Origin of the sequence: Brevundimonas sp. (genome assembly GCF_029945885.1) — a bacterium.
Classification (GTDB): domain Bacteria; phylum Pseudomonadota; class Alphaproteobacteria; order Caulobacterales; family Caulobacteraceae; genus Brevundimonas.
The window spans coordinates 397,346-452,480 of record NZ_JAQSDK010000037.1; the positions used below are offsets into that span (position 1 = coordinate 397,346).

The following is a 55,135-nucleotide window of genomic DNA, read 5'->3' on the forward strand; positions in this document are numbered from 1 at the left end:
GATCCAGCATTTCTTCACCCGCTACAAGGATCTGGAGAAGAACAAGGAAACCTCGGTCAAGGGCTGGGGTGACGCTGGAGAGGCCGCCGAGTTGATCGTCGAGGGTATGCGCGCCCACCAGGCCAAGCTGAAGGCAGCGATCGAGGCCAACGCCGCCTGAGGCCCCCGACTCCCGCCCCGTCCGGGGCGGGAGAATTACGATGTCGCACTTCCCCTCCGCGCCATCTCCGCTATGTCTGCCCCATGGCCGCTGCCGACACTCCCGCCGAGACCTTCAAGCGCGCGCTGGCCCATGCGGCCCGCGCGCTGGCGGAGCAGTCCGAGCTGGAGGTGGTCTTCGGCTCCGACGGCCCGAAACTGCATAACGGCCTCCTGACCCTGCCACATCCGCCCCGGGACCCGTCCGGCCCCGACAGCGCCACCCTGCGTGGTCAGGCCGACCGCCTGGCCCTGCGCCTGGCCAATCACGACGAGAGCCTGCACAGCCGTCTGCGTCCGGCCGATAGCCGCGCCGCCGAGGTGTTCGAGGCGGTCGAACAGGCCCGAATCGAGGCCGTCGGCTCCCAGTCCCTGGCCGGGGTGCGCGCCAATATGGGCGCGGCCCTGCTCGCCCGGCTCGAAAAAAGTGGTGCCCTGCGCGCTGCGGACGCCGAACAGGTCTCCGTGCCCGAGGCCCTGGCCCTGATGGTGCGGGAACGGCTGACCGGCCTGCCCACTCCCGACGGGGCCCGGGCCATGGTCGATCTGGTCCGCCCCGACATCGAATCCCGCGCCGGAGACCAGCTGGACGCCCTGGCGGCGACCGCCGACGACCAGCAGGCCTTTGCCCTCAAGCTTCGTGACGTCCTGCGCGCGCTGGACATGGATCCGGGCGACGGGCGGGGCGACGACGCCTCCGAGGACCAGGGCGAGGACGAGCCCGACCCGCAGGAGCCGGACGCCGCCGACGATCAGGACGACGAGGAGGACTCCGGCGGCGAGGGCGGCCAGTCGATGGAGGGCACCTCTGACGACCAGTCGGCCGAGGATGAGCGCGACGCCCGCCCTGATGGCAGCCCGGCCGATCCTGACGGAGACGCCGCCGAGGACGGGCCCGAACTGGACGACGGCTCGCTGCCCAACCGGCAACAGACCGCCGACGACGGCCGGGCGATCGATGCCTACAGGGTCTTCACCACGGCCTTCGACGAGGTCATCGACGCCGCCGACCTGTGCGACCCTATGGAGCTGGACCGGCTGCGCGCCCTGCTGGACCAGCAGCTGACGGCCCTCAGCAGCATCGTCTCCCGCCTGGCCAACAAGCTGCAGCGGCGGCTGATGGCCCAGCAGAACCGCAGCTGGGCCTTCGATCTCGAGGAAGGCGTTCTGGACACCGCCCGCCTGACCCGGATCATCACCGACCCGACCGCGCCCCTGACCTTCAAGGCCGAAAGCGAAAGCCCGTTCCGCGATACGGTGGTGACCCTGTTGCTCGACAATTCCGGCTCGATGCGCGGCCGCCCGATCATGGTGGCGGCGGTCTGCGCCGACATCCTGGCCCGGACGCTGGAGCGGTGCGGGGTCAAGGTCGAGATTCTCGGCTTTACCACCCGCGCCTGGAAGGGCGGCCAGTCCCGCGAGGCATGGATCAGCGCCGGCAAGCCGGCCATGCCCGGCCGGCTCAACGACCTGCGCCACATCATCTACAAGGCGGCCGACTCGCCCTGGCGGCGCGCGCGCAAGAACCTCGGCCTGATGATGCGCGAGGGACTGCTCAAGGAAAACATCGACGGCGAGGCCCTGACCTGGGCCCACGACCGCCTCAAGGCCCGGCCCGAATCGCGACAAATCCTGATGGTCATCTCCGACGGCTCACCGGTCGATGACTCGACCCAGTCGGCCAATGCCGCCCTGTATCTGGACAAGCATCTGCGTCAGGTGATCGAGGAGATCGAGACCCGTTCGCCGGTGGAACTGATCGCCATCGGCATCGGCCACGACGTGACCCGCTGGTATCGCCGCGCCGTAACCATCGTTGACGTCGAACAGCTGGGCGGAGTCATCATCGAAAAACTGGCCGAACTGTTCGACGCCAAGCCCAAGACGATCGAGCGCGGCGGTGGCCGGCCCCGGCCCCGGAGAGCCGCGTGAGCCTTTTCAGACGCCTTGGAGCCCTGGCCGCGACCCTCGCCCTGGCCGCCTGCGCCAGCCTGCCCGCCCCCTATATTCCGGAGGCCGTCGACGGCTGGACCCCGGTCGCGGCCCGGATTCGCCCCGTCGGCCTCGGCCTCCTGCCGGGCGCGCAGCTGTCGCCGGGCGTACGCTTTGCCGGTGGCATCGATGTCATCAGTCCCGAAACCACCCCGCTGCATGGCCTGTCGGATCTGAAGATCCTCGACGGCGACCTGATCAGCGTATCGGACTCCGGCGACCTGGCCCGGGCCCGGCTGCGGCTGGACCGTCACGGTCGCCTGACCGGCCTGGACCAGCCCCGCGTCCGCCGTCTGACCCTGACCGACGGCAGCCCGATTACGGAAAAGGTCGATGGCGATGCCGAAGGCCTGGTCATCACCGCCTCGGGGGATCTGCTGATCAGCTTCGAGCGGGACCACCGCATCTGGAACTACGGCCCGGTCGCCCGACCCGGCTCGCGGCCGGTCGCCGTCGCCGCCCCCGACTTCGCCTTTCCGGGAAATGACGGAATGGAGGGCCTCAGCGCCGGGCCCGGCGGCTGGCGCGCAGTGGGGGAATCCGGTGGCGTCTGGGACTGTTCACCGGCCGGCTGTCACACCATGGTCGCGCCGCCCGAGCCACTGCTGGCCGATTCCGACTACCGGATCACCGGACTGGACAGGGATCCGGCCGGCGCCGGCTGGTTCGTGGTCCAGCGCCGGTTCCAGGCCCCGGCCGACGTGCGGGCCCGGGTGCGGCATATGGCGGGCGACGGCAGCCTCGGCCCGGTTCTGATCGAGCTGAAACACCCTGGAACGGTCGACAATTTCGAGGGGATCGCCGCCGTGGCCACGCCGGCCGGAACGCGACTCTATCTGCTGTCCGACGATAATTTCAGTGAGACGCAGCGCACCCTGCTGCTGGCGTTCGACGTGGTCGTCGCCCGCCACTGACGGCCGCACCGGCCGGCGGTCAGACCCGTTCGCTGACCTTGATCGCCACCCGGCATCCGGCCTTGATCACTGCGCTCAGCAGCCGGTGACCCGGAGCGTCGCGGCTGCCCTGTTCAACCGCATGGTCATGGTGCGCCAGTTCCTCGTCGCGGAACTGCGTCAGTTCGGCGGCCAGGGCGGGATCACGGTCGGCCAGTTCAGCGATCTGTTCGGCATAGTGCTGCTCGATCACGCTCTCGACCGCCTCGGTACAGGCATGGGCCGCCTTCTCGCCCATCAGGGCGGTCCCGGCCCCGAGCGCGGTCGCCGCCAGACGCCAGACCGGGGTCATCAGGGTCGGCCGCACCCGTTCAGCGTTGAGCAGGGCGTCAAACCGCGCCAGATGCACGGCCTCCTGCTCACCCATCTCGCCCAGGTCGGCAGCCAGGGCCTCATGGCCGACCCGCCCGCGGAACACCGCCTGCTGGGCCCGGTAGATGTGAACAGCGGCATATTCCCCGGCGTGATCGACCCTCAGGATCTCGGCCCGGCGCGCGCGACCGGCTCCCCGACCCGGACGGGGCAGGGGAATACGGCAATCGTCGGCGTCATTTTGCGGGGGCACGGGCATCCTTGGGCCGTTTGGCGGCGAGCAGGCTGATGATGGCGAGGACAGCCGATATCAACGCATTCCACCCTGCCATGGACAGGCCCAGCCAGCTCCATGCCACGGCGTCGCACATCGGCACCCGTGCCACCGGACCGGTGCCAAGGGCGAGAGAGTTAAGGGCCGCCTCAAGATCCAGCCCGCCGGCCCCCGCCGCACAGGTCGCCGGCAGCTCCCACCAGTGCAGTTCGCCGCCCGCATGAAAGGCGGCCGTGACCGTGCCGGTCAGGAAGACAAGAAACAGCAGGAAGGACGCAATCCGCGGTGTACCGCGGCTGGCCCGGCTGACCAGGGCCCACAGGGTCGCGGCCAGGGCGATGGTCACCGCCCCCCACAGGACCTCGCGCTGCCGCAGGCACAGATTGCACGGCGACAGCCCGGCAAAGCGCTCGAAGGCATGGGCCGTCGCCAGCATCGCCAACGAAATGCCGAGTGCGAAGGCGGTCCACCAGCGGGTCAGGAGACGAAACAGGTCGGTCATCGGCCTAGTCATAGACCGCTGCGCGGGGTCCGTCGATGGATCGCTACAGCAGCTTCACCAGAGCGATCAGGGCGACCAGCAGGACCACGCCGATGATCGAAAACAGGGCCAGGCGTTTTTCCACCACGGCCAGCATCGCCGGGCCGAATTTCTTGAGAATCCAGGCCTCGAAGAAGAACCGCCCCCCGCGCGTCACCACCGAGGCGGCAATAAAGACCGGGAAGCTGAACGCGGCCAGACCCGAGGCGATGGTCACCAGCTTGTAGGGGATCGGGGTCAGACCCTTGATCAGGATCACCCACAGGCCCCAGTCGGCGAACCAGGACCTGAAATGCTCCAGCCCGTCGCCGTGCCCCATCAGATTCAGGACCCACAGGCCCACATCATTCAGGAAATAGCCGATCGCGTAGCCGAGGATTCCCCCCAGCACCGAGGCCGCCGTGCAGACTCCGGCATAGAAATAGGCCCGCTCGGGCCGCGCCAGGATCATCGGGCACAGCATCACATCGGGCGGAATCGGAAAGAAGGAACTCTCGGCGAACGAGACGACCGCCAGGGCCGGGGTTGCGTGTCGGCTTCGCGCAAGCGCGAAGACCCAGTCGTACATCTTGCGAAGCATGGGGTCCTTTCCGGTCGTCACACCGCCTCTAGCAGGCGTCGCGGACGGACGCACCCTCCAGATCGTGTTCGGGCGGCGGGTTGGCTAAGGCGGTCCGGATCACTAGGTTCCGCGCCACAGTGCGGCGTGACGCCGCCACCCCTTTCAGGAGACGCTCCCATGCATGACGCGCCCCAATCCGATGCCGCCGTCCGCCTCGACCAGGAAAATCCGCTCGGCGTCGACGGTTTTGAATTTGTCGAATTCACCGGCCCCGAGCCCGAGGCCATGGTCAGCCGGCTGGAGCTGATGGGCTTCACCCCGACCCATGTGAACCCGAAGACGGGAGCCGTGCGCCTGAAACAGGGCGACATCACCCTGATCGTCAACCGGACGCCCAGGGGCCAGGCGGCGGAATTCGCCCGCGAACACGGCCCGTCGGCCAATGGTATGGCCTTCCGGGTCTCCAATGCGAAAGCCGCCTTCGAGGGCGCGGTGAAGCGCGGGGGTCGCCCGGCCGAAAACACCGGCGGCGGGGCCCTGGGCGGCGACTATCCCTACATCCTGCAGGGCATCGGCGGGTCGCTGCTCTATCTGGTGGACCGCTACGGCGAGGCCGGTTCGCTCTATGACAGCTGGGACGAGATCGAGGGCTGGGAAGAAGCCGAACGCAAGAACAACGTCGGCCTGTTCATGCTCGACCACCTGACCCACAACGTCCGGCGCGGCCAGATGCGCACCTGGTCCGGCTTCTACGGCGACGTCTTCGCCTTCGAGGAGCAGAAATATTTCGACATCAAGGGCAAGGCGACCGGCCTTTTCTCCCAGGCCATGATCGCCCCCGACCGGGCCATCCGCATCCCGCTGAACGAGAGCCAGGACGAGAATTCCCAGATCGAGGAATTCCTGAAGCGCTACAACGGCGAAGGCATCCAGCATATCGCCCTGGCCACCGACGACATCTTCGAGACGGTCGAAGAGCTCAGGCGTCGCGGTATCCCCTTCCAGGATACGATCGAGACCTATTTCGAACTGATCGACAAACGCCTGCCCAACCACGGCGAGGACGTAGCCCGGATGCGGCTGAACCGGATTCTGATCGACGGGTCCGATGAGGAGGGCCTGCTGCTGCAGATCTTCACCCAGGACACCTTCGGGCCGATCTTCTTCGAGATCATCCAGCGCAAGGGCAACCAGGCGTTCGGTGAAGGCAATTTTCAGGCCCTGTTCGACTCGATCGAGCTGGACCAGATTCGTCGTGGCGTCATCAAGGTCGACGCCTGAGTTCCGCTCGGGGTCGGACGCGGTCGCAAGAACCCGCGCCGATCCTGCCGGCCATGCTGCAACGCTAATCCTGCCCGGGAGGGGCCCGTCATGAAGTCCGCCATCCTTGCCTTCTGTCTGGCCACCGGTCTCGCCGGGGCCGCCTCCGCCCAGGAGGCCCCCGCCTGGTCCTTCGCCATCCACGGCGGGGCCGGCGTCATCGAACGCGCCGATCTGTCGCCGGAACAGGACGCCGCCTATCGCGCCGCCCTGCACCGTGCGCTGACGGCCGGGTCGGCGGTACTGGCCGCCGGTGGCTCGTCGCTCGACGCCGTTCAGGTCGCCATCGAGTTGATGGAGGATGATCCTCTGTTCAACGCCGGACGCGGGGCGGTCTTCACCGCCGCCGGACGCAATGAGCTGGACGCCGCCGTGATGGACGGTTCGGACCTGACCGCCGGGGCCGTCGCCGGCCTGACCACCACCCGCCACCCGATCGCCGTCGCCCGCGCCGTGATGGAACAGTCGCCGCACGTCATGCTGATCGGTGAGGGGGCTGACACCTTCGCCGCCTCGGTCGGGCTGGAACAGGTCGATCCGTCGTTCTTCTTCACCGAGCGCCGCTGGCGCGGCCTGGAAACTGCATTGCGGGCGCAGAACCTGCCCATTCCGGAACGGCCGGCGGGCGCGCCCGGGTCGATGGCCGAGACCACCCTGCCCGCGCCGCCGCTGAACGAGCGCAAATTCGGCACGGTCGGTGCCGTGGCGCTGGACAGTCAGGGCCGGCTCGCCGCCGGCACCTCGACCGGCGGCATGACCGCCAAACGCTGGGGCCGGGTCGGTGACGTGCCGGTGCTCGGGGCCGGAACCTATGCCTCGAACCGGGACGGCTGCGCCGTCTCGGCCACGGGCTCGGGCGAGTATTTCATCCGCGCCACCGTGGCACGGGACATCTGTGCGAGGACTCGGGCTCTGCGGGACTCTCATGGAGCTGATGTCGCGGCCGCCCTCACGCAGGCCGACGCCGCCGATCGCGCTTCGGACAGAGATACCCTCCACATGGTTCACGAACGCTCGCCACACCAGGCCGCGGCCGAGGCCGAGATCGCCGATGTCGGCTCCCTCGGCGGCGACGGCGGAGTCATTGTGATGGGCCTGGACGGAACACCCGCCTTCGCCATGAACACCTCCGGCATGTACCGCGGTGCCGTCTCGGCCGAGGCGCCTGCCCGGGTCGCCATCTACGGCGACGAGGCCCTGCGCCCGTGAGCCAGCGCGACCATCCCGGCGTCGTTCTGCCGCCGCCGCTGATCTATTTCGGCTTCCTCGCGATCGGCTGGGGGCTGCACGTCTGGCTGAAGGGCCCGGACCTGGGTCTGACCCTGGAGTTCCGGCGCGGTCTGGCCATCGGCCTGATCATCGTCGGCCTGTTGCTGGATGGTATGGCGGCGGGCCTGTTCCGCCGCTGGGCGACGGCCGTCGAGCCTTGGAAGCCGTCGACCACCCTGGTCACCGACGGGCCCTTCCGCTTCAGCCGCAACCCGATCTACGTCGGCTTCGCCATCACCTATGTCGGCCTGGCCGTGGCCATGGACAGCTGGTTCGCCCTGGGCCTGCTCTTCCCCTGCCTGCTGGCCGTCGACCGTTTTGTCATCGCCCGCGAGGAACGCTATCTGGGCGCCAAATTCGGCGCGGCCTACCAGGCCTATTGCGCCCGGGTCAGGAGATGGCTGTGACCGCCTTTGTTGCCGACGACGAACTGTCCACCATGGCCATCGAGGAGCTGGACTCCGCCTGCGCCCTGAAATGGCCGGAGCTGAAACGGATCACCCCCTGGGGCGACACCTTCACCGGCTTCGCTCCCTCGGGTCGCGAGGTCGAGATCGAGCGTCGCTACCTCTGGTCCCATGAACCCAAGGGGGCCATCGCCGTCGAGATCGAGGTCCGCGTTGCCGGCGGACAGCAGGCAGCCGAGGCCCGGGCCCTGATCACCGCCCCCGACTGACCCCGTTCACCGACCCGCGTTAACCTTTTCGATTGCCAATCCGGCTGGCGACGGCAACATGCGGGCGCACAACTTGGGGCATCGGCTGAATGACGCACTATCCGTCAGAGTTTCAGAACGGCGGGGGATTCGACACGGTCGCGCCGGACGTCTTCTTCAGCCTGTCGCCGGTCCTGCTGGCCGGCTTCCTGCTGCTGCTGGCCCTGGCCATTGTCCTGACCTGGTTCGCCCGTGACCTGTTCGGCCGCAAGGATTCCGACGCCGCCGACGAGATCTGGACCGCCATCCACACCGCCTGCCTTCTGGCCATGGGAGCCAACAGCGACCAGCTGCTGGCCCGGGCCAGGGCCCTGCGTGAGGAGATCACCGCCCGGTTGGGTCCGGTCCTGAACCTGGCCGGAGGACTGAACACGCCGCTGGGGCCTCTCGACAAGGCCATCAAGGGCAAGATCAAGGATGACCGGGCCGTGGCCACCGCCGCGGCCTGCGCGCCCCACGTGACCGTGCTCCAGAACAGCCAGATCGTCGTCAATGGCGAGGATTGCGGCGCGGCCCCTGCCGCCACTCCACCCGCGCCCGCACCGCCTGTGACGGACCGCGACATGACGGACGCCGAACGCGCCGCTGCCCTGCGCAGCGCCATCGGGACCTTTCACGACCACTGGTCCCAAAAGGCCCTGCGTCTGGACGAACTGCGCAAGGCGCGCCATGCCCTGTGCCACACGGCCCCGGTCGAACAAGCCGCGCATCACTGACAGCGAACAGTTTCCTCCCGGATCAAAACCGCCTAAGCCTGAGCTATGAAACTCGCCTCGCTCAAGCACGGCCGGGACGGCCGCCTCGTCGTTGTTTCCAGGGACCTGCACTGGTTCACGGACGCCTTCCTGATCGCCCCGACCCTGCAGGCGGCGCTCGATGACTGGGCGCGCTGCGAACCGCTGCTGCGGGCCCTCGCTGAAAGTCTGGAGCATGAGGGCGTGCCGCGTGGCCGCTTCCACGAACGCGAGGCCGCCGCCCCCCTGCCCCGCGCCTACCAGTGGGCGGACGGCTCGGCCTATGTGAACCACGTCGCCCTGGTGCGGCAGGCCCGCAATGCTGAAATGCCCGACAGCTTCTGGACCGACCCCCTGATGTATCAGGGCGCGTCCGACTCCATGCTGGGCCCGCGCGACCCCATCCCCCTGGCCGATGAAGCCTGGGGCTGCGATCTCGAGGCCGAGGTCGTGGTCGTGACCGATGACGTGCCCCAGGGCGTCTCGGCCGAGGCGGCCCTGAGCCATGTCCGCCTGATCGGCCTGGTCAACGACGTGTCCCTGCGCAACCTGATTCCCGGCGAACTGTCCAAGGGCTTCGGCTTTGTCCAGTCCAAACCGGCCTCGGCCCTGTCGCCCGTCTTCGTCACCCCCGACGAACTGGGCCCGCGCTGGAACGGCGGCAAGCTGCACGGCACCCTGGCGGTCCAGCTGAACGGCAAGGCGTTCGGCAAGGCCGACGCCGGCGTCGACATGACCTTCGACTTCGGCACCCTGATCGCCCATCTGGCCAAGACGCGGTCACTGTGCGCCGGCACCATCATCGGCTCGGGCACCGTCTCCAACCGCGACACTGACGGCGGTCCCGGCAAGCCGGTGGCCGACGGCGGCCTCGGCTATTCCTGCATCGCCGAGGTCCGCACCGTTGAGACCATCCTGCGCGGCAAGGCCGAGACTCCGTTCCTGAAACACGGCGACACCGTGCGGATCGAAATGCTGGACGACACCAACCACTCGATCTTCGGGGCCATCGAACAGACCGTGGCCCCGCCGGCCTGAGGCCCCACCCTTCCTGTATCCTTCGCCATGACCAGCGTCGGCCCCGCGCATGAGGCCACGACCATCAGGGCGGCCAAGGCGGTGAGCGGGGATTTGCGGGACATGACGACCTTCCTTTGCTGAGCGCGACACACGGGAGAGGACCCGGGGGCGTCCTGCAGATGCAAAAGCCAGATTAAGCTTTGGTCAGGCGTAACCGGTGCATCCGCCACTCCCGCGTTGACGGGATCGGACCCTCCGGGCTACCACCGCCGGGTCCGGCGCGATGGTGTGCGGACACTGCGGGCGTGGTGGAATTGGTAGACGCGCTGGACTCAAAATCCAGTTCCGAAAGGAGTGCCGGTTCGACCCCGGCCGCCCGCACCATCTTTCTCGAAATCGAGACGGCCGATCAATCAGATCAGACCGGCAGCCCCGGCGCTGCGGTACAGCATGTAGAGTGCCACCACGAAGATCAGGGCCGCGAACACCGTCGTCAGCGCTCCGCGCCGGTCAGACAGCATCTTGGCCAGACGCGCGCCGCCCAGACCGCCCAGCACGCCCCCGGCGATGAACACCGCCGCCAGCGGCCAGTCGACCCAGCCGGAGACCGCATAGTTGAGCGCCGTGGTCAGGCCGAAGGCCGTGACCCCGACCAGGGACGAGCCGATGGCATTGTAGATCGGCATCCGGGTCGACCACATCAGACTGGGCACGATCAGAAACCCGCCACCGATGCCGAAGAAGCCGGACAGGATGCCGGTCGCCGTCCCGGTACCGATCAGTTTCGGCGCATTGCCGCGTGTCAGCTGGACCGTCGGATCGCCCGTCGAGCCGCGCCCCTTCAGCATCATCACACCGACCACCAGCATCAGGCCGGCGAACAGGGCCAGCAGGGTCTCGCCGTTGACCGCCTTGCCCAGGGTCGAGCCCAGCAGCGCCCCGATCACCCCGGCCACGGCGAACAGGCCGGCGATTTTCCATTTCACCGTGCCGCCCCGGGCATGGTTGACCAGATTGGCCGCGGCATTGGCGGCCACGGCGAAGGCGCTGGTGCCGATGGCCAGATGCGGATCACGCACCCCCACCACATAGACGATCAGCGGCACGGCCAGGATCGAGCCGCCGCCGCCGACCAGCCCGAGGGAAAACCCGACCAGCCCGCCCGACCCCGCTCCGAGAAGATACTGGACCAGGCTGAGATGGGGCGCGATCTCCACGTCAGGCCGGGCCGTTCTCGAGCCGCGGCCGCAGCGGCGACAGGTCATAGCCGGCGGCCCGGGCCGTTTCGATCAAATCTCCGGCGGGGCGTTCGCCGGCATTGGCCAGCCCCCACAGGCAGGTCGTGCGCGTGCCACTGCGGCAGAAGCCGAGGATCGGGCCGGGCATCTCGTCGAGGGCCGCCCGCATGGCCGCCGCGGCCTCGGGGCCCATGCTCGCTCCGGTGACCGGGATGTGCCGGAAGGTCAGCCCCTCGGCCTCGGCCGCGGCCTTCACCTGCGCGGCATCAGGCTGGCCCGGCTCCTCACCATCCGGCCGGTTCGAGATTATCGAGCGATAACCCAGGCCGGCGATGGCCTTCAAATCCTCCAGAGCAATCTGGGGGGCGGCCGCCAGCCGGTCATCGATCTTGCGGATATCCATAACGTCTTCCTTCTGATTCCCGGGCCCGGATCGGCCGGGACGTCACAACAGGTTCAGCGGCACCTTCAGATAGCGCACGCCATTGTCCTCGGGCGGCGGCAACTGGCCGCCGTTCATGTTCACCTGCACCGACGGCAGGATCAGTTTCGGCATCGACAGGGTGGCGTCGCGCGCCGTGCGCATGGCGACAAACTCGTCCTCGCTGACGCCGTCGCGGATATGGATATTGCCGGTCCGCTCGGCTCCGATGGTGGTCTCCCAGGCGTAGGTCGTGCGCCCGGGCGGTGCCATGTAGTCGTGGCACAGGAAGACCCGCGCCTCATCCGGCAGCGAGGTCAGCCGGTGGATCGACCGGTACAGGGTGCGGGCGTCGCCGCCGGGGAAGTCACACCGGGCCGTGCCGTAGTCCGGCATGAACAGGGTGTCGCCGGGAAAGACCGCATCGCCGATCATATAGGCCAGACAGGCCGGCGTATGGCCGGGCACATGCAGCACCGCCGCCTCAAGCCCGCCGATGGTGAAGCTGTCGCCGTCGCGGAACAGCTCGTCGAACTGGCTGCCGTCGCGATGGAAAGTCGAGGGCTCGTTGAAGATCTCGCCGAAGGCCTGCTGGACCTGAACAATCTCGCCGCCGATCGCCATCCGCCCGCCAAGGGCCGCCTGCAGATAGGGGGCCGCCGACAGATGATCGGCGTGGGCATGGGTTTCCAGCAGCCATTCGACGGTCAGCCCCTCGCCGCGCACATGGGCGATCAGGGCGTCGGCCGATCCGGTCGAGGTCCGGCCGGACGCGGCGTCATAGTCGAGGACGCTGTCGATGATGGCGCAGGCGCTCGACCCAGGGTCACGCACCACATGGCTGATGGTATAGGTGGCCTCATCGAAGAAGGAGGTGACGACCGGCCTGGACGTCGGGTCCGAGAGCGCCGCCTGCACCACCTCGGCGGCACGGTCGCGCGCGGGATCGGCGGCAGAACGGGGCATCGGGCAACTCCATATTGGCGTTGTTTGAAGTCTATATCTTTTCATAGTTCGCGCAAGTATGTAGTTTGTTCTGCGCGACCCGCGTCCCCTCCCCCTGGATTCGCCGCCGCGCCGCACCGGAGTGACCATGCAAGACCCGTCCGCACCCTCCACCGCCGTCCCGCCGCTGCGGCTGAACGCCCTGGCCCCGGACTTCACCGCCCGCACCACGATGGGCGAGCGCAGCCTCAGCGACTATCGCGGCCGCTGGCTGGTGCTGATGTCGCACCCGGCCGACTTCACCCCGGTCTGCACCAGCGAATTCGTCGCTCTGGCCCGGCAGGCCGAGGCCTTCGCCGCCCTGGACTGCGACCTGATGGCCCTGTCGGTGGACAGCCTTTATGCCCACATCGCCTGGCTGGCCGATATCGACCGCCGCTACGGCGTGCGCATCCCCTTCCCGGTGATCGAGGACCCCTCGATGGTGATCGGCACCGCCTACGGCATGGTCGATGCGGACTCGCCGGACAGCGCCACTGTCCGCGCCACCTTCGTCATCGATCCCGACGGCATCGTGCGGGCGATCAGCTGGTATCCGATGACCGTCGGCCGGTCGGTCGAGGAACTGCTGCGGCTGGTCACGGCCCTTCAGACTACCGACCGCGAACAGGCCTCGACCCCGGCCGGCTGGACCGCCGGCGAACCCCTGCTCGAACCCGCCGCCGTCACCCTCGACGAGGCCCTCACCGCCGAGGCCGGGGGACAGGGCTGGTATACGCGCGAGCGCAAATCATGAGCCCGGACACCACGCCCGCCGGCATGGAGGCCCTGAAGGCGCGCGCGCCCCAGGCCGCCGACCTGCTGCGCCAGCTCAGCAATGCCAATCGCCTGCTGATCCTGTGCCACATCTCGCAGGATGAGCGCTCGGTCGGCCAACTGGAGCAGGACCTCGGCATCAAACAGCCCGGCCTGTCGCAGCAACTGGCCGAACTGCGCCAGTCGGGCCTGGTCAAGACCCGGCGCGAGTCGCGCTCGATCTTCTATTCGATCGCCGACGAACGGGCCCTGGCCGTCATGTCCATGCTGCACGAGATTTTCTGCAAGGACCCGCGCGCCGTCACCGAACGCCTCGCCGACGAGGTGCCCGCCGCGCCCATCGAACCGCCCCGCGGCGACCGGGCCCGGTTCGCGCGGATGGCCCCGCCGCCCGAGCGCCGCTAGGGCACGACCTCGACCGTCTCCGTCACAGGCATCGACGTCGCCGGCTGGTCGTCGCGTAGCACGATATAGATGGCCGGAATGACCAGCACCGTCAGCAGGGTCGACGAGGCCAGGCCGAACAGCAGCGAAATCGCCAGACCCTGGAAGATCGGGTCGAACAGGATCACCGCCGCCCCGATCATCGCCGCCAGGGCCGTCAGCAGGATCGGCTTGAAGCGGATCGCCCCCGCCTCCAGCAGGACCTCGCGCAAGGGCCGCCCATCGCCCTGGCTGTGGCGGATGAAATCCACCAGCAGGATCGAATTTCGCACGATAATCCCCGCCAGGGCGATGAAACCGATCATCGAGGTGGCGGTGAAGGGCGCGCCGAACAGGATGTGGCCGATCACGATCCCGACCAGGGTCAGAGGGATCGGGGTCAGGATCACCAGCGGCAGGCGGAAGCTCTTGAACTGGGCGACCACCAGCACATAGATGCCCAGCAGGGCGACGCCGAAGGCGGCTCCCATGTCGCGGAAGGTCACCCAGGTGATCTCCCACTCACCGTCCCACAGGACGCTCGGCGTGCTCTCGTCGTCCGGTTGGCCGTTCATCCGCACCGACGGTACGGGACCCGTGCCCCAGTCAGCGTCGCGGATGCGGGAATTGATCTCCAGCATGCCGTAGATCGGGGCCTCATACTGGCCGGCCAGTTCGGCCTGGATCATGTCGACGTCACGACCGTCGCGACGATAGATCCGTGTCGAGCCGGCCTGGGTCTGCGCCGTCACCATCTCGCCCAGGGACACCAGACGGCCGCTACCGCTCGCACTGGCGACCGGGGTCGAGGCGAGGGCCTCGCTCCAGGTCCGGGCGGACTGCGGCAGGCGCACGGCGATCGGCAGCGGGTCACGCCCCTCGCCGCGATGGGCATAGCCCACCACCTGGCCGGCCATCACCGCCCCGATGGAGTCCAGCACCTCGCGCTCGGAGGCCCCGAACCGTTCGATCTGGGTCCGGTCCGGGACCAGCCGCAGCCGCGGCCGCGCCACGCCGTAGCTGTCATCGACGTCGACGACATAGGGCACGGCCTTGAAGATGGCCTTCAGCCGTTCCGCCACGTCGCGCCGACTGGCGGCGTCGGGTCCGTAGACCTCGGCCAGCAGGGTGGCCATGACCGGCGGCCCCGGCGGAGCCTCGACCACCTTCAGGGATGTCCCGGCCGGCAGCGTCAGATCGGCCAGCTTCGTCCGCAACTCCAGGGCCACGTCATGGCTGGACCGTTTGCGGTCGCCCTTGGCCGCCAGGGTGATCGACAGATCGCCCTGTTCCGGCATGGACCGCAGATAGTAGTGGCGCACCAGGCCGTTGAAATTGAACGGCGATGCCGTGCCCGCATAGGAATCGACCGCCTGGACCTCGGGCAGGGTCTGGGCCGCGCCTGCGGCCTCGGCCAGCACCCTCTGGGTAGTTTCCAGAGTCGTGCCCTCGGCCAGGTCAGCCACAACCATCAGTTCGGACTTGTTGTCGAACGGCAGCAGTTTCACGGTCACGGTCCTGGTCGCGAACATGGCCATCGACAGCAGGGTCGCCACGCCGATGGCGATCAGGAATATCCAGGCCGAGCGCCGCGTGGCGATCACCCGGCCGGCGATGTGGCGATAGACCCGGCCCAGCGGCCCCTCATCGTGGGCGGCATGACCGCCGCCTTCCAGCGACTTGCGCGCGAACCGCACCATCAGCCAGGGCGCGATGACCATGGCCACAAAGAAGGAGAAGACCATCGCCGCCGAGGCGTTGACGGGGATCGGGGCCATATAGGGTCCCATCAGGCCCGAGACGAACAGCATCGGCAGCAGGGCCGCGACCACGGTCAGGGTCGCAACCACAGTCGGGTTGCCGACCTCGGCCACGGCCTCGATCGCCGCCTGCTGGCGCGTTCGGTCGTCGTCCATGGCCCAGTGTCGGGCGATGTTCTCGATCACTACAATGGCATCATCAACCAGGATGCCGATCGAGAAGATCAGGGCGAACAGGCTGACCCGGTTGATCGAATAGCCCATCAGGTTCGAGGCGAAGAGGGTCAGCAGGATGGTCGTGGGAATCACCACCGCCGTCACCGCCGCCTCGCGCCAGCCGATGGCGAACCCGATCAGGATGACGATCGACACCGTCGCCAGGCCGAGATGCATCAGCAGCTCATTGGCCTTCTCATTGGCGCTCTCGCCATAGTCGCGGGTGACGGCGACGTGCAGACCCTCGGGGATCAGCGTGCCTTCCAGGGACTCGACCCGGTGCAACACGGCCTCAGCCACGACCACGGCATTGGCCCCCTCGCGCTTGGCGATCGCCAGGGTGACGGCCGGCGCATTGCTCCAGTGGCCCTCGGCATCGCGGGACCAGCGGCTGACCCGCGACTGGGCCTCGGCGGGCCCGCGCACCACGGTGGCCACGTCGCGCACCGCCACGGCCTGGCCGGTGCTCGAGGGCACGGTCAGCAGGCCGATGTCCCCGGTGGCGGTCAGGGTCTGACCGGCGACCACGGAGACCGCCTGACCAGCGTCGCGCACCGAACCGGCGGGAAAGCTGCGGTTGGCCTGGCGTACCGTATCGATCAGCGCGCCCAGTGATACACCGTGCAGCGCCAGGCGCGCCGGATCGGGCTCGACCCGGATCTCTTCCGGCTGGCCGCCGACGATATAGGTGGTGCCGATGTCGGTGACCTTGGACACCTCCGTCTGCAACTGGTCGGCGATCAGCCGCAGGGTGGCCTCGTCCCAGCGCCCGGCATTGGCGGCGTCCGGCGACAGGGTCAGGGTCAGCATCGGTACATCATTGATGCCCTTGACCTGGATCAGGGGCGGCACGATCCCGACCGGAATCCGGTCCATATTGGCCTGGATCCGCTCATTGACCCGGACGATGGCGTTGTCCGGATGGGTCCCGACCTTGAACCGGGCCACGACCATGACCTGGTCGTCGTCGGCGAACGTATAGACGTGCTCGACGTCGGGGATCGATTTGACGATGGCTTCCAGCGGCTTGCCGACCAGCTCCACCGCATCGGGGGCCGACAGGCCCGGGGCCATGGCGATGATATCGATCATCGGCACGCTGATCTGCGGCTCCTCCTCGCGCGGGATACTGAGCAGGGCCAGCAGGCCGACCGCCAGGGCGGCGATCAGGATCAGCGGGGTCAGGGGGGATTTGATCGTCGCGGCCGTCAGCCGCCCGGAGAAGCCGAGGTTCATCGGGCCGTCCCCGCCGGAGCGACGATCCGGTCACCGGCGACCAGGCCACTCAACACCTCAACCTCGGAGACCGACGGGCCCGGCGCAATCTGGACCGGCGTATCCGCCACCGTCCCGCGCCGCACCAGACGCACATAGTCGACACCGAACCGGCTCACGACATAGGTCGCCGGAATGACGATCGCCTGGCGCTCGCCGACCGGCAGGCGCACACCGATGCGCCGCCCGATCAGGCTGGCATCGAGACCCGACGCGTCGATGTCGGCCACCACCTGGCCGGCGTCCACGGCCGGATAGACCTGGGCGACCTGGGCCATGACGACATCGCCGCCGGGGCCGTTCGGGGTCATCTCGACCCGGGTGCCGACCCGCAGGGCCCGCGCCTGGCCCTCAGGCAGCTGCACCCGCACCACCAGGGGGCCCGAGGTCACCGTGGCGATCGACTGGCCCGGCATCACCACCGAACCGACCGGCACATCAGCCTTCAGCACCCGACCGGCCGTCGGGGCCAGGATGGCCCCCTGGGCTCCAGACTCGGCACTGGCGGCCCGCTGGGCCCGCGCCGCTTCCAGATTACCCTCCGCGGCCCGTGCCGCGGCGGCCATCTGATCCAGTTTGGCCTGGGCATAGATGCCGCGATCGAACAGGGTCCGGGTCCGGGCCAGGTCGGCCCGGGCCCGCTCGGCCTCGGCCTCGGCGGCCCGGACCATGGCCTCGAACCCGGCCGTCTGCAGATTGATCCGGTCATCGCGAACGATCCCGATCACCTGACCGGCACCGACCGTCGCGCCCTCGCGCACGTTCAGCCGCACCAGGGTGCCGCCGATCCGGGCCGTGGCCATGCCCATGTCGCGGGTCGTGACCTCACCGGCGACCGGCTTCATGTCGGCGATGTTGCGGGAAGCCACAGCGAGACCACCCGCGGCCTCGGGGACGGCCGGGGCTTCGGCCGGGGGAGTCGGGGCACTGCAGCCCGCCACGCCCAGCGCCAGGCCCAGCAGGGCCACGGCAGCGATCCGGTTCAGCCCGGGGTTCAGCGACAGCCGCATGATCTTCACTCCTGCTACCGGAATCCGCCGGGCCGTTCCGTCGGCAGGCCGTCAGCCTTCCAGCCGCCGATGCCGCCATCCATATGGCTGTCGACCGCCACCCCGGCCGCGCGGCAGAGGTGAATGGCCTTCAGCGACCTTACGCCGGAACCGCACTGGAACACGACCGACGCCGGATCGGCGATTTCCGCCAACAGGGCCGGATCGAGGCTCGACAGCGGCCGGTTGATTGCGCCGGTGATCCGCTCGGCCGCGAACTCGCCCGACTCTCGAACATCGACGATCAGGACCTGCCCCGCCGCGTGGGCAGCATGAACATCCTTGGCCGAAAAAGTCTTGACGTCCTTGATCTGGATCATCGCTGGCAGGCTCCCGCTGGGGTCTGATTGGTTGTCGCCGAGGTCGGCAGGGTACTATTAGTTTCGTATTTGCATATATTATGTTGATGTTGTAATCGTCAAGGGTCGTCGACGATCGGCGCGCCACCATCACAGGGAGCCAGGCCAATGGCCGACAGCAAGAAACCCCATGTCGTCATTCTCGGCGCAGGTCTCGGCGGCACTGTCGCCGCCTTCGAGATCAAGGACGCCCTCGGCTATGCGGCCGACGTGACCGTGGTGAACCGGGGCTCCACCTTCCATTTCGTGCCGTCCAACCCCTGGGTCGCCGTCCGCTGGCGCAAGCGCGAGGCGATCGAAGTCCAGCTGGAGCCGGTCTTCCGCAAGCGCGACATCCGCCTGCTGCCGCAGGGCTGCTCCGGCGTCCGGCCGGCCGACAACCAGATCGATCTCGGTGACGGCGGGGTTCTCGACTACGACTATCTGGTCATCGCCACGGGCCCGGAACTGGCCTTCGACGAGATCGAGGGTCTGGGCCCGACGCCCGGCTTTACCCAGTCGGTCTGCCACGTCGATCACGCCGAGGTCGCCGCCGACGCCTTCGACGCCCTGGCCGCCAATCCCGGCCCGGTCATTATCGGGGCCGTCCAGGGGGCCTCCTGCTTCGGCCCGGCCTATGAGTTCGCCCTGATCCTCGACACCGAACTGCGGCGTCGCAAGGTCCGTGACCGGGTGCCGATGACCTTCGTCACCTCCGAACCCTATATCGGCCACCTCGGCCTCGACGGCGTGGGCGACACCCGCGGCCTGCTCGAGAGCGAGATGCGCAACCGCCACATCAAATGGATCACCAGCGCCCGGGTGAAAAAGGTCGAGGCCGGCATGATGCATGTCGAGGCCATTGATGACGACGGCTCGATCAAGGCGAACCACGCCCTGCCCTTCACCTATTCGATGATGCTGCCGCCGTTCCGCGGGGTGGCCGCCGTCCGCGGGGTCGAGGGGCTGGTCAATCCACGCGGCTTCATTCTCGCCGATAAACACCAGCGCAACCCGACCTTCCACAACGTCTATTCGCTGGGCGTCTGCGTCGCCATCCCGCCGGTCGGCCCGACGCCGGTGCCGGTCGGCGTGCCCAAGACCGGCTTCATGATCGAGAGTATGGTCACGGCCATCGCCCACAATCTGCGCCAGGAAATCAACGGCCAGGAGCCGACCAACGAAGCGACCTGGAACGCCATCTGCCTGGCTGATTTCGGCGACGGCGGCGTGGCCTTCTTCGCCCAGCCCCAGATTCCGCCGCGCAACATCAACTGGGCGGCCAGCGGCAAATGGGTCCACCTCGCCAAGGTCGGGTTCGAGAAATATTTCATCGGCAAGGTCAAGCGCGGCGAGAGCGTGCCCTTCTATGAGCGACTGGCCCTCGACCTGATCGGGGCCCACCGCCTCAAGGAACCCTCATCGACCCCGTCCGGAGATCAAGCATGAACCTCGACCGCGCCGTCCTCGCCTTCGCAGGCACCGTCATCCTGGTCAGCGTGGCGCTCAGCCTGACGGTGAATCCGTGGTGGAGCGCCCTGACGGTCTTCGCCGGCCTGAACCTGATCCAGTCGGCCTTTACCGGCTTCTGCCCGGCCGCCCTGGTGTTCAGGGCGTTCGGCCTCAAGTCCGGCTGCGCCTTCCGCTAGACCGGGACCCGGCCAGACAGCAAAGGCCCGACCGCATCACAGCGGCCGGGCCCTTCCTGTTTGCGGACGCGGCGACCTAGTTCGGAACCCGCTCGACCGTGACACCCCGCTGGGCCAGCTGGACCTGAACGCTGTCCTCCCCGGCCAGATGGGCGGCCCCGACGGCGATGAAGACCGTGCCGGAACCGTCCAGCAGGGTCTGGATCTGGCCCGCCCAGTTGACGTTCCGGTCGACCAGCAGCGACTGGTACATCAGCGCGCTGGCGTCCCGCATCGGCTCGACCCCGACCGCATTGATCGCCGCGACGTCGCCGTCGGCCCAGGCCGAGACCAGCCGACCGAGCTCGGTGGTCGCATCCTCGAAATCATCGAGCGTGCTGCGCAGGAAGTCCAGCTGACCCGTCTCGGGGAAGCCCGCCAGGAGGCGGATCTGTTCGTCCAGGGTCTCGAACCCGTCCACCGGCTTGCCGGCCGCCTCCATCCGCGCTTTCAGCAGCAGGTCGACGCCCGACCGCGGATCGTAGCCGGCCCGGGTCATCGGCGCGACCGACAGGGTCAGGGCCGCCAGCCAGGGCCGCAGCGGATCCAGCTGGGCCGCCGTCATCCCCATGGTGCGGGCGGCGGTGTCCAGCGCCGCCAGCTCATCCGCGGTCAGAAGGGTGGACAGCGGGGTCTGGGGCGAGATGCCGTACTGCTGGATCAGGGGCATGGCCGCCGCCTGGTCATCCGGGTTGGCGACCTCGAGGATCAGCCGCGAGGCGCTGTCGAGAGCCGCATCGACGCGGTCGGTCTGCCAGGCGGTGTCCGGGCGCAGCACATGCACCGTGCCGAACAGATAGATGGTCGAGTCGGCGTCGCGGATGACCCACAGGGCCGGACCGTTGCCCTGGGCGGGCAGAACGGCTTGCGGAGCGGCGGTCTGGGCAAGGGCCTGCCCCGGCGCGGTCAGCAGGCTGAGCGTGAGGCCGAACCCGAGGGCCGTGCCCGCCGCGACGCGGGTGATCCGGCCGGCGGAAGATTTGAGAAGCGAGACGAACGTCATGGGATGATCCTTTGGAACAGGGTGAAGATGGAGAGGGGCGAGGATGAGGCCGTCGGCGGTCAGTGAATGCCGCGTCGGGCCGAGGCGACGATCGAGGCCAGCAGATAGACGGCCATCAGGATGCCGATCAGGCCCCAGCCGCTGACGGTTCCGACCAGGCCCAGCCGTTCGGCGGCGGCATAGAGGAACAGGGCAGTCTGCAGCACCCAGAAGGCGGTGGCGGCGGTCTCGGCCATGATCCGGCGCAGCATTTCGTCGGCCGCGCGCCACAGCATCAGGTTGGCGACGCCCTGCAGGACCGACAGGACGACGATCCCGCCGAACACGACATCGGCGTTGGCCCAGGCCGGACCGAACATGGGCAGAAGCAACATCGCCCCGGCCAGCAGGAAGACGGCGATCTGAAGGAACCCGCAGGCCCGGGGGACGGTGGAGGGCCGTCGCGCCAGGGTGATGATGCTCAGGGCGGCGATGGCCAGCAGGGCCACCGCCATGGCCGTGGCCAGGCTGTCGGCCCAGGTCTGGTCCCGCATCAGGGCGATTTGGGTGACCCCGTAGCCGGTGAGCGCGCCCAGCCCCCCGAGGGTGACGATGCCCAGGATCCTGAGGGCCAGGGGCGGCTTCGGGGTGTCGGTCAGGGTCGTCATGATCCGGCTCCTGTGTCGGAAAAGATGGATTCAATGGGTTGGTCGAAGACGCGGGCAATCTTGAAGGCGAGCGGCAGGGACGGGTCGTAGCGGCCGGTCTCCAGCGCATTGACGGTCTGGCGCGAGACCCCGAGCTGTTCGGCCAGGTCGGCCTGGCTCCAGTCGCGTTCGGCGCGCAGGATCTTGAGACGGTTGTTCATGACCGGGCCCTCATCGACGGCGCCACCACCACCAGGCCCAGACGATCGTATAGCCGAGGATCATCACCAGCAGCACGGCGAAGGCCCCGGTGGCGGCATAGGCGGCGGGATCGGTGCGGCCCTCGAACATTGAGGGCACGGTCCAGCGGCGGGCCTGTGGCAGGGTCGCCAGGACGAAGAGGGGCCCGCACGCCAGCATGCCGCCACAGCCGCCCCAGAACCAGGCGGCCTTGTGGGCCTCACGCGCGGCCTCGTCGATCGAGCGCATCCAGGCGACGGAGATGACCATGCCGCCGGCCATCAGGGCGGCGGCGATGATGCCGATGACCCAGACCGTGGCCTGGTCCTGATCGATCGCGCCGCTGGCGGACAGGTAGCCGACGGCGATGCCGACGACGAAGGCCACGACCATGACGGCCAGCAGGCCGATCAGCGACCGGACAATCAGGGGGGTCAGGTTTTTGTTCATGGAAAGTACCCTCGTCGTTTTGACAAGTGTGTTTTACACCACGCAGCACCCATGTCAAGCGGCCTTGTCATAACGACAAGCCGCCTTGTCCTATTCCAGGGTCTGGCGGGTTTTCGGCTCCGCGACGGTGTCCGGGGTTCCGGCCAGCAGCTCGGGCCGGCTCAGGCTGCGCGGCGTCGACTCCAGTGCCGGCAGGACCGGCATCTCCTTGCCCTCGTGATCGACCTGCAGATCCTCGAAGCGGCGGGCCGAGACCATGACCTGGCTCTCCAGCGAGCCGACGAACTGGTTGTATTTGCCGACGGCCGTGTCCAGGGCCCGGCCGACGGCGGCGGCGTGGCCGCCCATCACCGACAGGCGTTTGTAGAGCTCCTTGCCCAGTTTCGCGACCTCCTCGGCATTGCGGGCCTGTTCGTCGGCGCGCCAGCCGTAGGCCACCGCCTTGCACAGGGCGAACAGGGTCGTCGGCGTCACGATCACCACCCGCGAGCTCATCGCCGTGGTCATCAGGTCGGGCTCATGGTCCAGGGCCGCGGCCAGGAAGGCGTCGCCGGGCACGAACATGACGACGAAATCGGGGCTGGGCTTGAACTGGTCCTGATAGGCCTTGGACGACAGCTGGCGGACGTGGGTCTTCATACTGGCGGCGGTGCGCACAGAGGCGGCGGTGCGCTGGGCCTCGTCATCGCCGTCCGACTCATCGACGAAGGCCAGGGAGACCTTGGCGTCGATCACGAACATGCCGCCGCCGGGCAGGCGCACGATGAAGTCGGGCCGCGATTGCCGCCCCTCCTCATTGGCCGAGGAGGTCTGTTCCTCGAAATCGAACCGGCCGGCCATGCCCGCGGCCTCCAGCACATTGCGGCAGGTCTGTTCGCCCCAGCGCCCGCGCCGCCCGGTATTGCCGCGCAGGGCCTCGGTCAGGCGCCGGGCCTCGTCGCGGGTGGCGGTCGAGGCGGTCATCAGCAGGGCCAGCTGCTCCTTCAGCCCGCCGGTTTCCTCGTTGCGGGTCTTCTCCAGGGCGGTGACGTGTTCCTGGAACAGTTTCAGCGTGTCGGCCACGGGCTTCAGCTGGGCCTCCATCCGCTGTTGCGCCATCAGTTCGCGATTGCGGAAGGTCTCGTCGGTGCGTTTCAGCAGTTCCTCGGCCACGGTATTGGCCGCCGTACTGGCGGTCTGGGCCGCCTGGGCGCGCAACAGTTCGGTCGAGGTGGCGGCCTGGTCCTCGAACAGCCGCATGCGGGCCTCGGTCTCGGCATAGCGTTCGCGCAGCTCCCAGGCCCGGGTCTCGGCGGCGGTGGCGCGACGCCGCTCCATCAGGGCCCAGAACAGGGCCATGACGGCGACGATCGCGGCGGCGACGGCAAGGATCAGATTGGCGTTCATGCTCCGTTCCTTACCGGGAGTCGCCGGCGGGGGTGAACGGAAAAACAGGGTCCACTCGGTCCACTGGGTCCACTGAGTCCACATCGCCCGGAGGGGCGGGGAGGACGGGAACGGATCGAAGGGGGCGGTGAGCGGGGGTCACGGGGGAATTTGCGCCGGCTGCCGCAGGGTTGCGGTGGGCGGAGTGTAGGGGGCGGGGGCGTCAGGTTCGGGCGTGAGGGCGGCTTCCGACCCGTTGCGGACCCTGCCTTGTATCGATCAGCAAGATCGACAACATGGCGGGATGACAATGGACAACCTCAACCGCGAACTGGAAATCGACGAGGACGAAATCGCTTTCGATGAGAAGGTGCGGGTGGCTACTGCGCCCACGTCGGAACCCGGGGCCGAGAAATGATCTGGGCAGGGCTGATTATTTTGGTCGCCGTAATCGCTTTCGCGGTCCGTCGCTCAAAAGCCCCGGCAGAACAGCTACAAGTGCTGATCAGAAAACGGAATCGCGACTTAGAGCGGAACCCGAAACCCGACCCTCCCTATGATGACAGCGGCTTCTATTGAGCCACCGCGCGTTGACCGGGATTGTCAGCCGCATATGCGCTGAAACGCCCAGGTCCGGTTCTCCCCCCTAGGCGACGGGCGGCTTCCGACCCTGAGCGGACATCCGTCGTTTGCGTCCCATGATTGCAAAACAGCCATTTTTGCTTAGGTTCAAAAGAATGGAGCCAACATACAATCAGCGCAGTCTCTACCCGATCCCTGTCACGTTTGTGATTGTGACCTTTTACCTTTGTGCTGGTGTCGCGTTTTGGATTTCCTTTATTGCGGAAAATCGCGATGTTTTATCCTACCAATACTTAGGTTTTATCGCTCTCATGGCCGCTTCTTTGGTTAGGTTGCCATTTGAGTTGAAAGCTGCACGTCAGAGGAGACGGACGAATAAAGCTCGGGCGAGAGCGATGACGATTCTCCAGCGTGTGAGTTCGGACCTCAACGCCCAATAGGCGGGCGGTTCGCCTATGTCCGCTTTCCGCCCTTAGGCGACTGACGGCTCCCGACCCATTGCGGACATTGCAATCCTGCGAGCCGTGCCAGTCAGAAGGGTTCTGACGGCGTGAAGGTTTCCACGACAAAATAATAATCGAACCCATTAGCAGCAGAGACAGGGCTGATGCCGAGCGGCAATCTCCCGGACGAACCGCTCATGGCGTGAACTTCACATTCTGGCATGCAAGCCCACGCGGTCCCCGGCAGGCTGTTCGCGATATTGATGTTTACAACATCGCCAAGCACCGATGGGAGCGTATCCTGACCTGATGGCTCGGTGGCCCGTCGAGCATGGTAGTTGCCCACGAGGACGATTACGGCATCGCCAGGACGGACACCCCTGCGAATGCGTTCGGCGGAAGCGAAATCGGATGATTCGTCTGAGACGGTTTCCCCCATGAAACCTACGACCTCTAGCGCACCCGATCTCCGTAGATTGCTGAGGGAGATCAGCAGTCGCCGCATCGCCATCGAGGCTCGCCCGTCAGGATGTGATTGCCAGAATTGGTTTGTGACCGGTCCGCTATAGACATCCTCAACGGCCTGCGGTGGCATCTCGACCGCCAAGCTGACGGATCGGCCTGAGGTGATCGCTGAACAAATCAATGCTGTCACAACAGAGCCTGACTGCTCAGTCCCGTGAAACTCGCCGACGATCACCGGCTTCGAGAAGTCGAACGGCGGTCGCAAATCGGCGACGGAACACGCTGCATCTGACGAAATTCCAGCGAAGGTCCCCGGTGTTTGAACGGTCGCATTCGCCGACCCACAAGCTGAAAGGGCCGCAACGGTCGCGCACAGGGTTTGTCGAATGGAAAACATCAGTCAGAACCTTGGTTGCACCGGTAGCTCGGAGACGTGAGCTTTGGGTAAGCGAGACCGGTCCGCAAGGACCAAGGTGAATGACGGCTTTCGACGGTGGGCTCAACCGGTGACCGCAACACGCTAGCTTTTCTTCGGAGATGGAGCGTGGGTCATGAAGCAGCGGCGTCGCATCTATTACTCGGCGGCCCAACGGGCTGAGATCTGGGATCGCTGGAAGGCCGGCGAGTCGATGAGTTCGATCGGGCGACGGTTTGATCGCGAGTCCTCGTCGGTGTTCTCGGTGCTTTCGCCGACGGGCGGCATCCGGCCTCCGGACCGCAAACGGGCTTCGCGAGCCCTCAGTCTGGGCGAGCGGGAGGAAATCTCCCGGGGGCTCAGCACCCGCTGCTCGCTGCGTGGGATCGCCCGGTCACTGGGTCGATCGGCATCGACGATCAGCCGCGAGGTTCTGCGCAACGGCGGGCCTGAGCGGTATCGGGCGACACGGTCGGATCAGGCGGCGTGGGACCGGGCGCGGTGCCCCAAACGCTGCAAGCTGGCTTGCCGACCGGCCCTGGCCCGGACAGTATCGGCCAAGCTGCGGCGGAACTGGTCGCCCGAGCAGATCGCCGGCTGGCTCAGGCGCACCTGGCCCGGGGAGCCGCACAATCAGGTGTCGCACGAAACCATCTATCGCAGCCTGTTCATCCAGACCCGAGGGGTGCTGAAGAAGGAGCTGCTTGAGCACCTCCGGGCCCGGCGGACCATCCGCCGTTCCCGACACGCCAGCCTGAAGCGGAACGGCCTGGGCCAGATCAGGGACGCCGTCTCCATCAGCGAACGGCCCGCCTGCGTCGAGGATCGCGCCGTCCCCGGCCACTGGGAAGGCGACCTGATCGGCGGGTCCCGCAACAGCTACGTCGCCACCCTGGTCGAGCGCCACTCGCGCTACGTCATGCTGGTCAAGGTCGCCAACAAGGACACCGAAAGCGTCGTCACCGCCCTGATTAAACAGTCAAGGAAACTGCCTCGCGAGCTTTACCGGTCCCTGACCTGGGACCGGGGCAAGGAGCTGGCTGACCACAAGCGGCTGGCGATGGCCGCCGACGTCGCCGTCTACTTCTGCGATCCCCGGTCACCATGGCAGCGCGGTTCGAACGAGAACACCAACCGGCTGCTGCGCCAGTATCTGCCCCACGGAACCGACCTGTCCCTGCACAGCCAGGCCCAGCTCAGCGCCATCGCCCGGCAGCTCAACGAGCGGCCCAGAAAGACCTTGCTCTATCGGACGCCAGCAGAGACCTTCGCCGCGTGTGTTGCAGCGATCAGTTGAGCCCACCCCCCAAAGCAGACCTTCCCCGAGTCCGCATTCCGCACCACCACCGGCATGCCCGGGTCGGCAGTCGGGTGAAACCCTAGGCCGGCCGTCGTGCCCGCATGGCCTGGACGATGGTGCCGTCGTCCAGCCAGTCCAGGTCGCCGCCGACCGGCACGCCGCGGGCCAGGGAGGTCACCGCCACCGAATTGCCGGTCCCGGTCAGCCGCTCGGCGATATAGTGGGCGGTGGTCTGGCCGTCGACGGTGGCCGGCAGGGCCAGCACCACCTCGCGCACCTCGCCGCCGCGCACCCGGCCGGTCAGTTCGGCGATGCGCAGGGCCTCGGGTCCGACCCCGTCCAGGGCCGACAACAGGCCGCCAAGCACATGGTATTTGCCGCGAAAGGCCCCGGAGCGCTCCATGGCCCACAGGGCCCCGGCCTCCTCGACCACACAGATCAACGCATTGTCGCGCGCGCCGTCGGAACAGATGGAACAGGGATCGCGAGTGTCGGGCGCGCCGCACACCGAGCAGGAGGTGACCTTGTCGGCCGTCTCCTGCAGGGCGGCGGCGAGGGGCACCAGCAGCTGTTCGCGCCGCTTCAGCAGGGCCAGGGCGGCGCGGCGGGCCGAGCGCGGACCCAGGCCCGGCAGCTTGGCCAGCAGGCTGATCAGCCGTTCGATTTCCGGCCCGGCCGAGGCGGCCAAGTCAGAACAGTTTCGGCATGCCGGGGATGTTCATCCCGGCCATCGGCCCGGCGGCCTCGCGCATCAGGGCGGTGTTGGCCTCGTCCAGCTTGCGTTTGGCGTCGGCATGGGCGGCCATGACCAGATCGGCCAGGATCTCGCTCTCGCCGGCGACCATCAGACTGTCGTCGATGGTCACGGCGGTGATGTCGCCCGGCCCCTTCAGGGCGATGGTCACCAGACCCCCGCCGCTGGTGCCGCTGGCGGTGGTTTCGGTCATTTTCGCCTGGGCGTCCTGCAGCTTTTGCTGCATCGCCTGGGCCTGCTGCATCAGGGCATTGAGGTCTGTCATGGGCTCTAGATAGGTCCTTGGAACGGTCAGTGACAGGGGGGCGGCTCAATCCTCGTCGGTCTCGCCGTCATCGGGAATGGCCGGCATTTCGACGGCCGGGGCCAGGGTGCGGATCTCGCCCAGTTTCGCGCCGGGGAAGGCTTCCAGCACGGCCATGACGAACGGATCGGCCTCGACCGCGGCCCGTTCCTCGGCCCGGCCGCGCTTCTCGCCCTCGATCAGGGTCTCGCCCCCGCCCGAGCCGTTGGCGGCGATCAGCCAGGTGCGGCCGGTCCATTCCTTCAACCGGCTGGCCAGACGTCGCGCCAGATCGAACGGCGCCCCGGGTCCACTCTCATAGGTGATGGCCCCCGGCCTGAAATGCACCGGCTTGACGTAGCGCTGCACGTCCATCTGCAGGCTGATCTCGCGCTTCTCGCCGATCAGGGCGACGGTGGCCTCGAAGGTCTGGGGATCGGGCAAGGCCGGGGCCACGGCCTGACGCACGGCCAGCTGGGCCGAGGCTCCACCACCGCCACCACCGCCGCCGCCGCGCGGGCCCGCGCCACCGCCCCCGGCCGTCGGATCGCCGTCACGCAGGGCCTTCAGAGCCTCTTCCGGGCCGGGCAGGTCGGCGGCATAGGCCAGGCGGACGATGGCCATCTCGACCGCATCGGCCGGGCTGGGCGCGCGCCGCACCTCGTCCAGCGCCTTCAGCAGCATCTGCCAGACGCGGGCCAGGGTGCCGGCGGACAGGGCGGCCCCGAGGGCGGCCAGCTTCTGGGCCTGGTCATTGGGCAGGCGGGTGGCGTTGGGGCCCAGCATCTTGGCCACCGAGGCGGCGTGGCAATGTTCCAGCAGGTCGTTGGTGACCTGGACCGGATCGGCACCGTAGCCGTACAGGGTGCGGAAATTCTCCAGCGCCTCGGGCGTGCGCCCGGCCATGATGCTTTCGAACAGGGCGATGGTCTGGCTACGGTCGGCCAGGCCCAGCATGTCGCGCACGGTCTCGGTCTTGACCGTCTCGCCGCGTTCGCCCTGGACCAGGGCCTGATCCAGCAGGCTGAGACCATCGCGCACGGAGCCCTCGGCGGCGCGGGCGATCAGGGCCAGGGCGTCCGACTCGATGGTCATGCCCTCGCGGGCCGAGATCCGCTCCAGATGGCCGACCAGGACCTCGGGCTCGACCCGGCGCAGGTCGAAGCGCTGGCAGCGACTGAGGATGGTCACCGGCACCTTGCGGATCTCGGTGGTGGCGAAGATGAATTTGGCGTGCGGCGGCGGCTCTTCCAGCGTCTTCAGCAGGGCGTTGAAGGCCTGGTTCGACAGCATGTGCACCTCATCGAGCACATAGACCTTGTAGCGGGCCTCGACCGGGCCGTAGCGGACGCTCTCGAGGATATCGCGGATATCGTTGACACCGGTGTGGGAGGCGGCGTCCAGCTCCATCACATCCATATGCTGGCCGGCCATGATGGCCGCGTCGTGCCGGCCGTTGGCGCTCAGGGCCAGGGACGGGCGGTCGATGGTGTCGCTCTGGTTGTTCAGGGCCCGGGCCAGCAGGCGGGCGGTGGTCGTCTTGCCGACCCCGCGCACCCCGGTCAGCATGAAGGCATGGGCGATGCGGCCGCTGGCGAAGGCGTTGGTCAGGGTGCGCACCATCGCCTCCTGGCCGATCAGGTCCTCGAAGGTGCGCGGGCGGTATTTGCGCGCCAGCACCGTATAGGCGGCCCCGTCATCGACATGGGCGGCCGGTCCGTCATCGGCGGCCGACACAGCCACAGCCGCCGCGGCCACGACCGGCGCAGCCCCAGCCTCCGGCGCGACGACAGCGGCGGCCGCCGGGGCCCCGAACATGTCGTCGGTATTGTCGTCCCGCTCGGGGGCGTCCTCCTCCCACGGAGGGCCATCGGGATTCGCGTCGACGTCGGTCATGGGGAGGTCTTACCGCGAGTCAGCCCCCCTCGCGAAGGGCCGATGCGACGGAATCCGGGGGCGGTGTGACTCTAGCCCTCGCCCTCGGGGAAGTCGGCCCCCTCGGTGACCGCGGCCCAGGCGTCGAAATCGGTCCGCAGCATCTCGATCTTGCCGCGCGCCCCGACCAGGGCCGCCTTGCCCAGCAGCAGGCGCAGGGGCGGATTCTTCGCCTCGACGGCCTTGATGATGGCCGCCACCGCGCGTTTCGGATCGCCCGGCTGGGCCCCGGAATAGCTGCGGATCGTGCCCTTGTTGCGCCCGGCGGTGGCGTCATAGTCGGCGATCGGATGTTGGGTCTCATTGGCCGAACGGCCGGCCCAGTCGGTGCGGAAGCCCGAGGGTTCGACGATCAGCACCTTGATGCCCAGCGGCGCGACCTCCTGCGACAGGGCCTCGGAAATGCCCTCCACCGCGAATTTGGTGCCGTTGTAATAGCCGACCGCCGGGAAGGCGCGGATACCGCCGATCGAGGAGATGTTGACGATGGTGCCGCTGCGCTGTGCGCGCATGCCCGGCAGGACCAGATGGATCATCCGCGACAGGCCGAAGACATTGACCTCGAACATGCGCCGGACCTCGGCCTCGTCGCTTTCCTCGATCGCCGCGAAATAGCCGATGCCGGCATTGTTCACGAGCACGTCGATGCGGCCGAACCGGGCGATGGCCGCCTTGACCGCCGCCTCGGCCTGGTCGCGGTCGGTGACGTCCAGGGTCAGGGCCAGGGCCTGGTCCTCATAGCCGTCGACGACATCGGCCAGCTGGTTGACGTTGCGCGCCGTGACCACGGCCCGATAACCCCGGGCCAGCACCGCCGCCGCCAGATCCCGGCCGAAGCCGGTCGAACAGCCGGTGATGAACCAGACGGGGGTGTCGAGGTCGGTCATGGGGGGCTCCTGTGCATATCCGGGAAACTTCAGGTGGGGTTTCTCCCGGCGCGCGGCAAGCGCCCGACACGCGCTCAAGCAGCAGGCCGCCGCGCGACGAGTGATAGCGCCCAAATGCGCGCTCAGGCAGCCGACGACCGCGTCGTCGGCAATCGCGCCCTAAAAAGAGAGGAGGTGGAGACCGCGACCCGAAGGGGAATTCGTTGTGGCTGCTGCCTTCCGGCCCTGACCAGATTGGCGAAACCTTCGCCCGCGATCTCCAAGGCCTATATCGCGGTTCATGAGGGCGAGATCAAGACACCTCCCGCCAACAACCGCTTGAGGCTATGGATGGCCCCATGTCCCTTCCCGCCACCAACACCTTCGCCGGCAATCCCCTCAACCGGGCCGGTGACCTGCGCAACGACCCCCGCTGGCTGGCCGAACAGGCCGAACGGCCCGACGCCCTGGCCATGGCGCTATGGGAAGGCCGCCCCCTGCTGGAGGATCATGCCGACGGGCCGCGCCTGACCTGGCTGTCCCTGCCCCACGCCCGCGACCTGGTACCCGACCGGGAACTGTTCCTGGGCCTGTGGAAGGACGCGCCGGTCTTCGCCATCGAGTTCGAGGGCTCGATCGACCCGACCGTCGGTCCCGCCGCCGGTCTGGGCACCTTCACCGAAATGCGCGAGGCCGCCGGCCTGCTCAGCGGGGCGGACGCCGCCATGGCGGGTGTGTCGAAATCCCTGTTCGACTGGCGCCGCCGCCACGGCTTCTGTGCGGCCTGCGGGATCGAGTCCGAAAATGCCTGCGGCGGCTGGAAGCGCATCTGCCCGGCCTGCCGGGTCGAGCATTTCCCGCGCGTCGACCCGGTCACCATCATGCTGCCGGTGTTCAAATCGCCGGACGGCGATCGGTGCCTGCTGGGCCGTCAGGCCGCCTGGCCCGAAGGCCGGATGTCGGCCCTGGCCGGCTTTCTGGAGCCCGGCGAATCAATCGAGGAAGCCTGCGCCCGCGAGATCGAGGAAGAGGCGGGCCTGACGGTGACGGCGGTGCGCTACCACTCCAGCCAACCGTGGCCGTTTCCGTCGCAGCTGATGATCGGCCTGATCGCCGAGGTTTCCGACGACAATGCCGCCCCGGACCAGACCGAGCTGGAAGCCGTAGCCTGGCTGACCCGGGACGAGGCCCGCGCCGTCCTGGCCGGCACCCATCCGGCCATCAAGGCCCCGCCGCGCGTGGCCATCGCCCGCACCTTGCTGCAGGCCTGGGTCGACGGCTTCGAGGTCTAGCCTGCGACCGCCAGGGCCCGGGCCGCGGCCAGGTCGTCGGCATTGTCGACCGACAGCGGGGCCTCGGGAATCACCGCGGCCCAGATCGACAGCCCCATCTCCAGCGCCCGCAGCTGCTCCAGCTTCTCGCGCCGCTCCAGCGGCGACGGCGGGGCGGCGCAGAATCGCATCAGCGCCTCGCGCCGGTAGCCGTACAGGCCGACATGCCGCCACACCGGTCCGTCCCCGAACAGGGTCGAGCGGGTGAAATACAGGGCCCGGCCATGGTGTTCGCCTTCGGCCAGGGCGACCACGGCCTTGACCACATCCGGGTTCGACCGGTCGCCGACCTCAGCCTCGGGCGCGATCAGCGTCGCGATGTCGCAGTCCGGCTGGCCGTGCAGCAGGGCGGCGCAGGCCGTGGCCAGTCCCGGATCGGCGAAGGGCATGTCGCCCTGCAGATTGATCACCGCATCGTGGCGGCCGTCCGGATCGATCGCCTCGAGCGCGGCGCGGATCCGGTCCGAGCCGGACGGCAGGTCCGGATCGGTCAGCACAGCCCGTCCACCGGCGGATTCGATCGCCGCGACGATCTCGGGATCGCCGGCGGCCACGGCCACCGGCAGGCCCGAAGCGACGGCCTGACGCCAGGCCCGCACGATCATCGGCACCCCGCCGATATCAGCCAGGGGCTTGTCCGGCAGCCGGGTCGCGGCCATCCGCGCGGGGATCAGGACCAGAGGGTTCATGGCGTTGTTTTCACCCTGCGACGCCCCGACAGGCTCGGGCCATTTGCGAAGGCCGCGCTACCGTGTAAGAGACGGCCACGCAAGGATAAGCCCCCAGGACCGGCCAGTGACCGATCTTCCGGAGGGGCCCAGAAACGGGATGCGACGACGCTATGAGCGGCGATCTGAAGTGGAACAAGATTTTCGGCGCGGGCCTGGGGACGGTGTTTGCCATCCTCGTGGTCCAACAGGTCGCCGGTATGGTCTATAAGACCGAAGCCCCTGAAAAAATGGGCTATTTCGTCGACGCGCCCGAAGAGGCCGCCGGGGGTGCCGCGGAAGTGGTGCTGCCGCCGGACTGGGGCACGCTGATGCCGACCGCCGACCTCGCCGCCGGTGAGGCCGCCTTCGCGCGCTGCCAGGCCTGCCACACCATCGCCGCCGGCGGTGCCAACGGTGTCGGACCGAATCTCAGCGGCGTCGTCGGTCGGGCCGTCGCCAGCCATGCCGGCTTCGCCTATTCCGATGCCATGAAGGGTCACACGGCGGTCGATGCGACCTGGACGCTGGACGCCCTGGATCATTTCATCACCGCCCCGGCCCGTTACATTCCCGGGACCAAGATGTCGTTCGCCGGCCTGCGCGACACCCCGACCCGGGTCAATCTGATCGCCTATCTGCGCTCGCAGGGGTCGACCGGCTTCCCGATCCCCGCACCCGATCCGGCACGTCAGCCGCCGGTCGCCGGGGCCGAAGTGGTCACTGCGTCGCCCGCCGACGGTGCTGCCGCACCGACCGACGGCGTTGCCGATACGGCCGCCGTCCAGGCCGCGCCCGCCGCCCCGTAATTCCCGGAAACGGGATCAGACTTCAGGAAGGCGGTCCTCACGGGCCGCCTTTTTGATTGTCTAGAGGGTCACGCGGCGGAAAAACGGGGCACCCGAGCCGGCCGCCTGTTCGCGACCGTCGGCCTCGACCAGGGTTTCGACAGTGACGCTGCCGTGGTGGCTGGTCGCGTGCACGATCCGGTCGGCGTCGATCATCACACCGGTGTGGTCATCCCAGACCACCAGGTCGCCGCGGCGCAGGGTGGCCGCCTCGACCGGACGCCCCAGGGCAGACTGGCCGTCGCGGAACCGCGGCCCGCCCAGACCGCAGGCATAGAGGGCCTGTTGAACCAGGCCGGAACAGTTGGTGCCCAGGGCGGTGCGGCCGCCGGGCATGAAGGGGGTGCCGACGAATCGCTCGGCCGCCTCGCCCGGATCGCTGTCGAACCGGTCCAGAGCCGCCAGATGACGGACGGCAACCCAGCCGACCCCCGGCACCTCGACACGACCATGATCGGACCCGCCGATGGTGACCAGGGCGTTGAGCGGCAGGGAGGCGGTACTCTCGGCGGCGGTCGCGGCAGGATAGACCGGGCTGATCAGGGTGCAGATGCGGTGGGTCGGCAGAATGACGGTGTCCGACAGGGTCGCGACATCGACCCAGCCGACGACGCCGTCGCGGCGGGCCCGGCCCCAGACCTGATCGTCCCGGCGGTCGAGGACATCAAAACCTTCGCCGAAGACCAGCTGGTCGGCCTGTTCACCGTCGGAACCGGCCCGGGTCCGCACCGGGGCGACGGCGACGACGCACTGCATCGGGGTCACCGGTCGATAGGCTGCGGCCCGGACGAGTCCTTCCAGCGCCTGCTCGGCCAGATCCGGCCGGGCGAGCGTGGTGCGGGGGTCCAGGGTGGCAGCGAAAACGGTCAAACCGGGGTCCGTACAGGTGAACCTTGTTTTGACTCAGAAAACCGAAAAACCCCGTTAACGGGCCGTCGAATAACGTCGGACCAGCATCGCATGACAGGCCCGCATCGCCTGGGCCGCCCCGCCTTCGGGCCAGCCGGGACGGGCGCGCGGGTTCCAGGCGAAGATGTCCATATGGGCCCAGACCCCGGTCGCCGGGGCGAATTTCTGCAGGAAAAGGGCCGCCGTGACCGAGCCCGCCTGGGCCCAGGCGGCCGAATCGTTGCGGATATCGGCCAGTTCACTGTCGATCGCCGCGCGGTAGCCCGGCCACAGCGGCATGCGCCACAGTGGATCATCCACCGCCCGGCCCGCCTCCAGAAGCTCGGCCGCCAGCGCCTCGTCGTCGGTGTAGAGCGGCGGCAGGTCCGGCCCCAGGGCGATGCGCGCCGCGCCGGTCAGGGTGGCGAAGTCCAGGGTCAGGTCCGGTGCATGTTCGCCGGCCCGGCACAGGGCGTCGGCCAGGACCAGTCGCCCCTCGGCGTCGGTATTGCCGATCTCGATCGTCAGGCCCTTGCGGCTGTTCAGCACATCGCCGGGCCGGAAGGCGTCCGCCGAAATGGCATTTTCGACCGCCGCGACCAGCACCACCAGCCGCACCGGCAGGGCCGACTGCATCACCAGACGCCCGAGGGCCAGGGCATGGGCCGCCCCGCCCATGTCCTTCTTCATATTGCGCATCCCGGCCCCGGCCTTGATGTTCAGGCCGCCGGAATCGAACACCACCCCCTTGCCGACCAGGGCCACCAGCGGCAGGTCGGTCCGGTCCATCTGCCAGCCGATCTCGATGATCCGGGGCTGACGCGCCGGGGACGCCGCCCGTCCGACCGCGTGGATGGCCGGATAGTTGGCCTCCAGCAGGGCCTCGCCCTCGGTCACGGCGATACTCGCCCCGCTCCCGGCGGCAATCTCGCGGGCGATGGTTTCGATCTGCAGCGGCCCCATGTCGGCGGCGGGGGTGTCGACCATCTCCCGGGCCAGGGCGCAGGCGGCGGCGATCCGCAGGGCGGCGGCCACGTCCATCCCCTTCGGCGCGACCAGCTGCGGTCGCGCGCCCTCGGGTCGTGCCCGGTAGCGGTCGAAACGATAGCCGCCCAGGGCAAAGGCCAGGGCCGCCGACTCCGCCTGGGCGGCACTGACCCCGTCCAGCCGCCACAGGCCGGCCGGAAGCCGCGCCGCCAGTCCGCGGGCCGAGCCGGGATCAAAGGTCTCGCCGGCGCCGAACAGGGCCCCGCCCACGCTTCCGGCGGGACCCGGCAGGATCAGCAGCTGGCCGGCCTTGCCGGTGAACTCATGCGCCCGGGCCCAGGCCGCGGTCGCCGCCCCCACGCCGTCCAGCGCCCCGTCCTTGACCACGACGTGGACCGGCAGGCTGCCGGCGGAAGAAGCCACCAGCGATTCGGGATGAAGGACGGACATCGGCGACGCCTTTCCGACCCGTCTTCGGGTCGATTAACCAAAGGTTGACGTGAACGCGCGAGTGTTGAGAGCCCGCCCGGAATTTCCACGGATGACTCCCATGTCGCCCACCCTCGTCAAGGTCGCAACCGTCTCCGCCGTTCTGGCGCTGACTCTCGGCGTCGCCCCCGCCCTGGCGGCCCCCCCTCGCCCCGCCCCGGTCACGCCGCAGAGCCCCGCCCCTGCCCCTGCCCCGACGGTCCGCACCCCGGCCCCGGCCGACGTCCGCGCCACCTATGAGCGGATGGACCCGCTGGCCCGGTCGCTGTTCTGGACCGGCGAGATGGAGATCAATCCGGCCGACCCCGTGGCCGGACCCAAGGCCGCCCAGGCCCTGCGCGAAATGGGCCGCTACGACCAGGCCGCCGAGACCGCGTCCGGGACCCTGGTGTCCCAGCCGGGCAACTATGACGCCCTGCTGGAGCTGGGTCGGGCCCATATCGCCCGCGGCCAGGCCTTCTACGGCATCGCCGCCCTCGAACAGGCCCGTGCCCTCCGCCCCGACGACTGGCGGCCGCTGTCGCTGCTGGGGGCCGCCTATCAGCAGGTGCGCCGTCCCGAGGACGCCCGTCTCGCCTGGAACGAGGGCCTGCGCCTGTCGCCCGACAATCCCGACATCCTCAACAATGTCGCCATCGGCTGGCTGACCGCCGGGGATCCGGCCGCGGCCGAGACCCTGCTGCGCCGGGCCGTGGCCCAGCCGGGGGCCAGTCTTCAGGTGCGGCTCAACCTGGCCATGGCCCTGGGCCTGCAGGACAAGCTGGCCGAGGCCGAACAGATGCTGCGCCGTGACCTGCCGCCCGACCAGGCCGACCGCAATGTCGCCTGGCTGCACAGCCGCAGCGGCGCGGCCGCCCCGGCCTCCGCCTCGGCCCGGACCTGGACCTCGCTCCAGGGCTCCTGATCGCCTATATTCGTCCGATGATCGACGATCTCTACAGCGCCCGCATCCTGAAGCTGGCCGGCAACCTGCCCCATGCCGGACGCCTGGCCGCGCCGGACGGCACCGGTGAGCGGGTGGCGAAGCTGTGCGGGTCAAAGGCCATCGTCGACGTGGTGCTGGATGCCGATGGCCGGATCGCCGCCTTCGCCCAGGACATCAAGGCCTGTGCCCTCGGCCAGGCCGCGGCCGGGGTACTGGGCGAGTCGATCATCGGGGCCAGCCTGGCCGAGATCGAATCCGCCCGTGACGCCACCCTGGCCATGCTGAAGACCGGGGGCGAGGGCCCGACCGGCCGGTTCGAGGGCCTGCGCGCCCTGAAACAGGTCGCCGACTACCCGGCCCGCCACGCCTCGACCCTTGTGGCGATCGAGGCCACGCTGGAGGCGATCCGCGCCGCCGTGGCCCGCAGGGGCCCCGACACCCGAACTCGTCTCGCCGGTGCGGCCTGACGGCGGTTGCTCCATCCCCCCGCGCGGGGGATAAGCAGTCCGACATGGCTCCCGGCAAAACCCTTTACGAACGCAGCGTCCGCGCGGCCCATCGGGGCTACAAGCTGACCCTGTCCCCGCTGATCGGGCAATCGTGCCGCTTCATGCCGACCTGTTCGGACTATGCGGCCCAGGCCCTGATCGAACACGGACCTGCACGCGGCGGCTGGCTGACCGTCAAACGCCTGTGCAAATGCCATCCCTTCGGAAAATCGGGCTTCGACCCGGTTCCGACGAGCGAAACCGTTTCGGCGCAGCCGAAATCAGCTATTCGCTCCACCAAGAAGCAGAAGACTGAACCATGATCGATCTGAAATTCCCCGACGGTGCCGTGCGCCAGTATCCCGACGACGCCACGGGCCGTGATGTCGCCACCTCGATCTCGCCCTCGCTGGCCAAGAAGGCCGCCCTGATCGAGCTGGACGGCAAATTGCTGGACCTCGATGCTCCGGTCGGCGCATCCGGGGCCCTGCGCATCATCATGCGCGACGCCCCCGAGGCCCTGGACACCCTGCGCCATGACGCCAGCCATGTGATGGCCGAGGCGGTCCAGGCCCTGTTCCCCGGCACCCAGGTCACGATCGGCCCGGCCATCGAGGACGGCTTCTATTACGACTTCGCCCGCGACGAGCCCTTCTCGACCGACGATTTCGCCAGGATCGAGAAGAAGATGGCCGAGATCGTCGACCGCGATCAGAAGATCCGCCGCGAGGTCTGGCCGCGCGACGAGGCGATCAAACATTTCGAGTCGATCGGCGAGACCTACAAGGCCGAGATCATCCGCGACCTGCCCGAGGGCGAGGACATCAGCGTCTACTACCAGGGCGACTGGAAGGACCTGTGCCGCGGGCCGCATTTCCCCTCGACCAAATTCGTCGGCAAGGCCTTCAAACTGACCAAGCTGGCCGGGGCCTACTGGCGCGGTGACCACCGCAACGCCCAGTTGCAGCGCATCTATGCCACCGCCTGGGCCTCGAAGGAGGATCTGGACGCCTATCTGCTGCGCATCGAGGAGGCCGAGAAGCGCGACCACCGCAAGATCGGCCGGCAGATGGAGCTCTTCCACATGCAGGAAGAGGGCCGCGGCATGGTCTTCTGGCATCCCAAGGGCTGGGTGCTGTGGCGGGTGCTGGAGGACTATATGCGCCGCCGGCTGGACGCCGCCGGCTATGTCGAGGTCAAGACGCCCCAGGTGCTGGACCGGACCTTCTGGGAGAAGTCGGGCCACTGGGAGAAATACCGGCCCAATATGTTCGTCTGCGAGACGGTCGAGGGCGAGACCCTCAGCCTCAAGCCGATGAACTGCCCCGGCCACGTGCAGATCTTCGACCAGGGCCAGCGGTCCTATCGCGAACTGCCGTTGCGCATGGCCGAGTTCGGGGCCTGCCACCGCTATGAGCCGTCCGGGGCCCTGCACGGGCTGATGCGGGTGCGCGGCTTCACCCAGGACGACGCCCACATCTTCTGCCGCGAGGACCAGATCGTCGAGGAGACGCGCCGGTTCATCGAACTGACGCGGATCGTCCACGCCGACCTCGGCATGCAGACGCACGAGATCGCCCTGGCCACCCGGCCCGAGGTGCGCGCCGGGTCCGATGAATTCTGGGACAAGGCCGAGGCCATGCTGGGCGAGGCCGCGCGTCTGGCCGGGGTCGAACCGGTCATCGCCGAGGGTGACGGGGCCTTCTATGCGCCCAAGCTGGACTTCATCGTCAAGGACGCCATCGGCCGGGAATGGACCTGCGGCACCCTGCAGCTGGACTATGTCCTGCCCGAGCGCCTGAACGCGGAATATGTGGGCGAGGACGGCCAGAAGCACCGGCCGGTGATGCTGCACCGGGCCATCCTCGGCTCGTTCGAGCGCTTCATCGGCATCATGATCGAGAACTATGCCGGGGCCTTCCCGCTGTGGATCGCCCCGGTCCAGGCCGTGGTCGCCACCATCACCTCGGACGCCGACGACTATGCCCGCGAGGTCACCGCGAAATTCAGGGCGGCCGGCCTGCGGGTCGAGTCCGACCTGCGGAACGAGAAGGTCGGCTACAAGGTGCGCGAACACTCGGTCGGCAAGGTGCCGGTCATCGCCGTGGTCGGCCGCAACGAGGCCGAGGCCGGCCAGGTCGCCATCCGCCGCCTCGGCTCCCAGGCCCAGACCGTGGTGTCGGTGGAAGAAGCGATCCGCATGCTGACCGAAGAGGCGACCCCGCCCGATCTGCGGGGCTAGGTCGCACACGTTTCCCGCGAGACGATGAGCGGCTATATCTTCATCCGTTCATCCCCGCGAAGGCGGGGACCCAGGCTTTGCCAAGATCGCCGTCGATGGCCTTCTACACCTACATCATGGCCAGCCGCCGCAACGGGACGCTGTACACGGGCTCGACCGACACCCTGATCGGTCGGGCCTGGCAGCACCGCACCCGGATGCGGCCGGGCAGTTTCACCGCGAAATACGGGGTCGTCATTCTGGTCTGGTTCGAGGCTCACGAGACGCGCGAGGGTGCCATTCAGCGCGAACGCCAGATCAAGAAATGGAACCGCCTGTGGAAGCTGCGGCTGATCGAGGAAATGAACCCCGGCTGGCACGATCTGTTCGAGCGACTTGAGCCCGACTGAAACCTGGGTCCCCGCCTTCGCGGGGATGACCGGAGTTTTTGGGCCTCGCCCCAGAATCACGAAAACAGAGGGGGCATTTCCCCTCCACCGCTCCGCGGTCCCCCTCCCCATTGCATGGGGAGGAGACAGTGCGCGCTCACGCAGCGAGCGCCCGCGGCGCGAGCGATAGCGCCCTGGATATGCGCGCTCAAGCAGCGAGCGCCCGCGGCGCGAGCGTAGCGCGCCCCTAAATATGTATGGCGTGGCCCAGGGCCCGCAGGGAGGCTTCGTGGAAGGCCTCGCCGAGGGTGGGGTGGACGTGGATGATGCCGGCGACGTCTTCCAGCACCGCCCCCATCTCCAGCATCTGGGCGAAGCTGTTGGACAGTTCGGCGACGTGCTGGCCGACGGCCTGGACGCCCAGCAGGCGATGGTCGTCCTTTGACGCCAGCACGCGGACGAAGCCGCCGTCGTCGGCGGCCTCGATGGCCAGGGCGCGGCCGAGGGCGGACATCGGGAAGACGGCGGTGATCACATCGTCTCGGCCCTCCACGTCGAGCGGACCGAGGCCGGCGGAGACGATCTCGGGCTCGGTGAAACAGACGGCGGCGATGGTGACCGGGTTGAACCGCTTGTCGTGGCCGGCGATGCGTTCGGCCACGATCTCGCCCTGGGTCGAGCCCTTGTGGGCGAGCATCGGCTCGCCGGTCAGATCCCCGACGGCCCAGACGTTCTTCATACTGGTGGCGCAGCGGTCGTCGATCTTCACGAACGGGCCGTCCATGGCCAGGCCCATGGTCTCCAGGCCCCAGCCCTGGGTGCGCGGACGGCGGCCGACGGTGACCAGCACCTTGTCGGCGGCCAGTTTTATCTCTTTCCCGTCCTTCGTCGTGACGTTGATCTGGCCCTTGTCGAACGACCCGGCTTTCGCGCCGAGGTGCAGTGCGACGCCGTGCTTCTCCAGCCATTTGGCGACCGGATCGGTCAGGGCCTTGTCATAGAGCGGCAGCAGCCGGTCGGCCATTTCGACGATGGTGACCTCGGCCCCCAGTTTGCGGAAGGCGATGCCCAGTTCCAGCCCGATATAGCCGCCGCCGACCACGACCAGCTTCCTGGGAACCTCCGACAGCGACAGGGCCTCGGTCGAGGACAGGACGTCGCCGCCGAATTTCAGGAACGGCAGTTCGACCGGCTCGGAGCCCGTGGCCAGGATGACGTGTTCGGCGCTGATGGTGATGTCACCGTCGGCGGTCTTCACCGTGCAGGTCTTGGCGTCGGTGAATTCGGCCCAGCCGTTGATGACCTTGACCTTGGACCGTTTCAGCAGGCCGGCGACCCCGGCGTTGAGCTTTTTGACGATGCCGTCCTTCCACGCCACCGTCTGGGCCAGGTCGATGGCCGGTTTGGCCGCGGTGATGCCCAGGGTTCCGCCGTTCGCGGCCTTGCTGACCGTCTCGAATTTCGAGGCCGCGTGGATGATGGCCTTGGACGGGATACAGCCGACATTCAGGCAGGTGCCGCCGAGGCCGTCGCCGCCGTCGACCAGCACGGCCTCGAGGCCCAGCTGGCCGCAGCGGATGCCGGCGACATAGCCGCCGGTGCCGGCGCCGATGATCAGGACTTTGGTTTTCAGGGTCTGGGTCATGTCTTGCTCGCCATTCTGACCCCTCTCCCGGCGGGAGAGGGAGGGGCCCGCTCGCAAAGCGAGTGGGAGGATGAGGGGTTACAGAGGTCGATCATCGGCACCGAAAACCCTCATCCGGCCGGGCTTCGCCCGGCCACCTTCTCCCACCGGGAGAAGGGTCTTCATTCACATCCACAGCGTCGCCGGGTTCTCCAGCAGGGTCTTGATGCGCTGCACGAAGACCGCCGCGTCATGGCCGTCGACGATGCGGTGATCGAAGCTGGAGGACAGGTTCATCATCTTGCGCACGACCATCTGGCCGTTCTTCACGACGACCCGCTCGGCGATCTTGTTGGGGCCGACGATAGCGACCTCGGGGTGGTTGATGATCGGGGTGTGGATGACCCCGCCCAGCGTGCCCAGCGAGGTGATGGTGATGGTCGAGCCGGTCAGGTCTTCGCGTTTGGCCGAACCATCCTTGGCCGCGGTCGAGACGCGGCCGATCTCCAGCGCCGTGTCCCAGGGATCGCGGGCCTCGGCGTGGCGGACCACCGGCACCATCAGGCCGTTCGGCGTCTGGGCGGCGATGCCGATGTGGACGGCGGCGTGGGTGGTCAGGACGCCGGCCTCGTCGTCGTAGTGCGAGTTGATGGTCGGCTGGTCACGCAGGGCCACGACCATGGCCCGGGCGAGGAAGGGCAGCAGGGTCAGCTTGGGCTGCTCCTTGGCCTTGGTCGCATTCAGATGGGCGCGCAGGTCCTCCAGGGCGGTGACGTCGATCTCCTCCACATAGGTGATGTGGGGGATGCGGCGGACGGACTCGGCCATCTTCTCGGCGATCTTGCGCCGGATGCCGATGATGCGGGTCTCGGTGGTGCCTTCGGCTTGCGCATAGGTCGAACCGGTTGATGATCCGCCCACGGACGAACTGCGACCGCCCGAGGCGACGAAGGCGTCCAGATCGCCGTGCTCGATCCGTCCGGCCGGGCCGGAGCCAGGCACGAATTGCAGCTCGATGCCGAGGTCACGGGCGCGGTCGCGGACCGCCGGCGAGGCCAGGGGGCGCTGGGTGCGGTCGGAGAGCTGACGTTGAGGTGCCGCCCCCCTCGAACCCTGCTCCGCAGGCTTCGGTCCCCCTGACAGGGGGACAGACGGAGCCGGCCGCACCGTCTCCTCCCCGCTTTGCGGGGAGGGGGACCGCGAAGCGGTGGAGGGGCTGGCGGCCGCAGGCGCAGAGGCGACATTCCCCTTGCCCTCAACCTTGAACGAGACCAGCGGCCCGCCGACGGCGACCTGCTGGCCCGCCTCGCCGTGCAGGGCGACGACCGTGCCGCTGACCGGGCTGGTCAGTTCGACCGTGGCCTTGTCGGTCATCACATCGGCGACGATCTGGTCCTCGGCGACGACGTCCCCGACCTTGATATGCCAGGCGACCAGCTCGGCCTCGGCCGTGCCCTCGCCGACGTCGGGCAGTTTGAAGATGTGGTTGGCACCCCCCGATGAGCCCTCCCCCTCGAGGGGGGAGGGTTGGGTGGGGGTGGAGGCAGGGGCAGTTCCCGTGGACTTCGAAGACCCGATCGGAGTCTCTGTCGCTTCACCGGCGGCAGCGGTGCGCTCACCCCCATCCCCGGCCCTTCCCCCCTCGAGGGGGAAGGGAGAAGAGGCCGCATTCCCCGCGCCCTCGACCTCGAACTCGACCAGCGGTGACCCCACCGCCAGCTGCTGGCCGACCTCGCCATGCGCCGCCAGCACCGTGCCGGCGACCGGGCTGGTCAGCTCGACCGTGGCCTTGTCGGTCATGATGTCGGCAATGACCTGGTCCTCGGCGACGACGTCGCCGACCTTGACGTGCCAGGCGACCAGTTCGGCCTCGGCGGTGCCCTCACCCACGTCGGGCAGTTTGAAGACGTAGCGACCCATCTCAGCGCCCTCCGGTCATGACGGCCTTCAGGGCCGTGGCGACCCGTTCGGGTCCCGGGAAATATTCCCACTCAAACGCGTGCGGATAGGGCGTGTCCCAGCCGGTGACCCGGGCGATCGGGGCCTCCAGATGATAGAAGCAGCGCTCCTGCACCAGGGCCGACAGCTCGGCCCCATAGCCCGAGGTCTTGGGGGCCTCGTGGACGATGACGCAGCGGCCGGTCTTTTTCACGCTGGCCTCGATGGTTTCGATGTCCAGCGGGACGAGGGTGCGCAGGTCGATGACCTCGGCGTCGACCCCGGCGTGCTCGGCCCCGGCCAGGGAGACCCAGACCATGGTGCCGTAGCAGAGGATGGTGACGTCATTGCCCTCGCGCATGATGCGGGCCTTGCCGATCGGCTCGATATATTTGCCGGTCGGGACCTGGGCCAGGTCCTGGGTCTTCCACGGGCTGACCGGCTTCTCGTGCCAGCCGTCGAACGGGCCGTTGTAGAGGCGTTTCGGCTCGAGGAAGATGACCGGATCGTCGTCCTCGATGGCCGCGGTCAGCAGGCCCTTGGCGTCATAGGGGTTGGACGGAATGACCACCTTGAGCCCGGCGATATGGGTGAACAGGCTTTCCGGCGACTGGCTGTGGGTCTGGCCGCCGAAGATGCCGCCGCCATAGGGCGAGCGCACCACGATCGGGGCGGTGAACTGGCCGCCCGACCGGTAGCGCAGCTTGGCGGCTTCCGAGACGATCTGGTCATAGGCCGGATAGATGTAGTCGGCGAACTGGATCTCGACGACGGGACGCAGGCCGTAGCTGCCCATGCCGATGGCGGCGGCGACGATGCCGCATTCGCTGATCGGAGCATCGAAACTGCGGGTCAGGCCGTGCTTCTGCTGCAGCTGGTCGGTGACGCGGAAGACGCCGCCGAAATAGCCGGCGTCCTCGCCGAAGCTGAGCACGTTCGGGTCCTCGGCCATCTTGACGTGCAGGGCCGAGTTCAGCGCCTGGATCATGTTCATCGGCTGGACGCCCGCGGTCGGGGCCTCGGACCTGGGCGCGTTGTTCTGATCGACCATGTCGGGCTCGACGCCGTCGGTGCGGTCGGATTCGGTGAAGGTGGTTTGCTCAGCCATGATCAGACCCCGACCTCGCGGCGTTGCTCGACCAGACGCCAGTCCTCGGTCGCATAGACCTCCTCGAACATCGTCTTCACCGAGGGGCGCGACTGGCCCAGGGTGCCGATGGCCTCGGACTCCTTGCCGGCGGCGCGAACCTGGGCGACGGCCTCGGCCTCGGCCTCGACCTGCTGCTCCCCGGACCATTCGCCGAGGGCGATCAGATGCTGTTTCAGCCGGGCGATCGGGTCGCCGAGCGGCCATTTGTCGTGCTCGTCGGCCGGGCGGTAGCGGCTCGGATCGTCCGAGGTCGAGTGCGGGGCGCCGCGATAGGTGAACAGTTCGATCACCGTCGCCCCCTGGTTGGTGCGGGCCCGTTCCTCGGCCCACCGGGTCGCGGCCCAGACAGCGAGGAAGTCATTGCCGTCGACGCGCAGGGCCGGCAGGCCATAGCCGATGGCCTTGGAGGCGAAGGTCGTCTCCAGCCCGCCGGCGATGCCCATGAAGGAGCTGATGGCCCACTGGTTGTTGACGATGTTGAGGATGACCGGGGCGCGATAGACGCTGGCGAAGGTCAGGGCGTTGTGGAAATCACCCTCGGCCGTGGCCCCGTCGCCGATCCAGCTGATGGCGATCTTGTCGTCACCCTTGTAGGCGCTGGCCATGGCCCAGCCCACGGCCTGGGGCACCTGGGTGCCCAGATTGCCGCTGATGGTGAAGAAGCCGTAGTCCTTGGCCGAATACATGATCGGCAGCTGGCGGCCCTTGATGGGGTCGGAGGCGTTCGAATAGATCTGGTTCATCATATCGACCAGCGGATAGCCGCGGGCGATCAGCAGACCCTGCTGGCGATAGGTCGGGAAGCCCATGTCCTCGCGGGACAGGATCATCCCTTGCGCGACCGCGATGGCCTCCTCGCCGGTGCATTTCATATAGAAGCTGGTCTTGCCCTGGCGGTGGGCCCGATGCATCCGGTCGTCGAAGGCCCGGGTCAGGATCATCGCCTTCAGCCCCTTGCGCAGGGTCTCGGCATCCAGCCTGGGATTCCACGGCCCCACGGCCTGGCCGTCGTCGTCCAGCACCCGAATCAGGCGGAAGGCGTGGTCGCGCATCTCATAGGGCGTGGTCGCCACGTCGGGCCGGTCCACGGCCCCCGCCGGGTCCAGCTTCAGATGCGAAAAATCAGTCGGATCCCCCGGCCGGCCCGAAGGCTCCGGCACCCGAAGCGACAATGGTTGGCTGTTCCTGGTCATGCGTCCTGCCGTCCGGTTGATCTGACCGCGTTTCCTCAATCGCGCCCATTAGCATGAGACGTCGCCGTTGGCTCGCTCAAATTCGACCTTGCACAAGGCCGTTTTCGGGTATTTTATTGCGTCAGAACATCAATGGGAGAAACGCCTTGGCGGACGAACTGGATCCCGTCGACGCCCGAATTCTCGACATCCTGCAGCAGGATGCCGGACTCTCGGTCGCCGACGTCGCCGAGCGGGTCGGTCTCTCGGCATCGCCATGCTGGCGCCGGATCAAGAGACTGGAGGACAGCGGCCTGATCCGCAAGCGGGTCACCCTGCTCAATGCCGCCATGCTGGGCCTGGACTTCGAAGTCTATGCCATCGTCAAGCTGAACCTGCCGTCGCGTGACAATCTCGATGTGTTCGAGAGCGCCGTCGCCGGCTGGCCCGAGGTGGTGCAGTGCGCCACCATCACCGGGCGTGAGGACTATGTGCTGCGCATCATCACCTCGGACATGCATGCCTTCGACAGCTTCCTGCGCAACAAGCTGCTGACCCTGGGCATCGTCTCGGACTGCGAGAGCCACATCGTCACCCGCGGCGTGAAGAATGTGACCGCCCTGCCGCTGGGCATCGTCACCCCGCACGTGACCTGAGTCTGGTCCCGGTCCGGTCAGGGGCAATCGGGACTGGACGATCCCGCCCGGTCCGTCGATCATCGCGCGGTTGAGTCCCGGCACAGGAACGCCCAGCCCATGATCGAAATGGTGATCGACGCCCGCCGCAAGGATCTCGGGGGATTCGAGGTCGGCCGCATCCTGCCCTTCCACGCCCGGCGCATGATCGGCCCCTTCATCTTCCTCGACCAGATGGGCCCGGCCGCGTTCGCGCCCGGGGCCGAGGGCATCAATGTGCGTCCGCACCCGCACATCGGCCTGTCGACCCTGACCTATCTGTTCGAGGGCGAGATCATGCACCGGGACAATACCGGGGTGACCCAGGCCATCCGCCCCGGCGAGGTCAACTGGATGACGGCCGGCAAGGGCATCGTCCACTCCGAACGCACCGATCCGCTGAAACGCTCGACCGGCGGGCCGATGCACGGGATGCAGGCCTGGATCGCCCTGCCCGACGAGACCGAGGACTGTGACCCGGGCTTCTTCCATCACGACGAGAGCGACCAGCCCGCCTATGAGAACGGCGGCCTGTTCGCCCGTCTGGTGGCCGGCGAGGCCTATGGGGCCAGGGCGGCGGTCAAGACCTCCTCGCCCCTGTTCTATGTCCACTGGGAGCTCGAATCGGGGGTGCGCACCACACCGCCGCCGGGCCGGGGCAGCGGGGGGATGAGCGAACGCGCCCTCTATGTCGCCAGGGGTATGATCGAGGTCGGCGACCGCACCTTCCACCGGGGCCAGATGATCGTGCTGGAGCCCCAGGCCGAACCGACGATCAAGGCCCTGGTCCCCTCGACCGTGATGGTCCTGGGCGGCGAACCGGTGGGCGAGCGGCTGATCTGGTGGAATTTCGTCGCCTCTTCCCAGGCCCGGATCGATGCGGCCAAGGCCGACTGGAAGGCCGGACGGATGACCCTGCCCCGGGATGACGCCGGTGAATTCATTCCGCTGCCGGACGCCCCGGCGGTCGACGGGTCGAAGCCGGGTCCGACCGACCCGGTCTGACCGTCGGCGGCCTCAGCCCGCCGTCAGGCCCGGCGTGGGCGGGGCCGACCCCTCGTCCTGACAGGAGACATGGCTGACGCCGCCGGCCCGCAGGGCCTCGTCATTGCTGCGCCCCGGCAGGCCCAGAACCATCAGATTGCGGGTGCATTTTCGCGCCGCCCGGATCAGGGTCGCCAGTTCGGCGGCCCCGCCGGTCAGCCGGGGCACATCGATCGTCAGCCCGCTGAACGGATGTTCGCGCATGGCCCGCGCCAGCAGGGCCTTGCTGCCGACCTGAAGCAACAGGCTGCGGAAGAACGGGCGTACCATGGCCACGGTCTCGCTCAGCCGCCCCGACGGCACGCCGGCGTCCAGCCCGTCGATCTCGAGAATCACCACCTGACGCATCAGGTCGGCGACCGGGGCGCAGCGGTCCAGAACGGCGATCCGCGGCCGTGCCGCCGACAGGGTCGAGAACGACAGCGGCACCACCAGGGCAAAGACACCCCCCTCCCGCCGGTAGTCCTCCAGCAGGGGCAGCAGGAAATCGAGTGTCGCCCGGTCGATCATCTCCAGTTCGGACTGGTTGTCGTTCAGCTCGGCCTGACGCAGGTCGCGGACAATCCGGAAGGCGCTGATCGTGCCCTGGTCCAGTCGCCAGACCGGGACCACCTCCAGTTCGATGTCGATCAACGTGCCGGCGCGGGTCGCGACCTGGGCCGTATGGCGGCGTCCGGCCAGCGGCGGCTTCCACGCGCTGGGGTCGCGGGGCGCTGGGGCGCGCCCCCCGACGGCCGGAGCCGATGACTGGACCGGGCGCGGCGCGAACGGATCGATCCGCTCACAGACCAGGTTGGGGCCGTCCAGGGAGGCGACCCGCGTCAGCACCACGTCCTCATCGGCGCTGCGACCGAGGAAGAAGGTCAGCAGGTCGCGCAGGACCTCGGAACACAGCACCTGGGCTTCGTAGGAATCGACCGAGACGATGGCCGTCAGGAAGGTGGTCTCGTCGATACGCAGATAGACGTCCGGCGGCGGCAGCCGGCGCGCCAGGGCCCGCTCGGCCGCGTCCCAGACCTGGTCCCGCTTGCCGGCCCAGCGCGGGCCGAGCGAATTGCGGATCGGTTCCAGCGACAGGGCAAACACCCGCCCCTGCTCGGGCAGCCCCGCCTCGATCACGCGATCGAGCTGGTCCTGCCGTTTGTGGCCAAGGGCCGTCAGGGACACGAGAGTGGACAGGCGGGGTAATCCCGAAGGTTGGACCGGCTCCCTGTCTAGACCTCAAGCCTTGCTCAAGATTTACAGCCAAGCTGCCCGGAGACATCGTCAAAGAACGCCAGCAGGGCGGCATTGACCGTCTCGGGCCGTTCCTGCTGGATCCAGTGGCCCGCGCCCGGGATGACGATGCGGTCGCGCAGGTCGGTGACCCAGTCGGCCATGCCCGCCTCATGCGCCCCGGAATAATGGCGCACCGGATCGCGCTCGCCGACGATGAACAGGGCGGGCTGGTGGATCTTCTGCCCCTGCAGGAAGGCGGTCAGGGACCAGTTCAGGTCCATGGCCCGGTACCAGTTGACCGGCCCTTCAAAGCCGCTTTCCGTAAAGGCCGCGACATAGGCGGCGAAATGCTCCGGGCGCATCCACAGCGGCAGGGTGGCGTGGTCGGACACATACTCCAGCATCGACACCCCCGGCGGCAGGAAGCCGGTCGACTGGTCGGCGTCGGCCGTGGCCCCGTCATAGGACCAGAACATCTTGCGCAGGGCCGTGGCCGGATCGGCCTCGAACGCCAGATGGGCGTCGGGGGCCTGCAGCCGGTTGATATAGAGGTCGCCCAGGCCGGCGCGTTTGGACAGCACGGCCATCGCCGGGGTCGGCGGGCCGTTGGGGCGGCGCGGCTGGAAAGGCACCGACAGGCCGGCCACCGCCTGGAACAGGTCGGGCCGCAGCAGGGCACAGTGCCAGGCGATCGGCGCGCCCCAGTCATGGCCGACCACGAAACACTGGCTCTCGCCCAGGGCCCGGACCAGATCGACCATGTCCCCGACCAGTTGCAGGGCCGTATAGTTCGCAGACCCCTCGGGCCGGTCGGTGCCGCCATAGCCGCGCATGTCGGGGGCCACGGCACGATAGCCCGCCGCCGCCAGGGCCTCGACCTGGGCGCGCCAGCTGATCCCCAGTTCGGGAAAGCCGTGGATCAACAGCACCAGCGGGCCGGTCCCGGCCTCGAGGATCTGCTGGGTCAGGCCATCGGTTTTCAACCGTCGCGTCTGCATGGAGTCTCCGTGGGAGTAGCGCCGGGCGCGGCATTGTGATTTGTGCCGGACATGACCCGCCTGACATCCCTGCCCGACGGTACGGCCGTTCCCATCCTTGGCCAAGGCACATGGGAGATCGGTGACCACCCCGAAACCCGCGAGGCCGAGATGCGCGCCCTGTCGCGCGGCCTCGATCTGGGCCTGACCCTGGTCGACACGGCCGAAATCTATGGCAACGGCAATTCCGAACGGCTGGTCGGCAAGGTCATCGCCGGGCGGCGCGACGAGGTGTTTCTGGTCTCCAAGGTCAAGCCGGACAATGCCAGCGAGATGAAGATGATGCTGGCCTGCGAGAAGTCGCTGGAACGGCTCGGCACCGACCGCCTCGACCTGTACCTGCTGCACTGGGAGGGTCGTCACCCGCTGGAAGAGACCATCGCCGCCTTCGAGGAACTGGTCGACGAGGGTCTGATCCTGCGCTGGGGCGTCAGCAACATCGACCTGAAGACCATGCGCAAGATGATGCGGATGGAGGGCGGCGACCAGTGCGCGGCCAACCAGGTCCTGTATCACCCCGGCTCGCGCGGCATCGAGTTCGACCTGCTGCCCTGGTCGCGGGCCCGCGACATGCCGGTGATGGCCTATTCCCCGCTGGGCCGCGGCAAGCTGCTGAACGAACCGGTGCTGAAACAGATCGCCGACCGCCACGACGCCACCCCGGCCCAGATCGCCCTGGCCATGGTGCTGCGTCAGGACGGGATCATCGCCATCCCCAAGGCGTCCACGGTCGAGCATGTCGAGCTGAATGCCGCGGCGCTGGAGATCCGGCTGGACGACGAGGACATCGCCGCCCTCGACCGCGCCTTCCCGCCGCCGACCTCGGAACAGCCGCTGGACGTGATCTAGGGGGAGGGCGGGGACCGGGCGGGGCCGGTGTTTAGGGCGCGGGCTGGGGAGCGGACGCGCTGGACGTCCGCGAAGGGTGGTTAGCGGCCCTTTTGGTGGGTAGCGTTAGGCCATGACCGTCGGAAAAACATTCGGGACATTCTCCCGACCTGACAACCTTGAACGCATCGTCATCGTCCGGCGTGACGACGGCCTGTTTTCATACCAAAAGCAGGTTGCAGAGCGCGACGGTGCTTGGGGCTCTCCCGGCCCGGCCTGCGGACTTTATGACAGTCCCGAAACGACCATATCCGAGGCGAAGCAGAGGGTCTGGTGGCTGCTAGCGATGGCCGACCCTGACAACTGAACGTCCGCTTTGGGCCGAAAGCAGCCCGTCGTCCAAGGGTGAAAAGCCGGCGCTGATAGCCGTGCGGCCCGCTGACGTTCCCGTCAGCGGCCGAACGGACCGGAACAACCCTACTCTTTCGGCTTGGCGGCCCCCTTGGTGGCCCGCTCCACCACGGCCTTGCCGGCGTCGGTCTGGGCCAGCCCCTCCAGCATCGCGCCCAGGGCCTGGCCGCCCCGCGCGCTGAACACGTCGGTGATGCTGTTCATGCCCGCGGGCACGTCGCCGCCGGTCACGATGACCTTGATGTCGGCGGCGCTCAGGGCCTCGGCCTGGGCGACGCCCACGGCCTGGCCGGCCTTGATCTGCTCCACACGCACCAGATAGGTCTGGTAGCCGTCGTTATTGCCGATCTCCCTGGCCAGTTCGATCTGGGTCGTGACCGGGGCCAGCAGCAGCAGCCGCTCGGCCTCGGCGCGGCTCTGGCCCTGGGCCAGCAGGCCTTCGGCGTCGAGCTTCTGCTGGGCCAGCGTGCCTTGCGCGACCAGTTCCAGCCGTTGACGTTCGGCCTCCGCGCCGATGACCTGCTGCTGGCGCTGCCCCTCGGCCCGGATGATGGTGACCTCACGCTCCTGGGCGGCCTGGACTTCCGCGACCCCCTTGGCGATGTCGGCGGCGCGCGTATCGGCGACCAGCTTCACATCCATCTCGCGTTCGGTGGTGTCCTTCTGGGCGACCAGAACCTCCTGCTCGGCGACCTGTTTGGCGATGCCGACCTGTTTTTCCTGTTCGGCCGTCCGCATGCCGACCTGCTGCAGCGCGTCCTGCTTGTTCACCTCGACGATGCGTTCGGCCTCGATCTCCTTGGTCTGGGCGAACTGGCTGTTCATCGCCACGGCCTCCCGGCTCTCGCGGTCGATGCGGGATTTTTCCTTGGCCATGATGTTGGCGATGACCTGGGAATTGGCGCTGTCGCGGATGTCCATGAACTCGATGTTCTTGACCGTCTCGACCCCCCAGGCCTGAAGCTGATGGTCCACCTGGGCGGTAAAGGCCTCGGCCAGGGTGGATCGCGCCTCGAGGATGTCTTCCAGCTTGTGGGTGGCCAGCACGTTGCGGACGGCCCCCTGGAGGATGCCGGACAGCTGGTGTTGCAGCTCGTCGAAATTGGCGACCTTTTCCGCCGCCGTGTCCGACTCCGCGATCCGCATGAACGCCTGGACGTCGACGCGGAACGGCAGGCGTCCGGTGTCGTAGGCTTCGTAGTCTTTCAGGTTCACGTCAAAGATGGAGACCGGAAATTTGGTCACCAGCACGCCGATCCGGGGCAGGAAGGCCGGCCACTCGTAGAAGACGTTTCCGGCCGACTGACTGGCCCCGTAGCTGACGCGGGACCGCCCGCGCTGGACGATGTGAACCTCGTTGGTCGGGACCACCCGGCGCAGGACAACCGCGATCAGGAGGCCAATGGCCAGGACGCCCAGCGCCACGCCGCCGGCAACGATATAGATGTTCATGTGATCCCCCGATGTCGGCCCGACTTATGGCTACAAACCCCGGGCGGCGCAACTAACGCGGGAGGGTGCGCAGGGCCCCGCCTCCCCGCCGCACCGCGACGGGGAGGGCCGATCGGATCAGGCGGCCTTCTTGGCCCCGGCGAAGTTTCCGTAGAAGGTCTCGCCCTTCGCAGCCATGTCGCGCAGCAGTTGCGGCACCTTGAACCGGTCGCCGTAGCGGGCGGCATAGTCGTCCGCCTGGGCCACGAATTCCTTCAGCCCGGTCTGGTCGATCATGGTGATCGGGCCGCCGGTCCAGGGCGCGAAACCCCAGGCCAGGATGGCACCGACATCGGCCTCGCGCGGGTCGTCGATGACGCCCTCTTCCCAGCAACGCGCGACCTCGACGGCCTGGCGATACAGCAGGCGCTGCTTCTGGTCGGCGATCAGTTCCGGCGTCGAGTCATTGATCGTGACCGGGGCCAGCTCGGCCAGGCCGGGCCAGATGACCTTGGGCTTCTGGTCGTAGTCATAGAAGCCCTTGCCGTTCTTGCGACCGTAGCGACCCAGCTCCTCGACCATGGTCTGGACGATGTGCGACCCCGGCAGCGGCTGGTATTGGTCGCCCAGGTCGGCGGCCGTCTGTTTGGCGATCTTGACCGACAGGTCCAGCGCCACGTCGTCGTGCATTTCCAGCGGGCCGCGCGGCATGCCGGTCATGCGACCGATGTTGTCGATCAGGGCGGGGGCATAGCCCTCTTCCAGCATGGCCATGCCCTCGGCCACATAGGTGCCGAAGCAGCGCGACGTGTAGAAGCCGCGGCCGTCGTTGACGACGATCGGCGTCTTGCGGATCTTCATGACGTAATCGAGCGATTTGGCGATGGCGGCCTGACCGGTCTTCTCGCCCAGAATGATCTCGACCAGCATCATCTTGTCGACCGGCGAGAAGAAATGGATGCCGATGAAGTCCTCGGGACGGACCGAGGCCTCGGCCAGGCCGGTGATCGGCAGGGTCGAGGTGTTGGAGCCGAACACCGCGCCCGGGGCCAGCTGGGCCTCGGCGCGCTTGGTCACATCGGCCTTGATGTCGCGGCTTTCGAACACGGCCTCGATCACCAGGTCCGAGCCCTTGATCAGGTCATAGTCGGTGGTGGCGGTGACCGAACCCAGCAGGGCGTCGAACTTGTCCTGGGTGATCTGGCCGCGCGACAGACGCTTCTTCAGCAGTTCCTCGACATGGGCCTTGCCCTTGTCGGCGGCGTCCTGGTCGCGGTCGATCAATATGGTCTCGATGCCGGCCAGGGCCTGCACATAGGCGATGCCGGCCCCCATCATGCCGGCCCCGATGACGGTGACCTTCTTCGGATCGGACTTCGGCTGACCGGCGGGACGCACGGCCCCCTTGTCCAGCTCCTGCTTGCTGAGGAACAGCGAGCGGATCATGGCCTGGGCCTGGGGCGTCATCAGCGTCTTGATGAAATAGCGGGTCTCGATGCGCAGGGCCGCGTCCATCGGCACCTGAACGCCCTCATAGACGGCCTTCATCAGATTGGTGGCGGCCGGATAGTTGCCGTAGGTCTGTTTGCGGATCATCGCATTGCCGACGAGGAAATTCTGGATCCCGACCGGATGGTAGGGACCGCCGCCGGGCAGTTTGAAGGACTTGTCGTCCCACGGCTGCACGGCCTTGCCGCCGCCCTTGATCCAGGCGCGTGCGGCCTCGACCTCGGTGCCCTTGGCCACGACCTCATGGATGATGCCCGCGCCCTTGGCGTCGTTCGGACGGAAGGACTTGCCCTCGGTCATGGCCATCATCGCCGCCTGCACGCCGATCAGGCGCGGCAGACGCTGGGTGCCGCCACCGCCGGGGAACAGGCCGACCTTGATCTCGGGCAGGCCCAGCTGAATCTTGTTGTCGTCGCCGGCGACCCGGTAGTGGCAGGCCAGGGTCAGCTCAAGTCCACCGCCGAGGGCGAGACCGTTGATCGCGGCCGCGACCGGCTTGCCGCAGGTCTCCAGCGCGCGCAGGGCCCCGTTCAGCTTCCAGCCGGCATCATAGGCCTCCTGCAGCGAACCCCCGGCCAGCATGCCGCCGGCCATGTCGCCCAGGTCAGCCCCGGCGCAGAAACCCGAGGTCTTGCCCGAGGTCAGCACCGCGCCCTTGATGGCGTCATCAGTCTTGATGCGTTCGACCCATTCCGGGATCTCGGTCATCACGCCCGAGGTCAGGGTGTTCATCGACCGTCCGGGAACGTCGAAGGTGATCAGGGCGATGCCGTCGGCATCGACGTCAATCTTGAAATTTTCCATGGTCATGATCCTCAGACGCGTTCGATGACGGTGGCGACACCCATGCCGCCGCCGATGCACAGGGTGATGAGGGCGGTCGACTTGCCCGAGCGCTCCAGCTCGTCGAGCACGGTGCCGGTGATCATGGCCCCGGTGGCCCCCAGGGGGTGACCCATGGCGATGGCCCCGCCGCAGACGTTCATCTTGTCGTGGTCGACATCGAGCGCCTGCATGAAGCGCAACACCACGGCGGCGAA

At 68.0% G+C, this 55,135-nt stretch carries 56 protein-coding genes, 1 tRNA gene and 1 other RNA gene (2 of these 58 cut by a window edge); 26 read left to right on the top strand and 32 right to left on the bottom strand.

Annotation, left to right across the window (positions count from 1 at the left end; all coding sequences use genetic code 11):
• From ppa to PSV00_RS14890, 3 genes are all read left to right on the top strand, one after another.
• Positions 1-160, top strand: the end of a protein-coding gene (gene ppa, locus PSV00_RS14880; protein WP_300448779.1) for an inorganic diphosphatase. It extends 401 nt beyond the left edge of the window; only the last 160 of its 561 coding nucleotides appear in the window; its start codon lies beyond the left edge, outside the window; it ends in the stop codon at positions 158-160.
• A gap of 83 nt (positions 161-243) precedes the next feature.
• Positions 244-2,130, top strand: a complete 1,887-nt coding sequence (gene cobT, locus PSV00_RS14885) for a cobaltochelatase subunit CobT (protein WP_300448781.1) — start codon at positions 244-246, stop codon at positions 2,128-2,130.
• Complete coding sequence (locus PSV00_RS14890; RefSeq protein ID WP_300448783.1) at positions 2,127-3,104, top strand: esterase-like activity of phytase family protein; 978 nt, start codon at positions 2,127-2,129, stop codon at positions 3,102-3,104. The genes cobT and PSV00_RS14890 overlap by 4 nt, the downstream gene beginning before the upstream one ends.
• A gap of 19 nt (positions 3,105-3,123) precedes the next feature.
• Here the strand turns inward: PSV00_RS14890 and PSV00_RS14895 are convergent, their stop codons facing one another.
• The 3 genes from PSV00_RS14895 to PSV00_RS14905 are packed head-to-tail and all read right to left on the bottom strand — an operon-like array spanning position 3,124 to position 4,850.
• Positions 3,124-3,708, bottom strand: a complete 585-nt coding sequence (locus tag PSV00_RS14895; protein ID WP_300448786.1) for a demethoxyubiquinone hydroxylase family protein — start codon at positions 3,706-3,708, stop codon at positions 3,124-3,126.
• Entirely contained in the window at positions 3,692-4,231 is a 540-nt protein-coding gene (locus PSV00_RS14900; protein ID WP_300448789.1) for a disulfide bond formation protein B, read from the bottom strand. The genes PSV00_RS14895 and PSV00_RS14900 overlap by 17 nt, the downstream gene beginning before the upstream one ends.
• Before the next feature lie 43 nt (positions 4,232-4,274).
• Positions 4,275-4,850 (bottom strand): YqaA family protein, encoded by a 576-nt coding sequence (locus PSV00_RS14905; protein ID WP_300448792.1) that lies wholly within the window; start codon positions 4,848-4,850, stop codon positions 4,275-4,277.
• A 159-nt stretch (positions 4,851-5,009) separates the two neighbouring features.
• Here PSV00_RS14905 and hppD point away from each other — a divergent pair, with 159 nt between their 5' ends.
• The 7 genes from hppD (at position 5,010) to PSV00_RS14940 (ending at position 10,274) form a co-directional block, all read left to right on the top strand.
• Entirely contained in the window at positions 5,010-6,113 is a 1,104-nt protein-coding gene (hppD, locus tag PSV00_RS14910; RefSeq protein ID WP_300448795.1) for a 4-hydroxyphenylpyruvate dioxygenase, read from the top strand.
• Positions 6,114-6,203: 90 nt separating this feature from the next.
• Positions 6,204-7,361 carry an isoaspartyl peptidase/L-asparaginase gene (locus PSV00_RS14915; RefSeq protein WP_300448797.1) on the top strand — a complete coding sequence of 386 codons (1,158 nt, stop codon included), beginning with the start codon at positions 6,204-6,206 and terminating at the stop codon, positions 7,359-7,361.
• Positions 7,358-7,828, top strand: a complete 471-nt coding sequence (locus PSV00_RS14920; protein ID WP_300448799.1) for an isoprenylcysteine carboxylmethyltransferase family protein — start codon at positions 7,358-7,360, stop codon at positions 7,826-7,828. Before PSV00_RS14915 ends, PSV00_RS14920 begins: the two co-directional genes overlap by 4 nt.
• Positions 7,825-8,097, top strand: a complete 273-nt coding sequence (locus PSV00_RS14925; RefSeq protein ID WP_300448801.1) for a hypothetical protein — start codon at positions 7,825-7,827, stop codon at positions 8,095-8,097. The genes PSV00_RS14920 and PSV00_RS14925 overlap by 4 nt, the downstream gene beginning before the upstream one ends.
• 89 nt (positions 8,098-8,186) lie before the next feature.
• Entirely contained in the window at positions 8,187-8,852 is a 666-nt protein-coding gene (locus PSV00_RS14930; RefSeq protein ID WP_300448803.1) for a hypothetical protein, read from the top strand.
• A 45-nt stretch (positions 8,853-8,897) separates the two neighbouring features.
• Positions 8,898-9,908 carry a fumarylacetoacetate hydrolase family protein gene (locus PSV00_RS14935; RefSeq protein ID WP_300448805.1) on the top strand — a complete coding sequence of 337 codons (1,011 nt, stop codon included), beginning with the start codon at positions 8,898-8,900 and terminating at the stop codon, positions 9,906-9,908.
• Between the two features lie 281 nt (positions 9,909-10,189).
• A tRNA-Leu gene (locus tag PSV00_RS14940) sits at positions 10,190-10,274 on the top strand.
• A gap of 29 nt (positions 10,275-10,303) precedes the next feature.
• Here PSV00_RS14940 and PSV00_RS14945 read toward each other — a convergent pair.
• The 3 genes from PSV00_RS14945 to PSV00_RS14955 are packed head-to-tail and all read right to left on the bottom strand — an operon-like array spanning position 10,304 to position 12,515.
• A complete protein-coding gene (locus PSV00_RS14945; protein WP_300448974.1) occupies positions 10,304-11,101 on the bottom strand; it encodes a sulfite exporter TauE/SafE family protein in 798 nt (265 codons plus the stop codon).
• A 7-nt stretch (positions 11,102-11,108) separates the two neighbouring features.
• A complete protein-coding gene (locus PSV00_RS14950; RefSeq protein WP_300448807.1) occupies positions 11,109-11,531 on the bottom strand; it encodes a TIGR01244 family sulfur transferase in 423 nt (140 codons plus the stop codon).
• Positions 11,532-11,573: 42 nt separating this feature from the next.
• A complete protein-coding gene (locus tag PSV00_RS14955; protein WP_300448809.1) occupies positions 11,574-12,515 on the bottom strand; it encodes an MBL fold metallo-hydrolase in 942 nt (313 codons plus the stop codon).
• A 127-nt stretch (positions 12,516-12,642) separates the two neighbouring features.
• Between PSV00_RS14955 and PSV00_RS14960 the strand changes: the two genes are divergently transcribed.
• Complete coding sequence (locus PSV00_RS14960) at positions 12,643-13,290, top strand: peroxiredoxin (RefSeq protein WP_300448810.1); 648 nt, start codon at positions 12,643-12,645, stop codon at positions 13,288-13,290.
• The gene (locus PSV00_RS14965) at positions 13,287-13,715 is read left to right on the top strand and encodes a metalloregulator ArsR/SmtB family transcription factor (protein WP_300448812.1); all 429 of its coding nucleotides are present in this window, start codon (positions 13,287-13,289) and stop codon (positions 13,713-13,715) included. The genes PSV00_RS14960 and PSV00_RS14965 overlap by 4 nt, the downstream gene beginning before the upstream one ends.
• Here PSV00_RS14965 and PSV00_RS14970 read toward each other — a convergent pair.
• The 3 genes from PSV00_RS14970 to PSV00_RS14980 are packed head-to-tail and all read right to left on the bottom strand — an operon-like array spanning position 13,712 to position 18,353.
• Positions 13,712-16,945: an efflux RND transporter permease subunit gene (locus PSV00_RS14970; RefSeq protein ID WP_300448814.1), complete on the bottom strand. Its 3,234-nt coding sequence runs from the start codon at positions 16,943-16,945 to the stop codon at positions 13,712-13,714. The genes PSV00_RS14965 and PSV00_RS14970 overlap by 4 nt on opposite strands.
• The gene (locus tag PSV00_RS14975; RefSeq protein WP_300448815.1) at positions 16,942-17,994 is read right to left on the bottom strand and encodes an efflux RND transporter periplasmic adaptor subunit; all 1,053 of its coding nucleotides are present in this window, start codon (positions 17,992-17,994) and stop codon (positions 16,942-16,944) included. The genes PSV00_RS14970 and PSV00_RS14975 overlap by 4 nt, the downstream gene beginning before the upstream one ends.
• A 14-nt stretch (positions 17,995-18,008) precedes the next feature.
• A complete protein-coding gene (locus PSV00_RS14980; RefSeq protein ID WP_300448817.1) occupies positions 18,009-18,353 on the bottom strand; it encodes a rhodanese-like domain-containing protein in 345 nt (114 codons plus the stop codon).
• Between the two features lie 147 nt (positions 18,354-18,500).
• Between PSV00_RS14980 and PSV00_RS14985 the strand changes: the two genes are divergently transcribed.
• Entirely contained in the window at positions 18,501-19,820 is a 1,320-nt protein-coding gene (locus PSV00_RS14985) for an FAD/NAD(P)-binding oxidoreductase (RefSeq protein WP_300448819.1), read from the top strand.
• Positions 19,817-20,020, top strand: coding sequence for a DUF2892 domain-containing protein (locus PSV00_RS14990; RefSeq protein ID WP_300448820.1), 204 nt, complete (start codon positions 19,817-19,819; stop codon positions 20,018-20,020). Before PSV00_RS14985 ends, PSV00_RS14990 begins: the two co-directional genes overlap by 4 nt.
• Positions 20,021-20,096: 76 nt before the next feature.
• Here the strand turns inward: PSV00_RS14990 and PSV00_RS14995 are convergent, their stop codons facing one another.
• The 6 genes from PSV00_RS14995 to PSV00_RS15020 all read right to left on the bottom strand — a co-directional run bounded on the left by PSV00_RS14995 (position 20,097) and on the right by PSV00_RS15020 (position 25,630).
• Positions 20,097-21,062 carry a TraB/GumN family protein gene (locus PSV00_RS14995; RefSeq protein WP_300448822.1) on the bottom strand — a complete coding sequence of 322 codons (966 nt, stop codon included), beginning with the start codon at positions 21,060-21,062 and terminating at the stop codon, positions 20,097-20,099.
• Between the two features lie 59 nt (positions 21,063-21,121).
• Positions 21,122-21,709, bottom strand: coding sequence for a hypothetical protein (locus tag PSV00_RS15000; protein WP_300448824.1), 588 nt, complete (start codon positions 21,707-21,709; stop codon positions 21,122-21,124).
• Entirely contained in the window at positions 21,706-21,909 is a 204-nt protein-coding gene (locus PSV00_RS15005) for a helix-turn-helix transcriptional regulator (RefSeq protein WP_300448825.1), read from the bottom strand. Before PSV00_RS15005 ends, PSV00_RS15000 begins: the two co-directional genes overlap by 4 nt.
• A gap of 10 nt (positions 21,910-21,919) precedes the next feature.
• Positions 21,920-22,378: a hypothetical protein gene (locus tag PSV00_RS15010; RefSeq protein WP_300448827.1), complete on the bottom strand. Its 459-nt coding sequence runs from the start codon at positions 22,376-22,378 to the stop codon at positions 21,920-21,922.
• Between the two features lie 90 nt (positions 22,379-22,468).
• Positions 22,469-23,764, bottom strand: coding sequence for a DNA recombination protein RmuC (locus PSV00_RS15015; protein WP_300448828.1), 1,296 nt, complete (start codon positions 23,762-23,764; stop codon positions 22,469-22,471).
• Positions 23,765-24,856: 1,092 nt separating this feature from the next.
• Entirely contained in the window at positions 24,857-25,630 is a 774-nt protein-coding gene (locus tag PSV00_RS15020; RefSeq protein WP_300448830.1) for a hypothetical protein, read from the bottom strand.
• Between the two features lie 154 nt (positions 25,631-25,784).
• On the opposite strand from PSV00_RS15020, the gene PSV00_RS15025 reads away from it, so the two are divergent.
• The gene (locus PSV00_RS15025; protein WP_300448832.1) at positions 25,785-26,945 is read left to right on the top strand and encodes an IS30 family transposase; all 1,161 of its coding nucleotides are present in this window, start codon (positions 25,785-25,787) and stop codon (positions 26,943-26,945) included.
• 82 nt (positions 26,946-27,027) lie between these two features.
• Here the strand turns inward: PSV00_RS15025 and recR are convergent, their stop codons facing one another.
• The 5 genes from recR to ffs form a co-directional block, all read right to left on the bottom strand.
• Positions 27,028-27,636 carry a recombination mediator RecR gene (gene recR / locus PSV00_RS15030; protein WP_300448833.1) on the bottom strand — a complete coding sequence of 203 codons (609 nt, stop codon included), beginning with the start codon at positions 27,634-27,636 and terminating at the stop codon, positions 27,028-27,030.
• 1 nt (position 27,637) lies between these two features.
• Positions 27,638-27,967, bottom strand: coding sequence for a YbaB/EbfC family nucleoid-associated protein (locus PSV00_RS15035; protein ID WP_300448835.1), 330 nt, complete (start codon positions 27,965-27,967; stop codon positions 27,638-27,640).
• 45 nt (positions 27,968-28,012) lie between these two features.
• A complete protein-coding gene (locus PSV00_RS15040) occupies positions 28,013-29,881 on the bottom strand; it encodes a DNA polymerase III subunit gamma/tau (protein WP_300448838.1) in 1,869 nt (622 codons plus the stop codon).
• Positions 29,882-29,952: 71 nt separating this feature from the next.
• Positions 29,953-30,807, bottom strand: a complete 855-nt coding sequence (locus PSV00_RS15045) for an oxidoreductase (protein ID WP_300448842.1) — start codon at positions 30,805-30,807, stop codon at positions 29,953-29,955.
• Positions 30,808-30,976: 169 nt separating this feature from the next.
• An RNA gene (gene ffs / locus PSV00_RS15050) (signal recognition particle sRNA small type) lies at positions 30,977-31,072 on the bottom strand.
• 73 nt (positions 31,073-31,145) lie between these two features.
• On the opposite strand from ffs, the gene nudC reads away from it, so the two are divergent.
• On the top strand, positions 31,146-32,078 hold the full coding sequence (nudC, locus tag PSV00_RS15055) for an NAD(+) diphosphatase (RefSeq protein ID WP_300448845.1): 933 nt from the start codon (positions 31,146-31,148) through the stop codon (positions 32,076-32,078).
• Here nudC and PSV00_RS15060 read toward each other — a convergent pair.
• On the bottom strand, positions 32,075-32,806 hold the full coding sequence (locus PSV00_RS15060; RefSeq protein WP_300448848.1) for a 3-deoxy-manno-octulosonate cytidylyltransferase: 732 nt from the start codon (positions 32,804-32,806) through the stop codon (positions 32,075-32,077). The genes nudC and PSV00_RS15060 overlap by 4 nt on opposite strands.
• A 152-nt stretch (positions 32,807-32,958) precedes the next feature.
• Here PSV00_RS15060 and PSV00_RS15065 point away from each other — a divergent pair, with 152 nt between their 5' ends.
• Complete coding sequence (locus tag PSV00_RS15065; RefSeq protein ID WP_300448851.1) at positions 32,959-33,633, top strand: cytochrome c family protein; 675 nt, start codon at positions 32,959-32,961, stop codon at positions 33,631-33,633.
• A gap of 60 nt (positions 33,634-33,693) precedes the next feature.
• Here the strand turns inward: PSV00_RS15065 and PSV00_RS15070 are convergent, their stop codons facing one another.
• A complete protein-coding gene (locus tag PSV00_RS15070; RefSeq protein ID WP_300448853.1) occupies positions 33,694-34,542 on the bottom strand; it encodes an NlpC/P60 family protein in 849 nt (282 codons plus the stop codon).
• 54 nt (positions 34,543-34,596) lie between these two features.
• Entirely contained in the window at positions 34,597-35,997 is a 1,401-nt protein-coding gene (locus tag PSV00_RS15075) for a leucyl aminopeptidase family protein (RefSeq protein ID WP_300448856.1), read from the bottom strand.
• Positions 35,998-36,097: 100 nt separating this feature from the next.
• On the opposite strand from PSV00_RS15075, the gene PSV00_RS15080 reads away from it, so the two are divergent.
• The 5 genes from PSV00_RS15080 to PSV00_RS15100 all read left to right on the top strand — a co-directional run bounded on the left by PSV00_RS15080 (position 36,098) and on the right by PSV00_RS15100 (position 40,080).
• Positions 36,098-36,940: a tetratricopeptide repeat protein gene (locus PSV00_RS15080; RefSeq protein ID WP_300448859.1), complete on the top strand. Its 843-nt coding sequence runs from the start codon at positions 36,098-36,100 to the stop codon at positions 36,938-36,940.
• 17 nt (positions 36,941-36,957) lie between these two features.
• Positions 36,958-37,428 carry an iron-sulfur cluster assembly scaffold protein gene (locus PSV00_RS15085; RefSeq protein ID WP_300448861.1) on the top strand — a complete coding sequence of 157 codons (471 nt, stop codon included), beginning with the start codon at positions 36,958-36,960 and terminating at the stop codon, positions 37,426-37,428.
• Positions 37,429-37,472: 44 nt separating this feature from the next.
• Entirely contained in the window at positions 37,473-37,772 is a 300-nt protein-coding gene (yidD, locus tag PSV00_RS15090; protein WP_300448864.1) for a membrane protein insertion efficiency factor YidD, read from the top strand.
• Positions 37,769-39,691: a threonine--tRNA ligase gene (gene thrS / locus PSV00_RS15095; RefSeq protein ID WP_300448866.1), complete on the top strand. Its 1,923-nt coding sequence runs from the start codon at positions 37,769-37,771 to the stop codon at positions 39,689-39,691. The genes yidD and thrS overlap by 4 nt, the downstream gene beginning before the upstream one ends.
• A gap of 95 nt (positions 39,692-39,786) precedes the next feature.
• Positions 39,787-40,080 (top strand): GIY-YIG nuclease family protein, encoded by a 294-nt coding sequence (locus PSV00_RS15100; RefSeq protein ID WP_300448868.1) that lies wholly within the window; start codon positions 39,787-39,789, stop codon positions 40,078-40,080.
• A gap of 226 nt (positions 40,081-40,306) precedes the next feature.
• Here the strand turns inward: PSV00_RS15100 and lpdA are convergent, their stop codons facing one another.
• The 4 genes from lpdA to PSV00_RS15120 form a co-directional block, all read right to left on the bottom strand.
• Complete coding sequence (gene lpdA / locus PSV00_RS15105; RefSeq protein WP_300448871.1) at positions 40,307-41,704, bottom strand: dihydrolipoyl dehydrogenase; 1,398 nt, start codon at positions 41,702-41,704, stop codon at positions 40,307-40,309.
• 165 nt (positions 41,705-41,869) lie between these two features.
• Positions 41,870-43,603, bottom strand: a complete 1,734-nt coding sequence (locus PSV00_RS15110; protein WP_300448875.1) for a 2-oxo acid dehydrogenase subunit E2 — start codon at positions 43,601-43,603, stop codon at positions 41,870-41,872.
• 1 nt (position 43,604) lies between these two features.
• Positions 43,605-44,672: an alpha-ketoacid dehydrogenase subunit beta gene (locus tag PSV00_RS15115; RefSeq protein ID WP_366944678.1), complete on the bottom strand. Its 1,068-nt coding sequence runs from the start codon at positions 44,670-44,672 to the stop codon at positions 43,605-43,607.
• A 59-nt stretch (positions 44,673-44,731) separates the two neighbouring features.
• Positions 44,732-45,964 (bottom strand): 3-methyl-2-oxobutanoate dehydrogenase (2-methylpropanoyl-transferring) subunit alpha, encoded by a 1,233-nt coding sequence (locus PSV00_RS15120; protein ID WP_300448881.1) that lies wholly within the window; start codon positions 45,962-45,964, stop codon positions 44,732-44,734.
• Positions 45,965-46,110: 146 nt separating this feature from the next.
• On the opposite strand from PSV00_RS15120, the gene PSV00_RS15125 reads away from it, so the two are divergent.
• Together PSV00_RS15125 and PSV00_RS15130 are read left to right on the top strand one after the other, a co-directional pair.
• On the top strand, positions 46,111-46,599 hold the full coding sequence (locus PSV00_RS15125; RefSeq protein WP_300448884.1) for an Lrp/AsnC family transcriptional regulator: 489 nt from the start codon (positions 46,111-46,113) through the stop codon (positions 46,597-46,599).
• Positions 46,600-46,698: 99 nt separating this feature from the next.
• Positions 46,699-47,622: a pirin family protein gene (locus PSV00_RS15130; protein WP_300448887.1), complete on the top strand. Its 924-nt coding sequence runs from the start codon at positions 46,699-46,701 to the stop codon at positions 47,620-47,622.
• A gap of 12 nt (positions 47,623-47,634) precedes the next feature.
• On the opposite strand, the gene PSV00_RS15135 is transcribed toward PSV00_RS15130, so the two are convergent.
• The gene (locus PSV00_RS15135) at positions 47,635-48,828 is read right to left on the bottom strand and encodes a hypothetical protein (RefSeq protein WP_300448890.1); all 1,194 of its coding nucleotides are present in this window, start codon (positions 48,826-48,828) and stop codon (positions 47,635-47,637) included.
• Between the two features lie 65 nt (positions 48,829-48,893).
• Positions 48,894-49,877 (bottom strand): alpha/beta hydrolase, encoded by a 984-nt coding sequence (locus PSV00_RS15140; protein ID WP_300448892.1) that lies wholly within the window; start codon positions 49,875-49,877, stop codon positions 48,894-48,896.
• A 51-nt stretch (positions 49,878-49,928) separates the two neighbouring features.
• Between PSV00_RS15140 and PSV00_RS15145 the strand changes: the two genes are divergently transcribed.
• Positions 49,929-50,765 (top strand): aldo/keto reductase, encoded by an 837-nt coding sequence (locus PSV00_RS15145; protein ID WP_300448895.1) that lies wholly within the window; start codon positions 49,929-49,931, stop codon positions 50,763-50,765.
• A 112-nt stretch (positions 50,766-50,877) separates the two neighbouring features.
• Positions 50,878-51,111 carry a hypothetical protein gene (locus PSV00_RS15150; protein WP_300448897.1) on the top strand — a complete coding sequence of 78 codons (234 nt, stop codon included), beginning with the start codon at positions 50,878-50,880 and terminating at the stop codon, positions 51,109-51,111.
• 110 nt (positions 51,112-51,221) lie between these two features.
• Here the strand turns inward: PSV00_RS15150 and PSV00_RS15155 are convergent, their stop codons facing one another.
• From PSV00_RS15155 to PSV00_RS15165, 3 genes are all read right to left on the bottom strand, one after another.
• Entirely contained in the window at positions 51,222-52,607 is a 1,386-nt protein-coding gene (locus PSV00_RS15155; RefSeq protein WP_300448898.1) for an SPFH domain-containing protein, read from the bottom strand.
• Between the two features lie 117 nt (positions 52,608-52,724).
• Entirely contained in the window at positions 52,725-54,899 is a 2,175-nt protein-coding gene (locus tag PSV00_RS15160; protein ID WP_300448901.1) for a 3-hydroxyacyl-CoA dehydrogenase NAD-binding domain-containing protein, read from the bottom strand.
• Positions 54,900-54,910: 11 nt separating this feature from the next.
• A protein-coding gene (locus PSV00_RS15165) for an acetyl-CoA C-acetyltransferase (protein ID WP_300448904.1) crosses the window boundary here: on the bottom strand, positions 54,911-55,135 show its final stretch. 981 nt of this gene lie beyond the right edge of the window; 225 of the gene's 1,206 nt are visible here — the last part of the coding sequence; the start codon falls outside the window, past its right edge; the stop codon is at positions 54,911-54,913.

What these genes read in the sequence shown, in the direction of transcription:
- cobT (WP_300448781.1), top strand. Translation starts at nt 244, where the DNA reads ATGGCCGCTGCCGACACTCCCGCCGAGACCTTCAAGCGCGCGCTGGCC.
- PSV00_RS14900 (WP_300448789.1), bottom strand. Translation starts at nt 4,231, where the DNA reads ATGACCGACCTGTTTCGTCTCCTGACCCGCTGGTGGACCGCCTTCGCA.
- PSV00_RS14905 (WP_300448792.1), bottom strand. Translation starts at nt 4,850, where the DNA reads ATGCTTCGCAAGATGTACGACTGGGTCTTCGCGCTTGCGCGAAGCCGA.
- hppD (WP_300448795.1), top strand. Translation starts at nt 5,010, where the DNA reads ATGCATGACGCGCCCCAATCCGATGCCGCCGTCCGCCTCGACCAGGAA.
- PSV00_RS14915 (WP_300448797.1), top strand. Translation starts at nt 6,204, where the DNA reads ATGAAGTCCGCCATCCTTGCCTTCTGTCTGGCCACCGGTCTCGCCGGG.
- PSV00_RS14930 (WP_300448803.1), top strand. Translation starts at nt 8,187, where the DNA reads ATGACGCACTATCCGTCAGAGTTTCAGAACGGCGGGGGATTCGACACG.
- PSV00_RS14935 (WP_300448805.1), top strand. Translation starts at nt 8,898, where the DNA reads ATGAAACTCGCCTCGCTCAAGCACGGCCGGGACGGCCGCCTCGTCGTT.
- PSV00_RS14950 (WP_300448807.1), bottom strand. Translation starts at nt 11,531, where the DNA reads ATGGATATCCGCAAGATCGATGACCGGCTGGCGGCCGCCCCCCAGATT.
- PSV00_RS14955 (WP_300448809.1), bottom strand. Translation starts at nt 12,515, where the DNA reads ATGCCCCGTTCTGCCGCCGATCCCGCGCGCGACCGTGCCGCCGAGGTG.
- PSV00_RS14960 (WP_300448810.1), top strand. Translation starts at nt 12,643, where the DNA reads ATGCAAGACCCGTCCGCACCCTCCACCGCCGTCCCGCCGCTGCGGCTG.
- PSV00_RS14965 (WP_300448812.1), top strand. Translation starts at nt 13,287, where the DNA reads ATGAGCCCGGACACCACGCCCGCCGGCATGGAGGCCCTGAAGGCGCGC.
- PSV00_RS14970 (WP_300448814.1), bottom strand. Translation starts at nt 16,945, where the DNA reads ATGAACCTCGGCTTCTCCGGGCGGCTGACGGCCGCGACGATCAAATCC.
- PSV00_RS14975 (WP_300448815.1), bottom strand. Translation starts at nt 17,994, where the DNA reads ATGCGGCTGTCGCTGAACCCCGGGCTGAACCGGATCGCTGCCGTGGCC.
- PSV00_RS14980 (WP_300448817.1), bottom strand. Translation starts at nt 18,353, where the DNA reads ATGATCCAGATCAAGGACGTCAAGACTTTTTCGGCCAAGGATGTTCAT.
- PSV00_RS14985 (WP_300448819.1), top strand. Translation starts at nt 18,501, where the DNA reads ATGGCCGACAGCAAGAAACCCCATGTCGTCATTCTCGGCGCAGGTCTC.
- PSV00_RS14990 (WP_300448820.1), top strand. Translation starts at nt 19,817, where the DNA reads ATGAACCTCGACCGCGCCGTCCTCGCCTTCGCAGGCACCGTCATCCTG.
- PSV00_RS14995 (WP_300448822.1), bottom strand. Translation starts at nt 21,062, where the DNA reads ATGACGTTCGTCTCGCTTCTCAAATCTTCCGCCGGCCGGATCACCCGC.
- PSV00_RS15000 (WP_300448824.1), bottom strand. Translation starts at nt 21,709, where the DNA reads ATGACGACCCTGACCGACACCCCGAAGCCGCCCCTGGCCCTCAGGATC.
- PSV00_RS15005 (WP_300448825.1), bottom strand. Translation starts at nt 21,909, where the DNA reads ATGAACAACCGTCTCAAGATCCTGCGCGCCGAACGCGACTGGAGCCAG.
- PSV00_RS15010 (WP_300448827.1), bottom strand. Translation starts at nt 22,378, where the DNA reads ATGAACAAAAACCTGACCCCCCTGATTGTCCGGTCGCTGATCGGCCTG.
- PSV00_RS15015 (WP_300448828.1), bottom strand. Translation starts at nt 23,764, where the DNA reads ATGAACGCCAATCTGATCCTTGCCGTCGCCGCCGCGATCGTCGCCGTC.
- PSV00_RS15020 (WP_300448830.1), bottom strand. Translation starts at nt 25,630, where the DNA reads ATGTTTTCCATTCGACAAACCCTGTGCGCGACCGTTGCGGCCCTTTCA.
- PSV00_RS15025 (WP_300448832.1), top strand. Translation starts at nt 25,785, where the DNA reads ATGAAGCAGCGGCGTCGCATCTATTACTCGGCGGCCCAACGGGCTGAG.
- PSV00_RS15035 (WP_300448835.1), bottom strand. Translation starts at nt 27,967, where the DNA reads ATGACAGACCTCAATGCCCTGATGCAGCAGGCCCAGGCGATGCAGCAA.
- PSV00_RS15040 (WP_300448838.1), bottom strand. Translation starts at nt 29,881, where the DNA reads ATGACCGACGTCGACGCGAATCCCGATGGCCCTCCGTGGGAGGAGGAC.
- PSV00_RS15045 (WP_300448842.1), bottom strand. Translation starts at nt 30,807, where the DNA reads ATGACCGACCTCGACACCCCCGTCTGGTTCATCACCGGCTGTTCGACC.
- nudC (WP_300448845.1), top strand. Translation starts at nt 31,146, where the DNA reads ATGTCCCTTCCCGCCACCAACACCTTCGCCGGCAATCCCCTCAACCGG.
- PSV00_RS15060 (WP_300448848.1), bottom strand. Translation starts at nt 32,806, where the DNA reads ATGAACCCTCTGGTCCTGATCCCCGCGCGGATGGCCGCGACCCGGCTG.
- PSV00_RS15065 (WP_300448851.1), top strand. Translation starts at nt 32,959, where the DNA reads ATGAGCGGCGATCTGAAGTGGAACAAGATTTTCGGCGCGGGCCTGGGG.
- PSV00_RS15075 (WP_300448856.1), bottom strand. Translation starts at nt 35,997, where the DNA reads ATGTCCGTCCTTCATCCCGAATCGCTGGTGGCTTCTTCCGCCGGCAGC.
- PSV00_RS15080 (WP_300448859.1), top strand. Translation starts at nt 36,098, where the DNA reads ATGTCGCCCACCCTCGTCAAGGTCGCAACCGTCTCCGCCGTTCTGGCG.
- PSV00_RS15085 (WP_300448861.1), top strand. Translation starts at nt 36,958, where the DNA reads ATGATCGACGATCTCTACAGCGCCCGCATCCTGAAGCTGGCCGGCAAC.
- yidD (WP_300448864.1), top strand. Translation starts at nt 37,473, where the DNA reads ATGGCTCCCGGCAAAACCCTTTACGAACGCAGCGTCCGCGCGGCCCAT.
- thrS (WP_300448866.1), top strand. Translation starts at nt 37,769, where the DNA reads ATGATCGATCTGAAATTCCCCGACGGTGCCGTGCGCCAGTATCCCGAC.
- PSV00_RS15100 (WP_300448868.1), top strand. Translation starts at nt 39,787, where the DNA reads ATGGCCTTCTACACCTACATCATGGCCAGCCGCCGCAACGGGACGCTG.
- lpdA (WP_300448871.1), bottom strand. Translation starts at nt 41,704, where the DNA reads ATGACCCAGACCCTGAAAACCAAAGTCCTGATCATCGGCGCCGGCACC.
- PSV00_RS15110 (WP_300448875.1), bottom strand. Translation starts at nt 43,603, where the DNA reads ATGGGTCGCTACGTCTTCAAACTGCCCGACGTGGGTGAGGGCACCGCC.
- PSV00_RS15115 (WP_366944678.1), bottom strand. Translation starts at nt 44,672, where the DNA reads ATGGTCGATCAGAACAACGCGCCCAGGTCCGAGGCCCCGACCGCGGGC.
- PSV00_RS15120 (WP_300448881.1), bottom strand. Translation starts at nt 45,964, where the DNA reads ATGACCAGGAACAGCCAACCATTGTCGCTTCGGGTGCCGGAGCCTTCG.
- PSV00_RS15130 (WP_300448887.1), top strand. Translation starts at nt 46,699, where the DNA reads ATGATCGAAATGGTGATCGACGCCCGCCGCAAGGATCTCGGGGGATTC.
- PSV00_RS15140 (WP_300448892.1), bottom strand. Translation starts at nt 49,877, where the DNA reads ATGCAGACGCGACGGTTGAAAACCGATGGCCTGACCCAGCAGATCCTC.
- PSV00_RS15145 (WP_300448895.1), top strand. Translation starts at nt 49,929, where the DNA reads ATGACCCGCCTGACATCCCTGCCCGACGGTACGGCCGTTCCCATCCTT.
- PSV00_RS15150 (WP_300448897.1), top strand. Translation starts at nt 50,878, where the DNA reads ATGACCGTCGGAAAAACATTCGGGACATTCTCCCGACCTGACAACCTT.
- PSV00_RS15155 (WP_300448898.1), bottom strand. Translation starts at nt 52,607, where the DNA reads ATGAACATCTATATCGTTGCCGGCGGCGTGGCGCTGGGCGTCCTGGCC.
- PSV00_RS15160 (WP_300448901.1), bottom strand. Translation starts at nt 54,899, where the DNA reads ATGGAAAATTTCAAGATTGACGTCGATGCCGACGGCATCGCCCTGATC.